This is a genomic window from Rhodanobacter sp. BL-MT-08 (assembly GCF_054161255.1).
The window spans coordinates 1,592,248-1,648,339 of record NZ_CP167872.1; the positions used below are offsets into that span (position 1 = coordinate 1,592,248).

54 protein-coding genes (2 of these 54 running past the window's edge) are annotated in these 56,092 nt (G+C 61.9%); 24 read left to right on the forward strand and 30 right to left on the reverse strand.

Features of this window, described 5'->3' with window-relative positions; all coding sequences use genetic code 11:
• The 5 genes from yccS to ACDK93_RS06895 form a co-directional block, all read right to left on the reverse strand.
• Positions 1–1,869: the 5' portion of a YccS family putative transporter gene (gene yccS / locus ACDK93_RS06875; RefSeq protein WP_458071861.1), read on the reverse strand. Its footprint begins 312 nt before the window's first position; only the first 1,869 of its 2,181 coding nucleotides appear in the window; it begins with the start codon at positions 1,867–1,869; its stop codon lies off the left edge, out of view.
• 78 nt (positions 1,870–1,947) lie between these two features.
• Positions 1,948–3,051: a Glu/Leu/Phe/Val dehydrogenase dimerization domain-containing protein gene (locus ACDK93_RS06880; protein WP_458071862.1), complete on the reverse strand. Its 1,104-nt coding sequence runs from the start codon at positions 3,049–3,051 to the stop codon at positions 1,948–1,950.
• A gap of 236 nt (positions 3,052–3,287) precedes the next feature.
• On the reverse strand, positions 3,288–3,641 hold the full coding sequence (locus ACDK93_RS06885) for a YXWGXW repeat-containing protein (protein WP_458071863.1): 354 nt from the start codon (positions 3,639–3,641) through the stop codon (positions 3,288–3,290).
• Between the two features lie 158 nt (positions 3,642–3,799).
• Entirely contained in the window at positions 3,800–4,159 is a 360-nt protein-coding gene (locus tag ACDK93_RS06890) for a YXWGXW repeat-containing protein (protein WP_458071864.1), read from the reverse strand.
• 112 nt (positions 4,160–4,271) lie between these two features.
• On the reverse strand, positions 4,272–4,604 hold the full coding sequence (locus ACDK93_RS06895; protein WP_458071865.1) for a YXWGXW repeat-containing protein: 333 nt from the start codon (positions 4,602–4,604) through the stop codon (positions 4,272–4,274).
• 291 nt (positions 4,605–4,895) lie between these two features.
• Here ACDK93_RS06895 and ACDK93_RS06900 point away from each other — a divergent pair, with 291 nt between their 5' ends.
• The 4 genes from ACDK93_RS06900 (at position 4,896) to ACDK93_RS06915 (ending at position 9,469) form a co-directional block, all read left to right on the forward strand.
• The gene (locus ACDK93_RS06900) at positions 4,896–8,465 is read left to right on the forward strand and encodes a methylmalonyl-CoA mutase family protein (RefSeq protein WP_458071866.1); all 3,570 of its coding nucleotides are present in this window, start codon (positions 4,896–4,898) and stop codon (positions 8,463–8,465) included.
• Positions 8,466–8,468: 3 nt separating this feature from the next.
• On the forward strand, positions 8,469–9,008 hold the full coding sequence (locus ACDK93_RS06905) for a hypothetical protein (protein WP_458071867.1): 540 nt from the start codon (positions 8,469–8,471) through the stop codon (positions 9,006–9,008).
• Complete coding sequence (locus ACDK93_RS06910; RefSeq protein WP_458071868.1) at positions 8,971–9,168, forward strand: hypothetical protein; 198 nt, start codon at positions 8,971–8,973, stop codon at positions 9,166–9,168. The genes ACDK93_RS06905 and ACDK93_RS06910 overlap by 38 nt, the downstream gene beginning before the upstream one ends.
• A 145-nt stretch (positions 9,169–9,313) precedes the next feature.
• Positions 9,314–9,469, forward strand: a complete 156-nt coding sequence (locus ACDK93_RS06915) for a hypothetical protein (protein WP_458071869.1) — start codon at positions 9,314–9,316, stop codon at positions 9,467–9,469.
• 24 nt (positions 9,470–9,493) lie between these two features.
• On the opposite strand, the gene ACDK93_RS06920 is transcribed toward ACDK93_RS06915, so the two are convergent.
• The 5 genes from ACDK93_RS06920 to ACDK93_RS06940 form a co-directional block, all read right to left on the reverse strand.
• Positions 9,494–11,077: an XVIPCD domain-containing protein gene (locus ACDK93_RS06920; RefSeq protein WP_458071870.1), complete on the reverse strand. Its 1,584-nt coding sequence runs from the start codon at positions 11,075–11,077 to the stop codon at positions 9,494–9,496.
• 33 nt (positions 11,078–11,110) lie between these two features.
• Positions 11,111–11,557, reverse strand: coding sequence for a lysozyme inhibitor LprI family protein (locus ACDK93_RS06925; protein ID WP_458071871.1), 447 nt, complete (start codon positions 11,555–11,557; stop codon positions 11,111–11,113).
• Positions 11,558–11,814: 257 nt separating this feature from the next.
• Positions 11,815–12,459 (reverse strand): hypothetical protein, encoded by a 645-nt coding sequence (locus ACDK93_RS06930; RefSeq protein ID WP_458071872.1) that lies wholly within the window; start codon positions 12,457–12,459, stop codon positions 11,815–11,817.
• A gap of 243 nt (positions 12,460–12,702) precedes the next feature.
• Positions 12,703–13,140 (reverse strand): lysozyme inhibitor LprI family protein, encoded by a 438-nt coding sequence (locus ACDK93_RS06935; protein ID WP_458071873.1) that lies wholly within the window; start codon positions 13,138–13,140, stop codon positions 12,703–12,705.
• Positions 13,141–13,365: 225 nt separating this feature from the next.
• Positions 13,366–15,750, reverse strand: coding sequence for a DNA translocase FtsK (locus ACDK93_RS06940; protein ID WP_458071874.1), 2,385 nt, complete (start codon positions 15,748–15,750; stop codon positions 13,366–13,368).
• 366 nt (positions 15,751–16,116) lie between these two features.
• Between ACDK93_RS06940 and ACDK93_RS06945 the strand changes: the two genes are divergently transcribed.
• Entirely contained in the window at positions 16,117–17,322 is a 1,206-nt protein-coding gene (locus tag ACDK93_RS06945) for an IS4 family transposase (RefSeq protein ID WP_458071875.1), read from the forward strand.
• A 102-nt stretch (positions 17,323–17,424) separates the two neighbouring features.
• Here ACDK93_RS06945 and ACDK93_RS06950 read toward each other — a convergent pair whose 3' ends face one another.
• On the reverse strand, positions 17,425–18,066 hold the full coding sequence (locus ACDK93_RS06950; RefSeq protein WP_458071876.1) for a hypothetical protein: 642 nt from the start codon (positions 18,064–18,066) through the stop codon (positions 17,425–17,427).
• A 156-nt stretch (positions 18,067–18,222) separates the two neighbouring features.
• Between ACDK93_RS06950 and ACDK93_RS06955 the strand changes: the two genes are divergently transcribed.
• The gene (locus ACDK93_RS06955; RefSeq protein ID WP_458071877.1) at positions 18,223–18,768 is read left to right on the forward strand and encodes a contractile injection system tape measure protein; all 546 of its coding nucleotides are present in this window, start codon (positions 18,223–18,225) and stop codon (positions 18,766–18,768) included.
• Positions 18,769–18,809: 41 nt separating this feature from the next.
• Here ACDK93_RS06955 and ACDK93_RS06960 read toward each other — a convergent pair whose 3' ends face one another.
• Positions 18,810–19,019 (reverse strand): hypothetical protein, encoded by a 210-nt coding sequence (locus ACDK93_RS06960; protein ID WP_458071878.1) that lies wholly within the window; start codon positions 19,017–19,019, stop codon positions 18,810–18,812.
• Positions 19,020–19,275: 256 nt separating this feature from the next.
• On the opposite strand from ACDK93_RS06960, the gene ACDK93_RS06965 reads away from it, so the two are divergent.
• Together ACDK93_RS06965 and ACDK93_RS06970 are read left to right on the forward strand one after the other, a co-directional pair.
• Positions 19,276–19,878: an STM3941 family protein gene (locus ACDK93_RS06965; RefSeq protein WP_458071879.1), complete on the forward strand. Its 603-nt coding sequence runs from the start codon at positions 19,276–19,278 to the stop codon at positions 19,876–19,878.
• Between the two features lie 138 nt (positions 19,879–20,016).
• Complete coding sequence (locus ACDK93_RS06970) at positions 20,017–20,418, forward strand: hypothetical protein (protein WP_458071880.1); 402 nt, start codon at positions 20,017–20,019, stop codon at positions 20,416–20,418.
• A gap of 116 nt (positions 20,419–20,534) precedes the next feature.
• On the opposite strand, the gene ACDK93_RS06975 is transcribed toward ACDK93_RS06970, so the two are convergent.
• Entirely contained in the window at positions 20,535–21,467 is a 933-nt protein-coding gene (locus tag ACDK93_RS06975; protein WP_458071881.1) for an SOS response-associated peptidase family protein, read from the reverse strand.
• Between the two features lie 56 nt (positions 21,468–21,523).
• Positions 21,524–21,745 (reverse strand): hypothetical protein, encoded by a 222-nt coding sequence (locus ACDK93_RS06980; RefSeq protein WP_458071882.1) that lies wholly within the window; start codon positions 21,743–21,745, stop codon positions 21,524–21,526.
• A gap of 156 nt (positions 21,746–21,901) precedes the next feature.
• On the opposite strand from ACDK93_RS06980, the gene ACDK93_RS06985 reads away from it, so the two are divergent.
• Positions 21,902–22,108 (forward strand): hypothetical protein, encoded by a 207-nt coding sequence (locus ACDK93_RS06985; RefSeq protein WP_458071883.1) that lies wholly within the window; start codon positions 21,902–21,904, stop codon positions 22,106–22,108.
• Positions 22,109–22,272: 164 nt separating this feature from the next.
• Here the strand turns inward: ACDK93_RS06985 and ACDK93_RS06990 are convergent, their stop codons facing one another.
• Positions 22,273–22,686 carry a DoxX family protein gene (locus ACDK93_RS06990; protein ID WP_458071884.1) on the reverse strand — a complete coding sequence of 138 codons (414 nt, stop codon included), beginning with the start codon at positions 22,684–22,686 and terminating at the stop codon, positions 22,273–22,275.
• 225 nt (positions 22,687–22,911) lie between these two features.
• Here ACDK93_RS06990 and ACDK93_RS06995 point away from each other — a divergent pair, with 225 nt between their 5' ends.
• A complete protein-coding gene (locus tag ACDK93_RS06995) occupies positions 22,912–23,136 on the forward strand; it encodes a hypothetical protein (protein ID WP_458071885.1) in 225 nt (74 codons plus the stop codon).
• A 167-nt stretch (positions 23,137–23,303) separates the two neighbouring features.
• Here ACDK93_RS06995 and ACDK93_RS07000 read toward each other — a convergent pair whose 3' ends face one another.
• From ACDK93_RS07000 to ACDK93_RS07010, 3 genes are all read right to left on the reverse strand, one after another.
• On the reverse strand, positions 23,304–25,040 hold the full coding sequence (locus tag ACDK93_RS07000) for a serine hydrolase (RefSeq protein WP_458071886.1): 1,737 nt from the start codon (positions 25,038–25,040) through the stop codon (positions 23,304–23,306).
• Positions 25,041–25,143: 103 nt separating this feature from the next.
• Entirely contained in the window at positions 25,144–26,043 is a 900-nt protein-coding gene (locus ACDK93_RS07005; protein ID WP_458071887.1) for a hypothetical protein, read from the reverse strand.
• Positions 26,044–26,584: 541 nt separating this feature from the next.
• Positions 26,585–28,531, reverse strand: a complete 1,947-nt coding sequence (locus ACDK93_RS07010) for a CocE/NonD family hydrolase (protein ID WP_458071888.1) — start codon at positions 28,529–28,531, stop codon at positions 26,585–26,587.
• A 548-nt stretch (positions 28,532–29,079) separates the two neighbouring features.
• Between ACDK93_RS07010 and ACDK93_RS07015 the strand changes: the two genes are divergently transcribed.
• The 3 genes from ACDK93_RS07015 (at position 29,080) to ACDK93_RS07025 (ending at position 32,301) form a co-directional block, all read left to right on the forward strand.
• Positions 29,080–30,189 (forward strand): M42 family metallopeptidase, encoded by a 1,110-nt coding sequence (locus tag ACDK93_RS07015; RefSeq protein WP_458071889.1) that lies wholly within the window; start codon positions 29,080–29,082, stop codon positions 30,187–30,189.
• A gap of 173 nt (positions 30,190–30,362) precedes the next feature.
• Positions 30,363–31,304, forward strand: coding sequence for an MBL fold metallo-hydrolase (locus ACDK93_RS07020; protein WP_458071890.1), 942 nt, complete (start codon positions 30,363–30,365; stop codon positions 31,302–31,304).
• 277 nt (positions 31,305–31,581) lie between these two features.
• Positions 31,582–32,301, forward strand: coding sequence for a hypothetical protein (locus tag ACDK93_RS07025; protein ID WP_458071891.1), 720 nt, complete (start codon positions 31,582–31,584; stop codon positions 32,299–32,301).
• 61 nt (positions 32,302–32,362) lie between these two features.
• Here ACDK93_RS07025 and ACDK93_RS07030 read toward each other — a convergent pair whose 3' ends face one another.
• The gene (locus ACDK93_RS07030) at positions 32,363–33,118 is read right to left on the reverse strand and encodes a M90 family metallopeptidase (protein ID WP_458071892.1); all 756 of its coding nucleotides are present in this window, start codon (positions 33,116–33,118) and stop codon (positions 32,363–32,365) included.
• A 47-nt stretch (positions 33,119–33,165) separates the two neighbouring features.
• On the opposite strand from ACDK93_RS07030, the gene ACDK93_RS07035 reads away from it, so the two are divergent.
• From ACDK93_RS07035 to ACDK93_RS07050, 4 genes are all read left to right on the forward strand, one after another.
• Positions 33,166–33,351, forward strand: coding sequence for a hypothetical protein (locus ACDK93_RS07035; protein ID WP_458071893.1), 186 nt, complete (start codon positions 33,166–33,168; stop codon positions 33,349–33,351).
• 324 nt (positions 33,352–33,675) lie between these two features.
• Positions 33,676–34,185, forward strand: coding sequence for a FecR family protein (locus tag ACDK93_RS07040; protein ID WP_458071894.1), 510 nt, complete (start codon positions 33,676–33,678; stop codon positions 34,183–34,185).
• A gap of 22 nt (positions 34,186–34,207) precedes the next feature.
• On the forward strand, positions 34,208–34,807 hold the full coding sequence (locus tag ACDK93_RS07045; RefSeq protein WP_458071895.1) for an OmpA family protein: 600 nt from the start codon (positions 34,208–34,210) through the stop codon (positions 34,805–34,807).
• Positions 34,808–34,846: 39 nt separating this feature from the next.
• Positions 34,847–36,904 carry a CHASE2 domain-containing protein gene (locus ACDK93_RS07050; RefSeq protein WP_458071896.1) on the forward strand — a complete coding sequence of 686 codons (2,058 nt, stop codon included), beginning with the start codon at positions 34,847–34,849 and terminating at the stop codon, positions 36,902–36,904.
• Here the strand turns inward: ACDK93_RS07050 and ACDK93_RS07055 are convergent.
• Together ACDK93_RS07055 and ACDK93_RS07060 are read right to left on the reverse strand one after the other, a co-directional pair.
• On the reverse strand, positions 36,879–38,243 hold the full coding sequence (locus tag ACDK93_RS07055; RefSeq protein ID WP_458071897.1) for an APC family permease: 1,365 nt from the start codon (positions 38,241–38,243) through the stop codon (positions 36,879–36,881). The two genes, ACDK93_RS07050 and ACDK93_RS07055, sit on opposite strands and share 26 nt — an antisense overlap.
• A 59-nt stretch (positions 38,244–38,302) precedes the next feature.
• Positions 38,303–39,277, reverse strand: a complete 975-nt coding sequence (locus ACDK93_RS07060) for a proline iminopeptidase-family hydrolase (RefSeq protein WP_458071898.1) — start codon at positions 39,275–39,277, stop codon at positions 38,303–38,305.
• 339 nt (positions 39,278–39,616) lie between these two features.
• On the opposite strand from ACDK93_RS07060, the gene ACDK93_RS07065 reads away from it, so the two are divergent.
• Positions 39,617–40,363: a BLUF domain-containing protein gene (locus ACDK93_RS07065; RefSeq protein ID WP_458071899.1), complete on the forward strand. Its 747-nt coding sequence runs from the start codon at positions 39,617–39,619 to the stop codon at positions 40,361–40,363.
• Between the two features lie 52 nt (positions 40,364–40,415).
• Here ACDK93_RS07065 and ACDK93_RS07070 read toward each other — a convergent pair whose 3' ends face one another.
• The 4 genes from ACDK93_RS07070 to ACDK93_RS07085 all read right to left on the reverse strand — a co-directional run bounded on the left by ACDK93_RS07070 (position 40,416) and on the right by ACDK93_RS07085 (position 45,259).
• Positions 40,416–40,994, reverse strand: coding sequence for a TetR/AcrR family transcriptional regulator (locus ACDK93_RS07070; protein WP_458071900.1), 579 nt, complete (start codon positions 40,992–40,994; stop codon positions 40,416–40,418).
• Positions 40,991–41,668, reverse strand: a complete 678-nt coding sequence (locus ACDK93_RS07075) for a cupin domain-containing protein (RefSeq protein ID WP_458071901.1) — start codon at positions 41,666–41,668, stop codon at positions 40,991–40,993. Before ACDK93_RS07075 ends, ACDK93_RS07070 begins: the two co-directional genes overlap by 4 nt.
• A 232-nt stretch (positions 41,669–41,900) precedes the next feature.
• Positions 41,901–43,004 (reverse strand): hypothetical protein, encoded by a 1,104-nt coding sequence (locus ACDK93_RS07080; protein WP_458071902.1) that lies wholly within the window; start codon positions 43,002–43,004, stop codon positions 41,901–41,903.
• Positions 43,005–43,609: 605 nt separating this feature from the next.
• A complete protein-coding gene (locus ACDK93_RS07085; RefSeq protein ID WP_458071903.1) occupies positions 43,610–45,259 on the reverse strand; it encodes a Na+/H+ antiporter in 1,650 nt (549 codons plus the stop codon).
• A 403-nt stretch (positions 45,260–45,662) separates the two neighbouring features.
• Between ACDK93_RS07085 and ACDK93_RS07090 the strand changes: the two genes are divergently transcribed.
• Positions 45,663–45,806 carry a hypothetical protein gene (locus ACDK93_RS07090; protein ID WP_458071904.1) on the forward strand — a complete coding sequence of 48 codons (144 nt, stop codon included), beginning with the start codon at positions 45,663–45,665 and terminating at the stop codon, positions 45,804–45,806.
• A gap of 47 nt (positions 45,807–45,853) precedes the next feature.
• Here ACDK93_RS07090 and ACDK93_RS07095 read toward each other — a convergent pair whose 3' ends face one another.
• Positions 45,854–46,993: an NADH:flavin oxidoreductase gene (locus tag ACDK93_RS07095; protein ID WP_458071905.1), complete on the reverse strand. Its 1,140-nt coding sequence runs from the start codon at positions 46,991–46,993 to the stop codon at positions 45,854–45,856.
• Between the two features lie 100 nt (positions 46,994–47,093).
• Between ACDK93_RS07095 and ACDK93_RS07100 the strand changes: the two genes are divergently transcribed.
• A complete protein-coding gene (locus ACDK93_RS07100) occupies positions 47,094–47,468 on the forward strand; it encodes a winged helix-turn-helix transcriptional regulator (protein WP_458071906.1) in 375 nt (124 codons plus the stop codon).
• A 469-nt stretch (positions 47,469–47,937) separates the two neighbouring features.
• A complete protein-coding gene (locus ACDK93_RS07105; protein ID WP_458072369.1) occupies positions 47,938–48,264 on the forward strand; it encodes a YcxB family protein in 327 nt (108 codons plus the stop codon).
• A gap of 354 nt (positions 48,265–48,618) precedes the next feature.
• Here the strand turns inward: ACDK93_RS07105 and ACDK93_RS07110 are convergent, their stop codons facing one another.
• On the reverse strand, positions 48,619–49,665 hold the full coding sequence (locus tag ACDK93_RS07110; RefSeq protein WP_458071907.1) for a diguanylate cyclase domain-containing protein: 1,047 nt from the start codon (positions 49,663–49,665) through the stop codon (positions 48,619–48,621).
• A 325-nt stretch (positions 49,666–49,990) separates the two neighbouring features.
• Between ACDK93_RS07110 and ACDK93_RS07115 the strand changes: the two genes are divergently transcribed.
• Positions 49,991–51,298, forward strand: coding sequence for an MFS transporter (locus tag ACDK93_RS07115; RefSeq protein ID WP_458071908.1), 1,308 nt, complete (start codon positions 49,991–49,993; stop codon positions 51,296–51,298).
• On the opposite strand, the gene ACDK93_RS07120 is transcribed toward ACDK93_RS07115, so the two are convergent.
• From ACDK93_RS07120 to ACDK93_RS07130, 3 genes are all read right to left on the reverse strand, one after another.
• On the reverse strand, positions 51,295–51,867 hold the full coding sequence (locus ACDK93_RS07120) for a hypothetical protein (protein ID WP_458071909.1): 573 nt from the start codon (positions 51,865–51,867) through the stop codon (positions 51,295–51,297). The two genes, ACDK93_RS07115 and ACDK93_RS07120, sit on opposite strands and share 4 nt — an antisense overlap.
• Before the next feature lie 323 nt (positions 51,868–52,190).
• Entirely contained in the window at positions 52,191–52,742 is a 552-nt protein-coding gene (locus ACDK93_RS07125; RefSeq protein ID WP_458071910.1) for a peroxiredoxin, read from the reverse strand.
• Positions 52,743–53,007: 265 nt separating this feature from the next.
• The gene (locus ACDK93_RS07130; RefSeq protein ID WP_458071911.1) at positions 53,008–53,238 is read right to left on the reverse strand and encodes a hypothetical protein; all 231 of its coding nucleotides are present in this window, start codon (positions 53,236–53,238) and stop codon (positions 53,008–53,010) included.
• 403 nt (positions 53,239–53,641) lie between these two features.
• Between ACDK93_RS07130 and ACDK93_RS07135 the strand changes: the two genes are divergently transcribed.
• Positions 53,642–54,154 (forward strand): LytR/AlgR family response regulator transcription factor, encoded by a 513-nt coding sequence (locus ACDK93_RS07135; protein WP_458071912.1) that lies wholly within the window; start codon positions 53,642–53,644, stop codon positions 54,152–54,154.
• A gap of 136 nt (positions 54,155–54,290) precedes the next feature.
• On the forward strand, positions 54,291–56,092 hold the 5' portion of the coding sequence (locus ACDK93_RS07140; RefSeq protein ID WP_458071913.1) for a M61 family metallopeptidase. Its footprint extends 148 nt past the window's final position; 1,802 of the gene's 1,950 nt are visible here — the first part of the coding sequence; the start codon lies at positions 54,291–54,293; the stop codon falls past the right edge of the window.

The following is a 56,092-nucleotide window of genomic DNA, read 5'->3' on the forward strand; positions in this document are numbered from 1 at the left end:
GGTGAGAAAGTGCAGCAGCGGTTCGCTGTCCTGCCGATGCCGGTCGGGCTCGCGCAGCATGCTCGCCAGCATGCCGCCCAGCGCCGCATCGGCGTTGTGCGCATCGCGCCGGGCGATCCGGTACGCCAGGTCGTCGCGCTTGCCGGAAGCGTATTGCGCCAGCACCTGGCTCAGATAGCGCGCGTCGGTTTTTATGGTGTCAGCGATCACGTGATGCAGCTGCCGCCCCTGCCAGTCGGGCAGGATGAAATACGTCACCATCGCAGCGATGGCGGCACCGATCAGTGTGTCGAGCAGCCGTGGCCACATCACTTCGTAGCCGCTGCCGAGCTGGTTGAAGCACAGCAGCACAAAGATCGTGATCGCCGCCGTCGCCAGCGCGTACGAGCGCTGCCGCGCGGCAAAGAAACCCACGCCGCTGATCACCACCAGCAGCAGCTGGGCGGGGCCAAACGGCAGCAGCTGCAGCACGGCCCAGCCGATGATCACGCCGAGCATCGTGCCGGCCACGCGCTGGAATAGCCGGCGCCGCGTGGCGTCGTAGCTGGGCTGACAGATAAACAGCGTGCTCAGCAGAATCCAGTAACCGTTTTGCGGATGCACCACGTGCAGCACGCCGTACCCGACCAACAGCGCGATCGCCAGCCGCAGCGCATGGCGGAAGCGCCGCGAGCTGGCGGTGAGCTGGAGGCGAATGCGTGACCAGGCGTCCGTCAGCGAGCCGGGGCCCGGATCCTGCAGCGCGCTGTCGCTATCGTCGACCGGCGTGGTCACGCGGCTGTCGCCGCCCAGCTGCTGGCGGATCGCGGACATGTTTTTCAACAGGCCGTCGAGCGCGCGCAGCAGATGCGCGGCCGGCGCACGCGGCTGCTCGCGCAGCGCGTCGACTGCGGCATGCACGTCGGCCAGCGCAGTGGCTGCCTGCACGTCGTCCTCCAGCGGCAGCCGCAGCCGCAGCGTGTCGGCGCGGCGGCGACACTGCTGCGCTTCGAGCCGCAGCAGGTGCTCGCAGCGAAACAGCACGTCGCTGTGGAAGAACGCCTCGGCCAGCGCGTCGTACGGATAGTGCGAAGAGCTGATGCGCTCGTGGATGTCCTGCGCCACAAAATACAGCTGCAGGCGCGCGGCGGTGGCGCCGCGCGGTCGGCGCGTGCCGATGCGATCGATCAGCACCAGACGGGTATCGTTGAGCGCGGTCACGACCTGTTCGTTCTGCAGCGCCAGCGCGAGCTGCAGCGCCTCGCGATCGACGCCGGGCAGCGGCGCAAACAGCGCGGCCTTGCCATCCAGCGTATCGGCCAGGCTATCGAACAGCCGCGCGAGCGCGTGCCGTATCGCCTGCTGCGGTGAGACGATGCTCCAGCCCAGCGACAGCACGCCATACCAGGCCGCGCCGGCCAGCAGTAGCGATGGTTCGCGCCACGGGTTGAGCGCGTGCGCGCCGGGCTGATCCGCGCCGATCATCGTGTAGATCGACAAGATCAGCGTGGCACCGGCGATGGTCGCGTAGCGGCCGCTCACCGCGCCCAGCATCACCAGTAGAAACGTGGCGATCGGCAGGCTGGTGGCGAACAGCAGCGGATAGGGCAGCAGCTGTTCGATCGCAAAGGCAGCGATGGCGAAGCAGGCCATGGTCACCAGCAGCGTGCCCAGGCGATTACGCCAGTGGTCTTCCGTCTCGGCCAGCGCGCAGGCGATGGCGCCCAGCATCGCTGGTATCGCCACCGCAAACCGGTGGCTGATCACGCACCACAGCACGATGCCGCCGAGTGCCAGAAACACCCGCACGCACTCGGCAAAGCGGTCCGATCCGCGCAGCCGGCGCCAGCGATAAGTAGGGTGGAAAGGCGTATTCACGGTTGCCAGCATACGTGACCGTTCCGGCGGACTGCGCATGAAAAACGCCGGCCTCGAAAGACCGGCGTTGAAGAGCTTCAGCGACGCGGCTTACTGACCGCGCATACGGCCCTGGAAGCGCGTGGCGTTGTTGCCCATGTGCGGCAGCTTGATCTTGCCGATGGCGTTGATGCGCTCCTCGGCCAGGCGATCGGCGGCCAGATAGGTTGGCACGTTTTCGGTCTTGCTGATTTCGAAGATGCGTCCGAGGTTGTAGTAGATCGTGCGCATCATGCGCATGGCGCGCTCGCGGTTGTAGCCGTCGATTTCCAGCGAGATGTTCATCACGCCGCCGGCGTTCACCGCATAGTCCGGCGCGTAAACCACGCCGCGGCGGAACAGCTCGTCGCCGATGGCGTCGGTCGCCAGCTGGTTGTTGGCCGCGCCGCAGATCACCTTGGCCTTGATCCGGTCGATGGTCTGCTCGTTGACCGTGCCGCCCAGCGCGCACGGCGAATACACGTCGGCATCGACGTCGTAGATCTCGTCCAGGCCAACCGCTTCGCAGCCCAGCTCGTCGACGCAGCGCTGCACCAGCTCCTTGTTGATGTCGGTGACGAATACCTTGGCGCCCTGTTCGCGCAGCAGCTTGATGAACTCCATGCCGACGTGGCCGCAGCCCTGCACGGCGTAGCTGTGCTTGCCCACGTCCTCGTTGCCGTACTTGAACTGCAGCGCGGCCATCAGGCCCTGCAGCGTGCCGAAGGCGGTGAACGGCGACGGGTCGCCCGAACCGCCGTGCACCTGATGCACGCCGGTCACGTATTCGGTTTCGCGGAACACGTATTCCATGTCGTTGACGTCGATGCCCACGTCTTCGGCGGTGATGTAGCGGCCGTTGAGCGAGTTGACGAAGCGGCCGAACGCGCGGAACAGCGCCTCGGACTTGTCCTTGCTCGGGTCGCCGATGATCACCGCCTTGCCGCCGCCCAGGTTCAGGCCGGCCACGGCGTTCTTGAAGGTCATGCCGCGCGACAGGCGCAGCACGTCGTTCACCGCCTCCTGCTCGTTCTTGTACGGCCACATGCGCAGGCCGCCGAGTGCGGGGCCCAGCACCGTGTTGTGAATGGCGATGATGGCCTTGAGGCCGGCGTCCTTGTTCTGGCAGAACACGACTTCTTCGTGACCGGTGTTGGCAATGGTTTCGAAAATCATTGGAACGGTTGACTCCATAGAGGACGGTGCCGGTTCGAAGCGTCGAGCGGCATCAGAAGGCAGCGGAAAAGGAAACGCCGAATAGGTACGGGACCCGCGTGATCGGGATTGGACAAGCGCAGCATGCAAAGCCCCGGCCGAGGCCGCGGCGGGTAATCAGGCGCGAAAGTCTAATACGTCCCCCTGCCGAAACGGTAACGCGCTGCATCATGCGCGTGCCGTGACCGGGCTGGACATTACAGCGGCAGCCAATACCCGGGCTTGAAATGCCAGCCGTCGCCGTGCCGCTCCCAGCGGGCGTCCACGTAGCGGTAGTCCGGCTTGGCAGGTATCCACTCGCCGGGCACGAAAACAAAATCCTTGCCGTTCCATTTCCAGTAGCTGTGCGCCCGGACATAACCAGGACGGTCCTTGACCGCCTCGAATACGAACGGCGGCGGTTCCCGTGGCGCCACCAGATCGTGCGAGTACGTGCTTTCAAACAGCGGCCGATGCACTACCGGCCTGCCGTTGGACGGCTGCTCGGCGCAGCCGGCGGCGAGCGCGGCGGCCAGGGTCAGCATAACGAGGGCAGCGGAGCGATTGAGCATGGCGTGCAATTCCGAAAGTGGGCCGTAGGGCGTGCAGGTCTCGCAGTCTATCGCGCCGTAACGGGTGCCGACAGCGCGCCAGGCGGTGTTGCCCGGTGAAAAAGAAAACGCCCCGGCGGGCGGGGCGTTTTCATCCGAGCGCGGCTGGTGGCTGAGGATCAGCCGACGACCCACACCCCCGCGCGCCAGTGCCAGCCGTCCGGTCGCTGCTCCCAGTGCGGGTGCACGTAGTGGTAGCCCGGACGCACCGGCTCCCAGTGACCGCGTACCAGAACGTACTGGCGGCCATCCCAGCGGTAGTAGCTGCGGGCCCAGATATAGCCGGGGCGCGGCGGCACGTTCTCCACGATCACCGGCGGCGGCGGGCGCGGCGCGACCACCTCTACATATTCGCGCGGCGGCGGTGGCTGCTGTTGCACGTACACCGGACGGTCGTGCACGACCCGTTCCTCCACGCAGCCGCTGGCCAGCGCCGCGGCAACAACTAACGACGTAACGGCCAAAAGACGAATCGACATGGTCGTATGCATTCCCTGAGTAGGTTGAGAAACGTAAAGTGGTTAGTGCGCCTAGTGTCGGTGGGCGGCGGTCATACCGACAGCCGCGCACCGATCGCAGGTTGTTGCGCGTTCAGCGCGCCCAGTAGCCTTGACGGAAGCGCCATCCGCCGGGAGCGTGGTCCCAATAGGCCGGGTGCCACACGTAACCCGGACGGGCGCGAACCCAGTAACCGCCGGCCCAGACGTGGCGATGCAGGCGACCGTCCCAGCGCCAGTAACCCGGCGCCCAGATGTAGCCCGGACGAGCCCGCGGAATGCGCTCGAAGCGCGGCGGCGGCGGTGCCACGCCAATGCGGGTTGTCACATATACCTGTGCTGATGCGGGCGGTGCGTACGTGGTGGCACCGGCAAAGGCCAGACCGAGTCCGGCAACCAGGGCCAGCTTGAGAGGCATGCTTTTCATCGTTTCATCTCCCGGCCGCACCATGCGGCTTCGAAAACAGTAACGGGGCGCGGCGTCTGCTGTTGACTTCTTGCGATGCGCTCGTTCAGGTTCGAGCCGGGAGCGCAGAATGCCGCGACGGGCCACGGCAGCGCCGCAAGCTATGCAGACTCGTCGATGCGACGACGATGCTGTGCTGCAGCAAGTTTTCGAGACGGCCCGCTGCGCGCCGTGCTCGCAGCGCACCACGACGATCTCACCATCGCCCACTAGAATGTGCGGTCTACCAAAGTCAGTTGTCGGAGTTGCGCCATGAGTACGCCTGCCAAGCACGTTCCCGAAACCGACACGCAGGCCGAGGCCACGCCGCTGCGCTTCGTCACTGCCGCCAGCTTGTTCGACGGCCACGACGCGGCGATCAACATCATGCGTCGCATCATCCAGGCGCAGGGCGCCGAGGTCATCCATCTCGGCCACAACCGCTCGGTGGAAGACGTGGTGCGCGCGGCGCTGCAGGAAGACGCCGACGCGATCGCGCTGTCGTCCTATCAGGGCGGCCACGTCGAGTACTTCAAGTACATGGTCGACATGCTGCGCGAGCGCGGCGCCGGCCACGTACGCGTGTTCGGCGGCGGCGGCGGCACCATCACGCCGGAAGAGATCAAGGAACTGCAGGCGTACGGCGTCGAGCGCATCTATCACCCCAACGACGGCATGAAGCTCGGCCTCACCGAGATGATCGAAGACGTGATGGCGCGCGCCGGCACCGGCGCGGCCGAACGCGCGCAGAGTGAAACGGCGGGCGTTCCCACGGCCGATATCGACAACGAAATTTCCATTGGCCACATGCTCTCCGCCATCGAAGAGGGCAAGCTCGCCGACGCCGACCTCGCGCTGCTGCGCAAGCAGTGGGCGCTGGCCGGCAAGCAGACGCCCGTACTTGGTCTCACCGGCACCGGCGGCGCGGGTAAGTCCAGCGTTGTTGACGAACTGCTGTTGCGCTTTCTGCACGCCTTTCCCGAGATGCGCATCGCCGTGCTCGCGGTGGATCCGACGCGTCGCCGTTCGGGCGGCGCGCTGCTCGGCGACCGCATCCGCATGAACTCGTTGCGTAGCCACCGCGTGTACATGCGCTCCATGGCCACGCGCCGTCAGCACGCGGCCACCAGCATCGTGCTGCACGACTGCATCGATTTTCTGAAGAGCCAGCCGTACGACCTCGTCATCGTCGAGACCGCCGGCATCGGCCAGAGCGATTCGGAAATCGTCGACCTGGTCGACTTTCCCGTCTATGTGATGACCAGCGAATACGGCGCCGCCAGCCAGCTCGAAAAAATCGACATGATCGATTACGCCGAGCTCATCGTGCTCAACAAGTTCGACAAGCGCGGCGCGGAAGACGCCCTGCGCGACGTGCGCAAGCAGTGGAAGCGCAACCGCACCGCCTTCACCCTGAAAGACGACGACGTGCCGGTGTATCCCACCATCGCCAGCCAGTTCAATGACCCGGGCGTCACCTGGATGTTTGCCAACCTGTGCCGGCTGATGCGCGAGAAAGGAAAAAGGGGTCAGAGTCACTTTTCGGGCGAGAATGTTGAGGGCAATCGGCATGGAGGGTCGAAAAGTGACTCTGACCCCGTTTTTCTTTCCTCCCCCGGCTGCAACTGGCTGCCCAACCTCGACACCACGCTGAAAGAGCCACGCGCCACCGTGCTCATTCCCGGCCAGCGCGTGCGCTACCTCGCCGAGATCGCCGAGCAGGGTCGCAGCATCAATGCCGGCATCCAGAAGCAGGCCGAGTACGCCAGTAAGGCGCAGCACTATTACGAAGCGCTGAAAGAGCTCGGCGACGACAAGCTGCCGCCCGCGCTCGACCTGTATCAGTCCACCGATCTGCTCTCGCACATCGGCAACGATGCGCAGGCGGTCGACCGCAGCCTGCTCACCCTGCGCCAGCGCTACAACGCCGCGCTCGGCGAGCTGAGCAAAGACGCGATCGAACAGTTGCGCGCGTGGCCGTCGCTCTACGACTCGGTAACCAAGGAGTTCAACGAGTACACCGTGCGCGACAAGGTCATCCGCGTCGACAACTATCGCGAGTCGCTCAGCCACCAGAAAATTCCGAAAGTCTCGCCGCCCAAGTCGAAGGACTGGGGCGAGCTGGTGAGCTTTCTCGGCCGCGAAAATCTGCCAGGCCATTACCCGTACACCGGCGGGGTGTATCCGTATCGCCGCAGCGGCGAAGATCCCACCCGCATGTTCGCCGGCGAAGGCACGCCAGAGCGGACGAACCGAAGGTTCCACTACCTCAGCCAGGGCGGCGCGGCCACGCGTCTGTCCACCGCGTTCGACTCGGTCACCCTGTACGGCGAAGACCCGGCCCCGCGGCCCGACATCTACGGCAAGATCGGCAACTCAGGCGTCAACATCGCCACGCTCGACGACATGAAGAAGCTCTACTCCGGCTTCGACCTCAGCGCGCCCAGCACCTCCGTCTCCATGACCATCAACGGCCCCGCGCCGATGATCCTGGCGATGTTCATGAACACCGCCATCGACCAGAACGTCGAAAAATACCTGCGCGAAGACGAAGCCCGCTGGGCCGCCGCCGAGGCGAAGATCGCCGCGCTCTATAAAAACGTGCGGCGCCCGCAGTACCTCGGCGAGTTGCCCAAGGGCAACGACGGTCTGGGCCTGGGCCTGCTCGGCGTCTCCGGCGACGAGCTGGTCGATGCCGAAACCTACGCCCGCATCAAGCAGCACACCCTGCAGAACGTGCGCGGCACCGTGCAAGCCGACATTCTCAAAGAGGACCAGGCGCAGAACACCTGCATCTTCTCCACCGAATTCGCGCTGCGCATGATGGGCGACATCCAGCAGTATTTCGTCGACCACAAGGTGCGCAACTTCTACTCGGTGTCCATCAGCGGATATCACATTGCCGAAGCCGGGGCCAACCCGATCAGCCAGCTCGCCTTTACCTTGAGCAATGGCTTCACCATCGTCGAGTACTACCTCGCGCGCGGCATGAAGGTGGACGACTTCGCGCCCAACCTCAGCTTCTTCTTCTCCAACGGTATGGACCCGGAGTACACCGTCATCGGCCGCGTGGCCCGGCGCATCTGGGCGCGCGCCATGCGCGAGCGCTACGGCGCCAGCCCGCGCAGCCAGATGATGAAGTACCACATCCAGACCTCGGGCCGCTCGCTGCACGCGCAGGAGATCCAGTTCAACGACATCCGCACCACGCTGCAGGCCATGTACGCGTTGTTCGACAACTGCAATAGCCTGCACACCAACGCCTACGATGAAGCCATCACCACGCCCACCGAAGAAAGCGTGCGCCGCGCCGTGGCCATCCAGATGATCATCAACAAGGAGCTCGGCCTCAACTTCAACGAAAACCCATGGCAGGGCAGCTACGTGGTCGACGCGCTCACCGACCTGGTGGAAGAGGCCGTGTATAAAGAGTTCGAAGCGATCAGCGAACGCGGCGGCGTGCTCGGCGCGATGGACACCATGTACCAGCGCGGCAAGATCCAGGAAGAGTCGATGTACTACGAGCATAAAAAGCACGACGGCTCGCTACCCCTCATCGGCGTCAACACCTTCCTGCCCAAGGATCACGGCGGCGAAATCGCCACCGAAATCGAACTGATCCGCTCCACCGAAGAAGAGAAGGGCGCGCAGATCGCCAACGTCAAACGCTACGGCGAAGCGCGCAACGCACTCGCGTCCGACAGCCTCAAGGTACTGCAGACCACCGCGCGCGATCGCCGCAACGTGTTCGAGCAACTGATCGAAGCGGTGAAGTACAACTCGCTGGGGCAGATCTCGCACGCGCTCTACGACGTCGGCGGCGAATATCGGCGCAACATGTAAGCCATGTCGCGTCTGGTCGAACAGATCAAGCAAGCTGTTGCCGCGTTCGTTGGCTGCAAGACCACGCCTGCGTTGATCGGCGGCCTCGCGCTCGCGGCGCATCAGGTCGTGCGGGCGACGCGTGACGTGGATTTTCTTGCTGATGCCGATGATGCTGCCCAGTTACACGATATTCTTCTCGCGCTGGGCTATCGATGCGTCCATCAAAGCGAGGACGCCGCCAACTATGTCCGCGACGATGAAGGGCTGGATTTGCTGTACGCGCATCGGCCGGTGGCGAGGCGTCTGCTGGCGCAAGCCATCGAGCGGAGCACCGCGATGGGCTCGCTGCGCGTGATCAGCGCTGAGGGCTTGATTGGATTCAAGCTGCAGGCGCTGGTCAACAATCCTTCCCGCACGCGCGATCTGGACGATATCCGTGCGCTGTTGCGCGCGCAGCGCGGTCGGCTCAATATGACCGAGGTACAGGAATATTTTTCGCTGTTCGAGCGCGAGGAGATGCTGGATGAATTACTCGCTGAAATCGCCAACGACGACCGATAAGGGTGTTTGTGAACCGCTCATCGGTGGCGATGTGCCTGACGTCAGCCAAGCAGGCAGGGGCGATCTTTCAGACTGGATGGAGTTGATGGAGGCAGTGGAGGCCTTATGCCCGGTATGGCCGATGACCGAGCGCAGCACGGGCGGTTTTTACAGGCTTTGATGCCAAGAACATCAAACGTCGGGATTCCACAACTATGAAACTGAAAGCCGTCGAGTCAAAAGACGGCTATCGGCTGTTGCTGCGCTTCTCCGACGGTTCGTTCGGCGTGTTCGATGTTGCTCCGTTTATCTAAGCGGCCACAGAAATGACGGCGCCTCTGAGCGATCCGTCGTTCTTTTCAAGCTATTTCATCGAACTGGGTGCGCTGGCGTGGCCTAACGGATTCGACCTCAGTGCCGAGTCGCTGCATCGGCGTTTACAGGCATCAGGCGATGTGCGGCACGATGTTGAAGCGGCCTGAGTTGGGGCGAGCTCGTCCCAGTGCTCAGCGCTGCATCGCCGGCTGAGCGGGCTGCGGATTTTGTGCCTGTTGCATCGCCTGCGCGGTCTGAGCCTGAGTGGCCTGCTGGGCGTTTTGCTGCCACTGCGCGCTGCTCTGCGCGACAGACGTATTGACGGACTGGGTTATGTCGACATGGGCGTAGCTTTTGTGCGGGGAATTCAGATCACCCTGGATGGCGAACGCGCGCTGGGCGTCCTGGCTCAACACAACATGATCGACCCCGCTCATGCCCTTGGCTTGTGCGGCGACGGCCACCGCGGCCGCGAGATTGTCGCTGCGCTGATCCGGCGCTCGCCCGTGTTCGGCATCCAGGCGATGCACTGCGCTCTGGGCTTGCTGGTAGATCCCGTGCCCTGGGTGCGTGGCGTCGGCGAGCGTGAGCTTCGGCGATTGGACTACTTTTTGAATAGCTTTCAGCGTATTTGGTCCGGCAACGCCATCATCCTCTAGCTGATTCGCAAGCTGGAATTTTTCAACGGCGGCCTTTGTGCCCGGACCGAAGTCGCCATCGGGATGCAATGAGCGGCCACGCGAGTCGGTGTAACCTAATGCTTTGAGTTCGCTCTGCAGTGCTTTCACCTCGGCGCCTTTGCTCCCTTCACGAAGCAACGAGTGCGCGTTCTGCATATCGTCGTTGACACGCGAATGCTTTTGATGGCGGTCCTTGCCGCCGAGTTCAGCCAGCGCCTTCAGCTCGGGATCGTCGAGTATTTTCGTGTCGCGCCCGTGATCCTTCAGGTACTTTTCGAGGCCAGTCTCAAAAAACGCTTTGTCTTCTGCGGACAGGCTAGCCTTTACCTTCTCAACGCCAGCCGCTTCTACGCAATGCGAGATGCGCCGTAGTACGTCTTTCGCGCCTTGGTCGTTTTGGCCGTATTGCGTTTCGAGCTTGTAGCGAACCATATCATCCAGGCCGAACTCGCCCTCTACCTTGATGGTGGTTCCATCGGTACGCCCGGGCATGTTCATCGCCGGATCGTCCTTCGTCCGGTTTACGAATTCCTTCAGTCCATTGTTCACCGCTCTACCGTACTGATTCTTCGTATCAATGATCATCAACTGGGCGACGTCGCTGTTTTGAACAAAGGTCTTATTCGGCTCCGTGGTCATGCCGTCGACCACGGCCCTCATGTCCGTGACCTTTTTCTGTATGCCTGGAACGAAGTCGGCATTGACAGCACGCACGCCCTCGTCGGAGCTCAGTGCAGCATCCAGCTTTGGCTTCATCTGCGCGTAAACAGCGCGGTCGGCCTCCGTGAAAGTATTGAACGGCTTGTAGAGATGGCTCTTGATGCTCGTTAGCTCTTGGGCGCTAATGATGCGGTGGCCCTGCGCATCGGTAGCCTCTGCGGCGATCGACTCCAGCAGATGGCGACCGTCTTGATTGGCTCCTACGTCATACTGAAATGGCCCGAAGCTGGGCCCACTCGCCGCTGCGCCGGCATTGCCAATCTCGTACGCACCCTGCCCATTATGCAGCTCGCTTTTCATCATGATCTCGTACGCTTCGTGCTCCATAGAGCCCGGTGCGAGGCCGTCGCCGCCAGAAAATAAACGATTACTCATGACAAACTCCTTTTAGTCGGGTGATCCGTAGTCTCAGTGCGATGGGTTGGCAGAAAGGCTGTTTCGCCAGTCCTCCAGCTGCTGTGCGCGTATGGCTGTGCTTTCCATGCGACAGATCGACTCGGTGGCGGGGGCATTGTTCGAGCCGAAGCGCGCGGCGCGTGCCGAGCAGTCTTTGGCGAAGAAGGCGAGCCATGCACGTTGCGCATCCACGGCAGCCTGCCTGTCCATGCCGCTGAGGCTGTTGGTCAGCGCTTTGTAGGCCTTGTTGAGCCGTTCGTCCTGGTACTTGAACTCGGTGTCTGCGCAGTCACCCTGATCGGCCAAGTGTCCCTGGGTTTCCTTCAGGCACGTATCGTAGGCCGGTCGAATCCCGTAGTACTTGGTCGAAATATAGGACAGACGCTCCACGCCAGGTGTAATGGCGACGCCGTTGATGGTGTCCTGATTGCTCGCCAAGGCTGCTGGTGGTGTTGCCATGGCCATGGTACTCCCCGCAAATACTGCGCAGCCCAACGCCAATAGCAACGTTTTCCGTACCTTCTTCATCGTTTTGTCCTCATTGCTTGAATCGATCCATTTTCAACAGACTTCCTCGGATTTTGTCGATCATGTTGGTACTACTCCAGCAGCGATGCGGTGTAGGCAAGTAGCGTGAAGGTGGTGAGTGTGCTTATCGCTCTCTTAGGCTGCTCCAAAATGGTGCCTTGCTTACGGTTCGATCCGACAAACGGTACTTACCGACTGGCCTTTGCTTGCTCTGCGAGAACTGCGGCTATCGCGTCCGGTTCGAGCGACGACATCGTCGCCCAAGGCAACTTTCCCGGATACGAAGCGCTGACGTTGGACACATGGTTACCGTCAGGATTCGATGCCGTAGCGCGCTGCAGATACCAAGCGTTCTTGTCCTTCGACCATGCGAAGTAGAAGGTGCTGTCGCCCTCGTCCTTCTGGTTGACGTACACGATGCTGGCTGGCGCGAGCGTGACGTTGTCGTTCAACGACAGGGCGGGAGCATTGCGTGCTACGTCGTTGTACGTGCAATCCACGGCCTTCTTACTGCGATCGGTTTCGGCGAGCTTGCCGTTCTGCCGGTGCAGAACGACAAGCTCGCACGGATTGCTATCAAAGTCGTAATCGCTTTTTCCAGTCACCGGGTGTCGAATCACCATCACCGCCGACTGCATACCATCGTTATAGAGATCGGCTGATTTGTAGGCGAGCAGGGTGTCGGTCGATGCGACAAGCGCTCTTACATCATCCGGTACAGCAGGCGGTGGAGCGCTGGTTGCTGCCACCGAGTCATGTCCGAAGAGCATTGCGCCCGCGATAAGAGCGATGCGGTACGGCTGAGACCGCAAGAGGCTTGGCATGAGCATCATTGGAACTCCTTGAAAGACTATCGCTGAAATCCTTTGTGGAAGCCTACCACCGGAATTTTGCGGCGTAATGTGAGCGCACTCGGGAAAAGCTGTGGGCGAATAGCGTGCCGGCAATCGAGACGACAGTCGAGGCGACACCGGCTCTCTTGATGAGTCGCTCTGGGACCTCAGTGCGGTGGATGGACGTATTGGTTGTCTCGCCAATCTCCCAGCTGCTGCGCGCGGATAATCGACTTGCGCTCGCTAAATGCTGGCAACGCTTAGATACATCTCCAGGGCGTTGGCGCGTTCACAGATGCGGAATATCTCGTTCTGTGACACCTCGAGATTCGCGACGCTTTCTTCGCCGTACAGTGCGTCTTCGAAACGACCGGTCGCGTCCTGCGATTTCACCCATTCCCGTTCGGCAATCACCAGTGCTGATTTTGCCTTGGGATCGAGTTTGCCGAGTAGCGCTTGGTAGGTGGTGTTCAATCGATGGTCCTGTCGGGTCTTTTCGGCAGACAGGCACGCGCCGCTCCCGATGGCATTCGAGTCGGCCTGGTCGATACAGGAATAGAACGTAGCGGTAATGCCCCGCGGCGCGTGTCGCTGAATGCGCTGGCTCAAGGTATCGGCAGCGAGAGATGCGGTGCCGTAAGCAAGCAGGGCGAACGTTACGAGCGTCTTTACGATTTTCATGGCTTCTCCTTGTCCTAACTATTTTCCTTCGAGTCGACGTTGCGTCGTCCGCGCTGGATGGCACAAGCGGACGTTATCGAAAGATAGCTTCTGGCATTCCTTCCGGAAAGCCTGTCACCGGAGCTTGGCGGCAGACCTTGTTAGACCGCTTGCGGAGTGCTGTGGTGGAGGTCGACTCTCGCCCCATGTTTTGCCATGTGATCGACCCGGTTCGATCGCTACTTTTCACATCGCATCGCCAGGGCCTGGCACCAGTACCTCGCGTGCGCCGTTGTGGCCCATGGACGACACCAGCCCGGCGGCTTCCATCGTCTCGACCAGGCGTGCTGCACGGTTGTAGCCGATGCGCAGCTGGCGCTGCACGGAGGAGATCGAGGCGCGGCGGCTGCGCAGCACAAAGGCGACGGCTTCGTCGTACAGCGCATCGAGTTCGGCGTCGGCGGCTTCGTCGCCAAACAGGTCAGCGGCCGCTTCCGATGGCGGACCGGCGAGAATTTCTTCGCGGTAGTCCGGCGCACCGTATTGCTTGAGGTGGGCAACCACGCGGTGCACTTCGTCGTCGGCGACGAAGGCACCATGCACGCGTTGCGGATAGCCGGTGCCGGGTGGCAGAAACAGCATGTCGCCCTGGCCGAGCAGCGACTCGGCGCCCATCTGGTCGAGAATGGTGCGCGAGTCGATCTTGGACGACACCTGAAACGCGACGCGGGTAGGGATGTTCGCCTTGATCAGCCCGGTGATCACGTCCACCGAAGGGCGCTGCGTGGCCAGAATCAGATGAATGCCGGCCGCGCGCGCTTTCTGTGCCAGTCGTGCAATCAGTTCCTCGATCTTTTTGCCGGCCACCATCATCAGGTCGGCCAGCTCGTCGATCACCACCACAATCAGCGGCAGCGTATCGAGCAGCTCCGGCGTCTCGACGTGCGTCGGAAAGGGGTTGCTCAGCGGCGTGCCGGCGGCGCGCGCCTCGCGGATCTTCTGGTTGTAACCGGCCAGGTTGCGCACGCGCAGCTCGGACAGGAGCCGATAGCGGTTTTCCATTTCGGCAACGCACCAGTTGAGCGCGTTGGCGGCCAGCTTCATGTCGGTCACCACGGGCGCGAGCAGATGCGGGATGCCCTCGTACACCGAAAGCTCCAGCATCTTCGGGTCGATCATGATCATCCGCACTTCGTCGGGCGTGGCCTTGTACAGCATCGACAGGATCATCGCGTTGATCGCCACCGACTTGCCCGAACCGGTGGTGCCGGCAACCAGCATGTGCGGCGCGCGCGCCAGGTCGGTTACCACCGGCGCACCGGTGATGTCCTTGCCCATCGCCAGCACCAGCGGCGAGTCATGCTCGCGATACGCGTCGGAGCGCAGGATGTCGGCCAGCCCGATCATCTGGCGCCGCTCGTTCGGCAGCTCCAGGCCCATGCAGGTCTTGCCCGGAATCGTCTCGACCACGCGGATGGAAGTGCGACCCAGGCCGCGCGCCAGGTCGCGCATCAGGGCGACGATCTGGCTGCCGCGCACGCCGACGGCCGGTTCCACTTCGTAGCGGGTGATCACCGGGCCCGCCGAGGCGCCCACCACCGTCACCGGCACCTTGAATTCGCGCAGGCGCTGTTCGATCAGCTCGCCCGTCGCGGTCAGCACCTCGGCCGGTTCGGCATCGACCTCTTCGGATGCGGTCGTCAGCAGGTCCAGCGGAGGCAGTTCGATCGCTCGCCTGGGCTGGGTACTCGCAGCGGCCATGGCGTGGCTTGTCGGCACGGTGGGTTCCGCATCGGTATCACTCGCGTGTCCATCGTTGGAGGCCGTGCGCAGCGTTGCCGGCAGTGCGCTCACCGGTGGCACTGGCTTGATAACGCGCACGGGGGCCCGCGTCGCGAGCGGCCGCTCTATCTCGACAGTGGCCGGCTTTTGTTCCTGTGGCTCAACCGTTGCCCGTTCGACAGGCGCCGGTGGGTCCAGCTCGGTTGGCGCTGGCTCTGCGCGGGTCGCCGCCTCGGACAGGGCCGGCACGGGCCCGACATGTACGGTTGTCGGCACCGTGATCGACGGCGCGGGGTAGGTCACGGCCTCAGGCGAGATCGGCGCGGGTTCGAAGGAGGCTGCCGTCGGCCATGTCGGCGGTACGGATTCGACAGAAGCCGCCATCGCTTCAATAAATGCCCGCTCAGACCGAACCGAGGATGGTGCCGCGGTCGGTGCCGACGCGGTCGGGCCGGTGTCGACCGGGTGCGCGCTGCTCAGGGCGCGAACGATGCCGGCCGTCGATGTTGCCGGCGGGCGGACGCGGGTCATCAGGATGGGTGATTCGGTGGCGCGGCTCGCCGGCCGTGCCGTCGGCGGCCGATGGGATGGCAAGGCGTCGGCCATCGTTTTTTCGGGCGTGGCTTGCGGCTTGCCGATCGGTTGTGGCGCATGCCTGCGTTTAGCCGGTGCGTGCTTGCCGCGAGCATGTTTCTTCTCGACCTTGCCGGCCTGCTTGCGGCGCGCGGGTGCGGATGGACGGGCAGCCCGGCGCGTGTTGCGTTTTTGGTGGTTCGACGAGGATTTCCACAGGCGGAACAGAAGCCACGTACCCAACAGAACCATTACCGCGAAAACGTAGATCATCATGCGTACTGCAGCGCCGTTCTTGGTTGAAATCGACCTGTGATCTTAACCGATGCGTTTGGTATGGCTCGCGAAAGAAGGCGAAGAACGTAACCCTAGATCGCGCTGCGATTGACACACCGTGGCGTGATATGGCCTGGGAATCTGGGAAACTCGAGACTTGGGGAGTGCGGCACGGAGCAAGCTTGAAAAGAAAACGGGGGTCATGAAACGGGCGGCAGATTACTCTTTACTGAAAAGTCGACTCTGACCCTGAGGTTTCCCCACGAATCCCCTCGCTCAATCAACACGTTGCACGAAGATTGAAGGAACAGTGCGCGCATGATGCGGTCATTCCTCACGGGTTACGAAGCCAGAGGAGACCACACCATGCGCGCGACCGAAGTATTGCAAAAGTGTCTGCGCGACGCACTCGGTTCGATGCATGCGTTGCGTCGCCGTGTGCTGTTGCGCGCCGTCGAGGCGATGATCCGCGGAAGCCGCCTGACGCTGATCGATCTGGCGCGCTCATGGCCTGATGCTGAGCGTGTGCGTGCACCACTGAAGGCGCTCGATCGACTGTTGGGCAACCGTCATCTGTATATCGAGCGCGAGCATGTCTACAAGGACATGGCGCGTTGGTTGGTGCGCAGCAAGCAACCCACCATCGTCATCGACTGGTCGGATCTGAAGGCCGACCGAAGCTGGCATCTCCTGCGCGCAGCGATTCCCGTGGGTGGCCGTTCGTTGCCGATTCTCGACATGGTGTTTCCTGGCGGGCAGCAGAGCTCACCGAAGGGAGAAAAGCAGTTTCTTCAACGGTTGGCTCAGGTGTTGCCCGACGACGCCCACCCGATTCTGGTCACCGATGCCGGCTTTCGCGGCCCATGGTTCAGGGCGGTCGAAGCAATGGGCTGGCAATGGCTAGGACGCTTGCGCAACACCACGTATCTCAAGCCCATCGACGTGCCCGATGAGTCGGATGAGTGGGTCACGTGCAAAGCCATGTACGGTCTGGCGACGCGTGGTCCGCGCGACTTTGGTGCCATGCAAGTCGCGCGCAGCAAGCCACTGACGTCGCGTGTGGTGTTGCACGCCAAACCGCCCAAAGGACGCAAGCATCGCAATCGGCAGGGTGCGCCAGCATGCAATTCCCATAGCCGGAAAAACGCCCAGCGCGAAAGCGAACCGTGGTTGCTGGTAGCCTCCCCATCGCTGAAACTCAGTGCGCGACAGCTGATCACGCTATACGGACGACGCATGCAGATCGAGCTGTCGTTCCGTGACCTGAAATCCCATCGCTACGGGCAGGGTTTTGAAGACAGCCTCACTCGCAAAGGTGTGCGCATCGAAGTGCTCTTGCTGCTCAGCGCGATGGCCGCTTTTGCAAGCTGGCTTGTTGGCATGGCCTGCGAAAGCTGCGGCATCGACGACTGGCTCGCGCCGTTCCGATCCAAACGACGCCTCTACTCAGTGATGCGACTGGGTCGCGAGGCACTTGTGCGACGATGGTCGAGTACGCGCTTGAGCGAACTCATCGATCAGCTACGACACCCGAGCTCACAACTGCTGGATCAACTGGGTGTGCCACCATGAAAACGTGGGGAAACCTCAGGGTCAGAGTGCACTTTCTCAAAAGGGGAAGGACAAAGTGGACTTTGATTCCCTATCTTTGTCTTCGGCGTTATCTGCAGGGAGCTACGTGAGCGACTTGCTAAGTAACTTATCGTAGAGCTGAAGCCGAAGTCTCACGCTGATCTGCATCACGCTCAGCCAATATCCAAAAACTAACGCGAAAATCAGCAAGACTTCCACCCAGCTTGGATGTGGCGGCCACTGCATGTCCTTGAACTGCAGGTAGAGTGCAATGACGATTGGCAGTGCCCCGATTTTCTCAATGCTCCCCGTGAGCATAGGAAGCTTCTCCTGCATTCGATCATGACGATAACTGACGAACTCGCTCAGTGCTTCGCGTTGATCTAGCGGAAAGGTTCGTAGCCACTCGACGAGCGCCAGATGGTGAGGCAAGTCAAAGTCCAGTTGCTTGGCGAAATCTCGACGCTCGCTGGCAAAGGTCGGCCAGGTCTTCGGCATTTGGGAAATGCCAGACACGATGACACCTACTATTTCCACGACTAAACCGATGGAAGCTAAAACTACGGTGTAGATCGCGTTGCTTGGAAGCAACTCGACGCAGAGAAAACTGAAAAGTGCACCGACAGCTGCTGCTGAATAGCCCCATTTGGCTTTCTTTGGAAATGCCGCTTTAGCCGATGTAGATTGTGGTACGGCTTCGATCTTTGCGTCCAGCGCCTCAAACGTAAGCTTCGTCGGTTCCATGTCGTGGGCGCTCTTTCAATATCACTCATTCAATATCGCACCATACATGAGCCAAACAGGAGTAGAGGTGCGCTTTCCCTGAGAGGTTCGTTGCGTGCGCAGCGATCCGATAAATCAGGGTCGCCAGCGGTAAGCTGGCCTTTCAGGTGATAAGAAGTGAATATAAAAAACAATCCGGATTCTTTGGGGCATTCGCTTCGTATCGGCAATGCTGGGCTGGTGCTGCTAAATCCTTACCTGCCAACGTTGTTTGAAAAGCTCGGATTGCTAATTAAAACCGACGCCGGCCGGCAGCACATTCCCGACGGTGAGCCGCTATCGCGGGCTGTGCACCTTTTGCAGTATTGCGTTAGTACCCGTCTAGATTCCTCGGAGTCCGAACTCGCACTCAACAAATTACTCTGTGGCCATTCCACGGCCCAGCCGGTCGCGCCGTCGATCACAGCTGCCCAGGCAGATCTCGATGTGTGTGATCAGCTGTTGCATGCGGCAGCCGCCAGCTGGGCCGCGCTACGCGAAACCTCGCTGGCGAGTCTGCGCGAAACGTTCCTGCAACGCGAAGGGCGGCTGCAACTACGTGACGGTCGGTGGACGCTGCAAGTGCAGCGCAATACGCTCGATGTGCTGATAGATCAGATCCCTTGGAATTTCTCGGTCATCGATCATCCGTGGATGATCTATCCGATCCACGTCACATGGTGAAACCGCGCGATGGTTGCGTGTCTCCATTCCCTATCGAACGCTCAATTGGCAGGCAACTGGCGTAGCAGCTGTTCAATTTCAGATACGTGGTTTCCGTAAGAATTCAGCGTTGCGCGTTCACAGGGTACAAGCGTAATGGGAGCGTCGACAGGTTTGTCGACTGGAAATTCGTTATATCCAAATTTCGCCGTCAGTTGTTGGCGAGCGTTCTCGAACCGTTGGTTTATCGCATTGAAATAGTCGGTGTCCACCAGGTCACACCGTCGTTGTGCAGTTACAACGCGAAAATAGTTCGCTCGACCAAACAAGGCCAACGCACCGATTTCCGGTGAGCTGAGGGAAAACTGGGGTCATAGTGCACTTTAAATTGTGCCGTGCCGGTGTAAAGTCAATTCCGACCCCGACCCCGACCCCGCTTTCGGTTCAGAGGTTTTTGATGCACGATTCTTCCGGGGACAAGAATGCGCAAGCAATGCGTGAGGTGGTCATCAAAAAAAAGGGGAAACTATGTCGAGATTGGGACAAGGGCTTGCTGGCGGTCTTCCCATTGAAGTGAAGAGGTCTGTACCGAAAACATTGTTCGCGGTTCTTGGCTGCGCCGCATTCACAGCCCTGGGGGTGTGGGGTCTTTCGACGCATTCTGAGTCACGTGAGGACGTTTGGATCGGCATCTTGTGCATTGGTTTTTTCGGATTGGGAGGACTTGTCATCCTGGCCTCTCTCTTTGACACGCGCCCGCGGATTCTCTTGGACAAGGGAGGGATATGGGTACGAGGCTGGAAGGGATGTCCGATAGGTTGGAGCGACATCGAACGCGTCTGGAAATATGAGCAGAAGATTGCGAACGGCTTCGGTCAGGTCGAGGTCGACTACGTCTGCCTGTCCGTCAAGAATCCCGGCGATCTGAGACGCAAACAGAGCCGCATTGCCGGTTATATTGCTAATTACGCTCGTTCTATGGGGATGGGGGATGTCTATTTCGCCACGAAAGGGATGGATGCCGGTGCGGATGAATTAGTTGCGGCAATCCAGTCGTATATCGGTGGGGCGCACCTGTCGCCAGTGGACGACAAGTTGTCCATCGAAAACTGGGGTCAGAGTCGACTCTAAATTGTGCTGTGCCGGTAGAAAGTCGACTCTCACACCGGTTTCGTACCGGTTTAGTAGACCCCAGTTTTGTAACGGTCCAAGCATAGGTTTGGGCAGCGGGACCGGGCGATGTCTAGCCATAACTTTGGGAGCACTACGATGAAACGGATGATCTATATAGGCTTGATACTGCTGGCGCTCGGGATTACTTCTTCAGCGGCAGCGGCTCCTGACAGCAAGCAGGCGAAGCCGAAGCCGACCGGCATGTTTTCGGACATGCAATACAACGACGAGGGCGGCGATCTCCTCGGTACGGAAGTCTTCATCACCTATGCCCATGATGGCTATTTCGTGGTTTACCAATCCAGCGAGGGCGAACCCATAACGCCTGTCGTGGTGCCGGCGACGATATCCGGAACATCAATCACCTTCGTCGTGCCAAAAACAGCCGATCCAAGAGGAAGCTTTTCAGGAACGATTGGCGCGAAAGAGTTGACCGGCTCATTCTCAGGCAGCAAAGAGATCGTCCATCTGAAACGCAAAGCCAGTTACTGGCAGTAATGACGAAAAGTTGGCGGAGATAATTTCTAGTCAGGTTTCAAAGCTCACTCTTCCCTCAGATCTCTTGCTGGCGTGGCAAAACATTCTCAGCTGCTGGGCGGCCCAGCTTTGGAAGCCTACGCGGCCAAACGATGCTCATAAAACGGCCGCGGCCTGTCATCAAAGATGGCCTGCAGCGCATCGAGGTTGTTGGGGTCCGGATTAAGCCAGGCGTCGACGTACTCGGGTTTGATCTGAATGATGCAGCGGTCATGGCCGGCGATGGCGACTTCGGGCGGTGGCTCGTCGGTGATGGCGGCGAAGGAGAGCAGCTCTGGCGCATCGCCCTGCGCAGGCGAGCGATTCCACAGGCAGGCCACCAGCATCGGCTGCTGATCCTGCGGCACGAACTCGAGCACCACGTCCTGTCCGTCGCGCTCGACGTGCTCATAAAAGCGATCGACCACCATCAACGCATGCTTGTAGCCAAACAGCGCACGCCAAGCGGTGCCGAGGCTGTCGCGGCGCGCGTTGTAGGTGCCGGGGTATTTCCGCTCGACCGCTTCCGTCCAGCCGGGTAGCCGGCACTGATAGCGCATGGGCACGATGACCTTACGACCCTGTTGCGCCATCATCACCGTGGCGTACGTGCCGGGATAGATGCGCTCGTCGCGTGGCAGCAGCTCTTTGCGCTGCAGGTCATCTAAGTCGCGCCGCGCGCGGGACACCTTGTCGGTGGCGATGCGCTGATCGTTGGCGGCTTTCTTGGTGGGCTTGGCGCTGGCCAGCACGCGCTCGGCGTTTTCGAGTCGCAGCGTCTGTGCCTGCAGCTCGGTCTGGATGGCCTCGGCCGCCTCGCGGTTGCCCTCGGCAACTAGCTTGGCCAGCTCCATTTCCTCGACGCTGCGCGGCCGGGTCAAAGCATCCCGCATGGCCTTGGGCAGCTTGCGCACCCAGTCGCCGCTCTGGCGCCGCTCCCAGAAAAGGCGGGTGTACTCCTTGATGCTGAGTTCGCCGCCGAAGTACTCGTACTTGCGATAGTCCGACCAGATTTGCGCCGAGTAGCACATCGCCGTGGTCCAGAAGGGTGGATGCCTCGAGGATAACGCCGATCGGCGAGGCGGGATCAGTCGCCCCGCGCCCTGTACCCGAACTTTTGCAGGATGCGATCGATCTCGTTGAACGCCAGAGCGTCCTCGCTCAGCGTGACGGCGTCGATCGTCGAATACGCGCGCGCGAAAAACTCGGCCAGGAAATCATCCCGGTCGGGATATCGGGCTATCAGTTCCGGCATATCGGCTTCTAGCTTTGCCAGGCGCCGCTGCAACTCTTGGCGTGATACCGCCATGGCGCTTCCTCAATGAGAGTTCGAGCATAGCGCTGTGCGGCGTCAATAGCGGATCAACGGACCCGCCTGCGACAATCGATGGCCTCTGCACGAAACCTTGTCTCATCTCCTGACACATTTGCCCTACAAACTCAGCGCACCTCATGGGAGATGGCGATGGACGTGGCAACGTATGTGGTGTGCGGGTTTCATCAGGGGCATCGACTGAAGCCGCAGCACTTCAAGACCGAAGCGCAGGCGCGCGAGCATGCCGCCTATATGAACCAGTCCGCGGACTTTGTGATACTCACGACCTGCAACGCGCAAATCGGGCAAGTACACGGCGCGCCTCTGCGGGGTCGCCGTCCGCTGCGGGCCGTGTGATTTTCGCTGCGACATCTGTTCGACAGTGTTCAACACGAACCCAAGTTCACAGGTGCTGCTCGAACGGCGTTGAGTTTGATGCAGCAATAGCCACGCAGCGGGCAGGGCAGAGCCCCTTGCCCGCACACTCGCGACGCGAACGGGCTGTTACCCGATGTGATCGATTACTGACGATCGAGCGAGTATTTGCCCGGCCCGGCGATACACAGCAATAGCAACCCACCCGCGATCGACAGGTTCTTGTAGAAATTGATCATGTTCGCCATGCGCTCGGCATCGGGCATGGTCCAATAGTGATGTCCGATGAAGGCGGTCGCCAGCGTGTATAGAACGAGCAGATAGGCCAGCGGCCGCGTGTAAAAACCCACGGCGATCGCGATGCCCACAAGTAGCTCCATGACGACGGCGATAACGGCCGCGATGGTTGGCAGGGGCGCACCCTCCGTTGCCATATAGGCGATCGTTCCTGAAAAGCCGGTCAGCTTGCTCCAGCCAAACAGCACGAACAGGATCACCAGCAATACGCGCGCGATGAGAAGTAGTTCGTCCCTGCGGTTTTCGAAGAGTGTGTATCGCACGATGCTTGCTCCGGTGGTTGTTGAGGTTGCGTTGACGCGCGGTGTTGAACGCGATGGGCAGGGAACCACTTTGACAGATTCGAACGGCGTTGCAGCGTCTGCGTTAGCCGGTAGAACCCCCGGGCTCTGATTCTTGGATCAGAGTGCACGTTCTTAAAGAAACGCGCACCGGCCCGCCTGCCGATCTTCGAACCACTCACACGCATTACCACCCCGGGAAGAAACATGGAAACGATCCACGTAGTGCAGCCGTTCGACCGGGTGAGGAACGGCCTGAAACCAGGCCAGGTTTTGCAGTTCAAGACGGCCGATGAGGCTGCACGCAGGGCAGCGCTGCTGGCCGACAAACACGCCGGCGTCGTCGCCTACAGCATGGATGTGGACGAGGACAGCGGCGACTATGGCACACCGCGCGTGCTGTTCGAGTCAGGAGAAGTGCCGGAGCTTTGATCGGCGCAATACTCGTGGCCAGAAGCTTGCCGGTCAGTACCGCTTACCTGCATGGCTTGCGAAAGCTGATTTACTCACAACGGAAACAGCCTCCCACCGGCTTTAGTGGAGTCTGACTCGTCCGTCGGGAATTAGAACGCTGCCGCTGTGATTGTTCGCTTCCTGTCTCAAGGCACGCGCGGCGCGCGCCGGTCCTTTCCGTTCTGGTGCAGCACCACGGCCTCGACCTTGCCCTGCGCATCGCGCTGAAACGAAAGCTGCGCATCGACAACCGTGTAAAAGAATTCGTCTTTGGCGCTGGAATAAATGGGAAAGGCCGGCTGTCCGCTTAATTGCGCTTTCAACTGGCCGCTTTCGAAAGTGATGTCGAAGACGGCACTCGGCGCAAGCTGGTAGCGCCCAATGTACGATTTGAGCGTACTCGCATCGAGATTCACCGTGGGACGACCGCTCGCTTTTCCGATGGCGGAGGCGTCAAGCTTTTTGGCCGTTGTATCGCGGCCGTTCTGATGCAGAACGAGCGAGACCACGTTGTCATTCTTGTCGCGCTGAAAGTCGATCCGGATGCCGGCGACGCGGGCAAAGAAAGCGCCTGTCGCACTGGGGAAAATGGAGATGGCGCCCTGGCCAGTCGCCTTGGCCTTCAACTGGTCCTCGCTGCGAAATACGCTGAGCACGAACCCCGGTGCAAGCTGGTAGTCGCCGATGTACTTGTCGAGTTGCTGAGGCGACATGGCGATCGCCTTTTCTGCAGGCGCCAGCGGCGCATCGGCCAGCAGCGTGGCGAAGCCGAGATCATCCACGGACTGTGCGACGTTGGTGAGGATCACCACGCCGCGTTCGCCGTCGGCAGTAAAGCCGATAAAACTCGCATAGCCGCCCGTCATGCCGTTGTGCCAGATAACGTCGCCAGCCTTGTCGTGACGGGTCATCCAGGCGAGGCCGATGTTTCCTTCGGCGCCGAGTGGCCGCAGCGGCTTGTGTGCCAGACGCATTGCGCTTTGCAGCGGGTAATGGCCTCGCCCCATGTTGGCTTGCAAATAGCGAAGCATGTCGGCGCCGGTGCTGTTGATTGCGCCAGCGCCTGCCAGTACGCCCAGATGCCAGGGTTGCGCGGGCTTGCCTTCCTGGTCCTGGCCGATAGCCCAACGTGGGTCGAGCGGTAGTGTGAACGTGGTGCTGCTCGAGGACATGTCGAGCGGCGCCAGGATCTGCGATTGCAACAGCTCGGCATAGGGTTTTCCGGCGTGCTGCGCGAGCGCATAGCCGAGCAGTCCAAAGCCGAGATTCGAATACTCGTACGATTCCCCAGGATCGCGCGGCAACGTATAACCCGCGAGAAAGCTTGCCAGCTTGGACGCGTCGTAGTCGACGTAGGGGTCCTGCAAGTTGGTCAGATCGAGGTTGCTGGGCAACCTCGGCAAGCCCGAGAATTGCGACGCGATCTCGCCCAGCGTGATCTGTTTGCCGTTGCGCGACGGCACTTTAAAAGCGGGCAGCAGCTTCGCGACAGGCGTATCCAGCGTCACGTCGCCCTTCTCGATGGCCTGGGCGAGGAGCGTGGCCGTAAAGGTCTTGGTGATGGATCCGATCTGGAACACCGTGTCGGCGCCGGGCGGTTTGCCGTTGGAGAGTTTGCCAAAGCCATACACATGGCTGCGATCGCCGTCGACAACCGCCACCACCATGGCTGGATATTCGCCACTGGCGATGCGCGCTGGGATGGCTTGTTCAATGCGAGGCGGCAGTGGCGCCGGCGTGGTCGCGGCTACTGCAATCGGCGCTACGGTGGCAGCGAAGATGAGGGATAAGGACAGGCGCTTCAGGTACATATCGTGCGTCCAAGCGGATACCGCGCCCGATGATATCAGGCGTTGTTGCCGCCGCGATGGTGCGCAAACCAAGCGAACGCTGTGTCGATGAGGGCGTAGTCGCAACAAAAATCAAAGTTGCATTGCCTTTCCGCCAGGTGTCGCCCTGAGCGTGGCCAAGAGCGATCGAGCGTGCTCAGTGCGACCCGGCGCTTGCCGAAGCGGCGGGTGCCGCCGCCTCGGCTGCAGCTCGCTTGGGCGTATCAGGCGGGCACCATGGCTTGAGTCGTTTGCCGGCGTTGTACAGATCATTGCATTCGCGCACTTCTGCCTTGAAGGCCAGATCTGGCGTGTCGATGGGGCAGCCGTACGAGAGCGGCTTGGTGTTGCGATACTCGGCGAAGCAGGTCGACAGCGGCGGCGGCTTGGGCGGGTTCGGATCCTCGGTCAGCGAATGCGCCGGCATGTTGAGGCGCTCATCGCCATCCTTGGGCGACGGCGGAATCGGCGGCGTGCCGCACAGCGGGTTGAACCCGGGTTTCCTCGGGTCGCAGATGCTTGCCGCAATCGCCTTGATCGCGTCGCCAACGTGCCGACCCACTTTGCCGCCGGCCGTCTCATTCGGCGGCGGAAAATATTTTTCGAAGCGGGTGGTCTTGGTGTGCATCTGGTTGTAGTCGTGCTGCATGATCTGACTGTCGTCAGTCGGCTTGGCCGGTTTGATCTTTGGGTTCGTCGACGCGTAGTCGGTCTGCGTGGGCGCCAGCCGCACTGAGCCGTCCTTCGCAAACAGGCTGGAGGCGGACGGCGCGGCCACGGAGGCTGCCGGCGGCGGTGCCGAATGATCCTGCACGACCATCGCATCGCGATGCGGCTTTTCCTTCACCACCGGGCGAGCGCGCGGTGGTGGTGCCTGCGGCGGCGGTGCCACCGTGGGTGGCACGGGCGGCGGTGCGGCGGCTGGCGCACCGGGGTGATCGATAAAGCGCACGACCAGCGCCTGCTCGGTTTCGACAGGCGCTACCGCCAGATTCGACACCTTGGCCTGCAGCGCGTGCCAAAACACCAGCGCAAACAGCGCGTGCAGAACCAGCACCAAAGCCAGCACAAGCGCCAGCGTGGGACGTGTCAGCGGTGGCTGCCGCCAGCGGCCGCGAGCCAGGGTCTCGCGCGTTTCGCTATCCAGTGGTGCCAGACCGCGGGCACGATCACCGCGGCTGTTATGTGGGTGCTGCTCGGAACGTTCGATGACACTGCCTTATGAGAGCCAATTACCCACACGAAACCCGCGCATACCGTCAGCGCGTTTTGCGGCCAACCATCATAGACCGATTTTTTCGTTCAGGGTTCCCCTGGCGCGAAACGGTGGCGCATCCGCTGTGTCTGTGCGGGTTTGCGCATGGTCCAACCGCCTCGACGGGTTGTTTGCACGCGCTGCACTACTTGCTTGCAGCGGCGTGAGTAGATCGACTAAAGAGAGTCCGGCCATGATGTGGGTGCGTCGCGCCAAGCTGTAGCGGCGGGCGTTGTGCTCTGAAAACTGCTGATCGAATGACGAAGCTCAACCAGAGCCCGATCCGCGCGCCAGTACGGATCGGGCTCTTCGGTTTGCTAATTACTCAGGTTGCAGGGACCCTTCATTCGCCCTTCGCGATGTCCGACACCACCGGTAACAGTACCGCGCTGCGTCCGCCTGCGTCGTGCTCGATCGTCACCGTCGCTTTTTGATAGTCCGACGGTTGGGCGAACAGGATGTTGGGCACGTAGGTCTGCGGGTTGCGGTCGTACAGCGGAAAGAGGCTGGACTGGATCTGCACCATGATGCGGTGGCCGGGCTTGAACGCGTAGTTCACCGTGGGCAGGCGGAACTTGTATTCCTGCACCTGGTTGGCCGGGATCGGTGACGGGTCGGCGAAGCTCTTGCGATAGCGGCCGCGGAAAATGTCGAGCGAGATCGGCAGCTCGTAGCCGCCCATCTCGGGGTTATTGGGATCGCTGCCCGGATAGACGTCTATAAGTTTCACCACGAAGTCGCCGTCGGTGCCGGTGGTGCTGGCGAACAGGTCGGCGATGGGTGCGCCTTCCAGCCGGACGGTCTTGCTCAGCACGGGCGTGGTGTAGCTGAGCACATCAGGCCGATCGACCACGAAGCGCTGGTCGTGTACCAGCCAGGTGCGCCAGCCGTCCTCGTTCTTGGCGGGGATCGGGCGCGGTAAATAGGGTACGGGTTTGGCCGGGTCGGCCACGTAGCTGTCACCGCTGCCGCTCGGCTGCTCGAAGCCCAGGCCCTTGTCGGCCAGCAGATAGAGCGGGGTAAGCGACTGCTTGCTTGCCACCTTCCAGTCGGTGAAGTCGTCCCAGTGCTGCTCGGTCGGGTTGTAGATCATCGCCTCGGGCAGCGGCTTGGCCAGCGGCGTCCCGCGCAGGTAATGGTTGAACCAGGGAATCATCACGCTGCGGCGAAATTGCGCGGTGGTGTTGCCGGGCCACTTCAGTGGGCCGATGTTCCAGCCGTCGCGGTTGATCTGGCTGTGCCACCAGGGGCCCATCACGAGGTGGTTGTTGCTGCCGTGGCCGGCGGTTTTCAGCGCTTCCCACGCGTGCACGGCGCCGTAGATGTCTTCCTGATCCCACAGGCCCTGCAGCCACATGGTGGGCACGTTGGAGGGATGCGCGACGAGCAGCTTGTCCAGCGCCTGGTTCTGCCAGAACGCGTCGTAGGCGGGGTGCGCCGAGAATCGGTTCCACCAGGGCAGCTGCTTGAAGCCGTTGGCCTCGGCATAGGCGCCGGCGGAACCGGCGTCGAGGAAGTTGCTGTAGTCGTCGTAGTTGGCGCGCGGGATGCTTTCGCCTTCGCCCTGCTTGCTGGTCTGGCCGCTGAAGTAGTCGAGGTTGATCTGGCGCAGGGCGCCGTAGTGGTACCAGTCGTCGCCCATCCAGCCGTCGATCATCGGGCTTTCCGGCGCGGCGGCCTTTAGCGCGGGGTGCGGGTGGAGCAGGGCCATCGCCACCGTCCAGCCGTCGTAGGACGAGCCAATCATGCCGACGTTGCCGTTCGATTCCCTGGTGTTTTTAACCAGCCAGTCGATGGTGTCCCAGGCGTCGGTGGTGTCGTCGGTGGTGGTCGGATTGAGCGGCCCCACCGGTGGGCGCGTCATGATGTACTTGCCTTCCGAACCGTATTTGCCGCGGATGTCCTGCCACACCAGGATGGTGCTGCCGTCGGCCCAGTCCTTGTCGCCCGACCACACCGCGTCGGCCATGTGCGGGCTGTTGCCCGTGACGAATCCGCTGGCGTTGTACGGCGTGCGCTCGAGCAGCATCGGCAGGCCGTGCGCATTTTTCGGAATCATGATGACCGTGTGCAGCTTCACGCCGTCGCGCATCGGAATCATCACGTCGCGCTTGACGTAGTCGAAGCCGTCCTGAGGTTGTTTCCAGTTCGCCGGAATATCCGACGCGGTCTGGATCATGTCGGGCGTGATCTTCGACGCGGCGGTGTTCTGTGCCAGCAAGACGGGCGAGGCAACACAGGCGAGGCCAGCGAGCGAAACGAGTGCCGAGGCCAGGGCGGTTTTTTTCATGGGTACGGGATTCCTGTGGCGTGGATTCAGCAATGTTTTGATCGCAGCAGGCTGCCACTATGGGAATGTCCGATGACATTTTGCAACTGCGCTTGTGCGGGGGACGAGGCGACGTTCCTGCTGCGAAACATGCTTCCGAATGATCGAGGCGAATCCCCGCGCTAACTGGAACCGGCGGTCTGAACGCGCATACCGACAGCATCTACAGCGATGGCGGCAGCCCTTACTGCTGAGTTCGCGCGGACCCGGTTGCATTACGCCGAAATGAACGCCGTGGATCTCGTCCATGGCTCATCCGTCGGCTCCCAGTCCGTTGATAGACGGGTGCGGCGATGTGAGCCTATTGACCCTGACAGTCTTTATCGGCACTTTGATTCATTGCACCGATAGCAGGCAGCTGTGCTCGCCCGTTCTATCGGCTGGCGCTGCAGCGCGGCTCCGGACGAGCTTGTGGTTCGCCTCAATCCACCCAGCCAAGGTCACCCATGCGCCGTTTCCTGATTGTCGCCAGTAGCACGCTTTTCGTCTTTGTGACCGCGGTTTGTAGCATGCCTGCATTTGCCGCAACGGACCGCACCGAACGTTTGCTGCAACAGCTCTCCGACGCGCCGGGTCCATCCGGCTTTGAAGAGCCGGTGCGGGCGATCATGGTGCGCGAGATGAAGCCGCTGGCCAACAGCATCACCTACGACGGCATGGGCTCGGTGATCGCGCGGCACGGTTCATCCGGTCCGCGGATCATGCTCGACGCCCACATGGACGAGCTGGGCGGCATGGTTCGCCGGGTCACGGCCAACGGCTTTCTGTCGATGCAGATGCTGGGCGGCTGGCTGGATCAGGCATTGCCGGATCAGCGCTGGGTGATTCTTGGCTCGAAGGGGCCGGTGGAAGCGGTGACCGGCATCCGCGATATCCATGTCGTTCCCATCGCCGAGCGTTCCACCGTGTTTCCGCGCGACAGCATGTATCTCGACGTCGGCGCGAAGACCGCCGATGAGGTGCGCGCGCTGGGGGTGGAGCCGGGCGATCCTGTGGTGCCGGATTCGCGCTTCGAGGTGCTCAACGGCACGGGCCGATACCTCGGCAAGGCGTGGGACGATCGCGTCGGTTGCGCCGTGATCATCGAAGCCTTGCGTCGGCTCAGCAGCAGCGGTCATCCAAATCAGCTGTTTGTTTCTGCCACCACGCAGGAGGAGATCGGCCTGCGCGGCGCGCGTACCGCTGCAGAAGTGATCAAGCCGGACATCGGTATCGCGATCGAGGGCGGCATTACCGGCGATAGCCCGGGGCGCAATCCGGAGGAAACGCAGGCGGTGCTCGGCGGCGGCCCCGGCATGTTTCTGTACGACACCTCCGCCTTGCCGAACCGCCGAATGGTGGAACTCACCGAGCAGGTCGCCGCCGATCATCACATCCCCCTGCAGCGCGATCTCGTGCAGGGCTATGGCGACGACTCCGCCGAAATCCAGGAGTCCAGCGGCGGTGCGCCCACGATAAATCTGGTGGTGCCGGTGCGCTATACGCATGCCCACAACGGTGTGATGGACCGCGCCGATTTCGATCGCATGGTGGATCTGGTCGTGGCCATGATCCAGAAGATCGATGCACGCACGGCAGCGCATCTGCGCGACTTCGCGCCGGACGCGGCAACGCCCTGAGCAGTTCACGCCAGCGGAGCAAAAGCGCAACAAAGGTCGGCATGCGCCTGAACGAGCGACTCCTGCGATAGCTGCTACGTGACGAGTCAGTCGTTCCTGGACTGGGGAGATTTTTGAAGACTGACTCGATGAGCACATCGTGCCGGTCTGACTTGAGCTTGATGAGGTGATCCATGCGACGCTTGCACAATCTCTTGCTTCTGCTAGGCCTGGCCGTGAGCTGCGCCGTCTCGCATGCGGCCGATAGCGCTGCACCTTTCACCATGCACGAGGTCGGCAAAGGTGTCTGGACGGCCGTGGCGTTACCGGACAGCAAGGCCGGCAGCAACGCCGGCTTCATCATTGGCGATGACGGCGTGCTGGTGGTGGACAGTTTCGAAGATCCGGAGGCCGCGCAGGCGCTGTTGAAGGTCATTCGGGAAAAGACCGCGCTGCCGGTGCGCTATGTGGTCAATACCCACTACCACCTCGATCATGTGGCGGGCAATGGCGTGTTTCAGGCCGCTGGTGCGGTGATTCTGGCGCAACGTAACGTGCGGGCATGGGAACGGACCGAAAACGCGAAATTCTTCGGCGACAAGATCACGCCAGCGCAGAAAAAGATGGTGCAGTCATTCGTCTTGCCCAGCCTTGTTTACGGCCAGGGTATCGAGCTGTATCTCGGCCAGCGCAAAGTCGTGGTGCGCGTGATGCCGGGGCATACCGGTGGCGATTCGGTTGTCGTGGTGCCCGATGCGAACGTGGTGTTCACCGGCGATCTTTTCTGGAATCACTGTCTGCCGAATCTGATCGATGCGGACACGGCGGCTCAGATGCATACCAACGCTGTATTGCTCCAGGACTATCGCGATGCCGCTTTCGTACCCGGACATGGTGAGGTCGGCCATGCCGCCGACGTGGCGGCATTCCACGATTATCTGGCGGCCCTGCGCCAGGCGATAACGATGGCGCAAGGCAAGGGCGAGCAGGGCGCGTTGCTGCAGCAGAGCGTGTTGACCGAGTTGAAATCCAGCTATGGCGGCTGGAACTACTTCGACTATTTCGCCAAGAAAAACATCGGGCAAACGGTGGATGAACTTGCCGGCAAAAAGCGCCGGCCGGTGCCGTTGCCGTAGCCGGCTGGCGGAACAGGCGTCCAAACAGCATGCGCTCTGTCGCGGTCCATGGTTTGCACCGAGGGATGAGCCAGAACAGCCCCTGACTCCTTTGCCGCGTGATGGTTCGACGCGCAGTCGAGGAACCTTACTGTCTCGAAGCAGGCCAAGGCGCCGCGGGTTTCCCGACGGGCCACTGGCGAGCCGGGTGCGGTTCTGGCATAACGCGTTTACGCGCCCCGCTGGACGGGAGCTGAGTTCCAGTCCCATACATTCCAAACCCATGTAAGGAATTGCCATGGCTAGCCTGGTTGCGCGTTCGGGGACGCGGCGTGCGGACGATGTGTTTTTCACCGCCATGTCTATGCTGATGTTGCTGATTGTTCTGGTCGGCTTTGCGCCGAGTTACTTTTTGCAGGGCGCCGTGTTTGCGCATTTGCCGAGTCTGCTGGTGCATCTGCACGGCGCGGTGTTTTCAGCGTGGATCATTCTTTTCGTCATTCAGTCGAGCCTGATCTCGGCGGGGAATATCCGGCTTCATCGAAAGCTGGGTGTGCTGGGCGCCGTGATCGCCGGACTGATGGTGGTACTCGGTGTGCTGGCGCCCTTCGGCACCTTGCGGCGAGCGGCGGTGTTGCCGCCGTTCTTTACACCGGCGTCGTTTCTGATCGATAACGTCATCGGCATCATCATTTTCGGCGCCTTTGTGGCGGTGGCCATCTGGAAGCGCCAAAACGCCAGGGTGCACAAGCGGGTCATGCTGATTGCCAACGTGATGCTGATGCCACCGGCGCTCGGGCGCATGCCGTTTATGGAAACCCATCCCGTGCTGATCGGTGTGATTCCGCTTGGCATGATTGCCGCGCTATTGGTGTTCGACCTGTTCACCTGGCGACGCCCGCTGGCCGTCACCGTGATCGGCGGCTTTATCTTCGTGGTCGCCAATCCGATCATGGATGTCGTCGTGCATACCCCGTTCGGGGAACAGATCACGGTGTGGGCGCAGCATCATCCCTGAGCGTTGTGGCTGCCCCAATCTCCCGGTATTCGCTACCGCTTTTTTTCTCGTGGCACTGCGCTCAGAGCGGATGCTGCAGGTAAAACAGCTCAAGCTGACGATAGACGTCCGGCAGATGCTCGTGCAGGGTTGCCGGCGCTTCGAAAAACTGTTCGCTGGCGACGGCGAAAAACTCGGCCGGGCTTTCCAGCGCATACGGATCGATCGGCAGATGTATGCCGTTATGGTGCTCGTCCTTCAGATGATTCCAGGCGCTCAGGAAGACGCTCGACCACACCTGATGGTCCATGCCCTTATGCAACGGCGGAAAGCCGTTGGCGTCGCCATTGAGCATGTCGAGCTTGTGCGCCATCTCGTGGACGATCACGTTGTGGCCGGGGCGCTTGCCGCCGTGCAGCACCTCGGACCACGACAGGATCACCGGGCCTCGCCCCCACGCTTCGCCCGCCAGCATGGTGTCGCTCTGATGAACCACACCGGCGGCGTCGACCTTCGGCCGGCGGGGAATGAAGGCGTCGGGGTAGACGATGATGCTGCTCCAGCCGTCGTACCAGTCGATGCCCAGCTTCAGAATGGGCAAGCAGGCATTTGCCGCGAGCAGGACCAGATCGGCGTCATCCAGCGGCAGATCCTTTACCGGCTCCACCGACTTGCGCTCCAGGAACAGCGTGGCCAGCACGCGCAGCGCCGCCTGATCGGATGCACCCAGCCGACGCGCCGGCGCGCAGCGCTCCAGCGCCTGCTGCCACAGCGGCTCGGCGATCGGGTGCCTGGCGACGATGCGTCGGATGCGCCACTTTCTGAGTTTGTCGAACATGGGCGCATGCGGGAGGAAGTCCTGGAGCCCAAAGGATTAGGGCCGGAGTGTGCTTTCTCAAGCAGGAACGCGCGATCCATTCGGTCGTGGCCGCGTTGCAGCCGGTTTTGCGCGTCGACTCGCTCTCCGCGATCGCCGTTTTGCAGGTTCTTGCCGATTGGCACCGGTCGTGCATCGCTGAACCTGTCAATGTCCTGCGCGCTTCTTTTGACGCCTGTGGCGATGCGCGCTAGTCAGCTGCCGATGCAACATAAGCAAGGTTGTGCGGCTAACTGGCCGTATTCGTGATCGGCTCTTTACGTCTCGGGCACGCGGCGAAGACACCGCCGTGACGACGCACAGCGGCAGTGAATGACGCGGAGCGGGCAGGTTGAATGTGAAGGCTGCGGTGTGGGCAAGCGGTGGATGGGTAATTTGCACGGTTGGAAAACCAGCGGGCCTGAGCTGGCGAAACGTTTTCATTTGATGTGACCGCACGTCGCAGCACACGGTTTTGGCGTCATCCATCGACGCGACGGAGAACTGGCCATGGTGGCTGGGCCCGAAGGGAGAGTTCCATGAAACGCTATTTGCGCCTGCTGGGAGTTGCCTGGCTCGTTTGTCTGGCCATGCCCGTTCACGCTGCCGGCCATGTCAGGAAGAAGGCAGCCACCGCGCCCGTCGCCACCGATCCGGTAATCGAAGACGAGCTCGCGGATCATGCCGCGCTGGTGAAAAGCGTGACCGGCGTGGTCAAGGTGACACGCGGGCAACAGACCTTTGACGCGATGAGCGGCAGTACCCTGCAGGTTTCCGATCGCCTCGTCTCGGCGCCGGGTGCCTCGGCCGCCATCGTGTTTCGCGATGGCACGCTGCTGACCCTGGGCTCGGGGGCCGACATTCTGGTGCGCAACTACGTGTTTGCGCCGAAGGACAACAAGTTCGCTTTCTCGCTGTACCTGAGCAAGGGCTCGGCGATCTACGAGTCCGGCAAGATCGGCAAGCTGTCGCCGCAGTCGGTATCGGTCGAGACGCCCAAGGCGACTGTCGGCGTGCGTGGCACGCGTTTTTTGATCGAAGTGAACTGAGTCGGCCATGGGGATTCAACGCATGAGTGTTCGGCTGTTTACGCTGTGCCTGCTGGCCGCGGCTGGCGTGCTGTCCGGCTGCGCATCGAGCGCAACCAGGGTGACTCTGCTGCCGGACCAGAACGGTCACGTCGGCGCCGTCACGGTATCCGATGCGCAGGGGCAGCAGCGCATCGATCAGGCCTTCAACACGGTGGCGGTGGAGCAGTCGACCGCCCCCGGCGCGCCGCGAGCCAACGATCGCCAGGCGTTCGAAAACGACCATCGTGCGCTGCTCGATGCACAGCCGACCCCGCCGCGGAGTTTCACGCTGAACTTTCTGTTCGACAGCATGGAGCTGACGCCGGAATCCAAGCAACAGCTGCCGGAGGTGTTGCAGTCTGTGCGCGATCGCAGTCCGACCGAGGTCACCGTTTACGGTTACGCCGACTCATCAGGTACCGAAGCCCACAACATGGCGCTGTCAGCACAACGTGCCCAGGCCGTAGCTCACCTGTTGAAGCAGATCGACCCCAAACTGCCGATGGACGTGCGCTACTTCGGCGACAAGGCACCGCTGGTGCCGACCGGCCCAGGCGTTCGCGAACCGCGAAACCGGCGCGCCGAAATCGTCGTGCTCTGACGTGGCTTGGTGATGAAGCCAGTGACTTCAGACGTCCGGATGTCACGCCGTTCGGCCATTGCCGTCCTGCTGGGCGCGCTGGCTATCGCACTGGCTATCGGAGTCGGCGGTATGTTCAACGCGCCGCCGGTCGCCGGGATGGATCGGTTTGTGCTGGACCGCCTGCTGGTGCATACCGCGTCCGATGCTCCCGCATCCGACACGGTGGTGGTCGATATCGACGACGTCAGCCTGTCCGCCCTCGGACAGTGGCCTTGGCCGCGCTATCGCGTTGCGCAGCTGCTCGAGCGCATCGCCGCCTGGCATCCGTCGGCCATTGCGATGGACATCGTCTTTTCCGAAGCCGACCGCACCTCGCTGGCCGACATCCGGCAAACCTTCAAGCGCGACTTCGGCATCGATGTCACGTTCAACGGTGTGCCTGCCGGCCTGCTCGACAACGACGGCTATCTCGGTCAGGTGATGGCAAGTGACGACGTGGTCGGCGCGCGCTATTTCTATTTCGACCACGCGAGCCGCTCCGATGGCCCGCTACGCCCGGGTGTTGGTTTCGTCGGCCAGCTCGATCGGCTCTCGCTCGATCGGGCGAAAGGGGTATTGAGGAGCATCGATGCGATCGCTGCGCAAACGCGCACCAGCGGCTTCGTCAACAGTCGTCCGGATGACGACGGCGTGTTGCGACGGCTGCCCATGTTGATCGAATACAACGGCGTCGTTCAACCCAGCCTCGCGCTGGCCGCTACCATGCGTTCGCTCGGCGTGGCCGCGGGACGCGTGGACTCGGGTGTCGATGGAGTGTCAATCTGGATCGGTTCTCACCGGATTCCGGTGGACCGGCGCGGCAATGCGCTGCTGCGTTTCAACGGTCCGTCGCAGCGCTATGCCAGCCTGTCGGCAGTGGATGTGCTGGGCGGTCGCGTTGCGCCCGCGGATCTGCGCGGCAAGATCGTTTTCGTCGGATCGTCGGCGGTCGGTCTGCACGACGTGCATCCCACGGCGGTGGACCGGGATTTTTCCGGGTTGAAAATTCAGTCGGTGATGGCGCAAAGCATTCTGGACGATCAGTCGGTGCGTATCCCGGTATGGGGCGGCAAGGCTGCCTTGCTTCTCGGCCTGCTGCTGGCCCTGGTCGTTACTGCGCTGTTCGTAGCTGGCCGGAGTCTGGCGATGCTGACCTTGCTCGTCGTATTGTGCGTGGTCGCGCTGCTTGCGATGGTTGGCGTGGTCTTTGTACGTACCGGCCTTTTCCTTCCGACCGGTACACCCATGATGGTCCTCGGTGCGCTGCTGGTGCTGTCCTTCGTGGTTCGTTTTGCCGTCAATCAGCGTCACGCCAAGCGCTGGCGGCGGCAGCTGGACAACGCCCGCCAGGTCGCCATCGAGTCGATGGCTGCCGTGGCCGAAACGCGCGATCCGGAGACCGGTGCACATATCAAGCGCACGCAACATTACGTGCGCGCAATTGCCGAGCGATTGCAGCGTAACGGCCAGTACCCGCAGACATTGAACAAGGAATACATCGACCTGCTGTTTCTCTCGGCGCCGCTGCATGACATCGGCAAGGTCGGCGTGCCGGATCACATCCTGCTCAAGCCCGGTTCGCTGACCCCGGACGAGCTGAAGATCATGCGCCAGCACGCGGAGTTCGGCCGCAAGATCATCTACAGCATGGCGGAACATATCGAAGGCGATAATTTTCTTCTGATCGCCGGAGAGATCGCCGCCACGCATCACGAGAAATGGGATGGCACCGGCTACCCGGACGGGTTGCGTGGCCAGGATATTCCGCTGTCTGGCCGCATCATGGCCGTTGCCGATATTTACGACGCGCTGATCAGCCGACGCTGTTACAAGAATCCCTTCCCGCACGAGCGTGCAAAGTCGCTGATGCGCGAACTGGATGAGACAACCTTCGATCCCGCCGTACTCGACGCCTTTTTCGCCATTGAAGCGGAAATTCTGCAGATCGCCGCCCGCTTCCGCGACGAGGAAAAAACCCCTTTGGGCCAGGAACCCGTGGAAGACGCCATGGCTGGCGAGCTCGCGTTTACCGAAAAGCTTGAGGCATCGGTTATTCCGCTGGTTCAAACGACCTGAAATTGCGGTACTTGAAAGCACCGAGCACCATGCCGACCAGCAGCCACGCGCCGCCAAACAGGAACGTCGTGCGATCGAACCCCGACCAGACAAAGCCGACGATGAGCAGGCCGAGCGCAGGAAAAACGAGATAGTTGAAAATGGCCCGATACTTTTTCTGCTTGATGTAGAAGTAGACGAACACCGTGAGGTTGAGCAGCAGAAAGGCGGTCAACGCACCGAAATTGACCAGCTTGAGAATGACTTCCTCAGGTATCACCAGGGCCAGTACGATCGACAGCACGGCGACCAGCAGCGTGGCGTTCACCGGCGTTTTCAGCCGTGGGTGGATGTGCGCCAGGAAGGTCGACCCGGGCAGTGCGCGGTCGCGGCCCATGGAATAAAGAATGCGCGAAATCGCCAGCTGTGCCGAAAGCGCGTTGGCAATGCCCGTGGCAATGACGTTGATGATGATCAGCAGCAGATACAGCCAGCGTCCACCCACTTCGCGCCCTATTTCAAAAAAGCCGAGATCGGTGCTCAGCGTTTTGTAATCGGGGTGCGCCAGTGCGGCGATGTAAGTCTGCGCGATAAAGATCACGCCAAGCACGAGCAGCGCCAGCAGCGTGGCATTGCCGACGGTCTTGCGCGGATTTTTGGTTTCTTCAGCCAGCGTGCTGATCGCGTCAAAGCCGAGAAAGCTCAGCACCGCGATCGAGGTGGCGGTGGCGATGAAACGGCCGTCCAGATGCTGCGGCTGAAAGAACGGCGCGATTGACCACCCGCCGGTACGGTGCCCGGCGAAGAACACGAAGTGGATGGCGTAGGCCAGAAAGATCGCCAGTGCGATCAGCTCGAGCGCCAGCAGCACAAAATGCGCCTGCGCTTGAAGCTTGATGCCCAGCACGTTGACGCCGGTGTTGAACCCGACAAAGGTCAGCACCCAGACCCAGGTGGGTACGCCGGGCAGCAGGCCGCTCAGCCAGGTGGCACTGAACGCGTAAAGCAACGCGGGAACCATCAGATAGTCCGCCAGGATCATCCAGCCGGCGAGAAAACCAAGATAAGGGTGCCAACCCTGCTGCACATATGAGTAGGCTGAACCCGCTACCGGAAACACCTGGCTCAGCTGTCGGTAACTGAGCGCGGTGAACAGCATGGCGACGATGCCGACCAGATACACCAGCGGCACCATGCCGTAGCTTTCCCTCGCCACGAAGCCGTACACCGCCATGGGCGCGATGGGCACCATAAAGATCATGCCGTAGATCAGCAGCTGGCGCATGCCCAGCGTGCGGTTGAGCTCCTGCCGATAGCCGGTGTCCGTCGGAGCGGTTGAAACATCGTGCTGAGAAGCCATCGCGTCACTCGCTGAAGGGGCAGGATTGTGGCGAAAAACGGTTGTGGATGAAGTACCGATCAGTCCGTCGTCGCGCCATCCACTCCATGTAGAAACGCGATCAGGCCGGCGACATAAGTGGCCTGATCGTCGTACATCGCCATATGGCTACCGTCGGGGCAATGCAGGAACTGTCCCTGCGGCAACGCGCGCGCCATCGCTTCCATGAAGGCAGGATCCATGGTGTCGTGTGCGGCGCCGATGGTCAGCGCGGGTACGCGGATGTTCGGCAGATCGGCCGTGCGGTCCCACTGCACCAGCTTTCCACTGGCGCCCAGTTCGCTCGGCCCCTGCATCGGAATGTAGACCTTCGGGTTGATATGGCCGAAAGCGCGCAGCACCGGGTCGGGCCATTGCGCATAGGGCAGGCGCAGCACGTGGTGCTCGTAGTGATAGGGAATCAACAGCTCCATGTAGCGCGGATTTTCATAGTCCTTGGCCGCTTCGATGGCCTTGATCTCGGCCAGCACCTCGGCTGGAATTTCCGGCATCAGCACCTCTTCGGCGTAGCGGTTGTAGGCCGGAATGCTGCTGACCATGTTGGAGATGATCAAACCCTTCAGATGCTGCTGATGCTTCAGCGCGTACTCGGTGGCCAGAATGCCGCCCCATGAATGGCCCAGCAGAAAAAAGTTGCCGGCATCCAGCCCAAGCGCCTGGCGTACCTGCTCGACCTCGTCGACAAAACGGTCGAGATCCCACAGGTCAGGCTCATCGGGCTGGCTGCTGCGGTGCGAACCGAGCTGGTCGTAGTAGTAGTACTCGATACCGGCCTGCGGAAGGTAGCTGTCGAAGGCCTCGAAATATTCGTGCGTGGCGCCTGGCCCGCCGTGCAGCAACAGCAGCTTGATGCGCGGGCTGTTGCCACAGCGTTTGGTCCAGACGTTGAACGTGCCATGCGTCGTCTGTATGGGAATCAGGCGCGCACCGCCGGCGAGGGCGTCGGGGCGGCGGAGCAGGGTGTCGGCAACGTCAAAGGCTTCAGGCGCGGGCATGCGTGGTCCTTGGCTGGTTCTAAGCGTGTGTGGTTGTCCCGCTTTCGATTCTCGCTGAAAAGACAGTCAAAGGGATGGGCGCAAAGCTGCCGATCATCCGTGGGTTCGGTTTACCTGAGCAAAATGGGGGCGCCATTTCGTCGCACCCGATCGCGAATTACGTGTAAAAGCAGCCTGTCGAATCGCGCCCGACCAGAGGATGGCCGCCTTCGGCGTTTGAGCCAGTGCGGCCGCGTTTTCAGCGATGAAAGCATGCGGACAGTCAGAGCAAATTCTTGGCAATGCGTGGGAAAAACAGCGATTGGTGCGACAGAATATGACATAGGCTCACCGAGCTTTGTGAGCCGGATTCTGGGCAACGACGGTGATTGCAGCGGCGCCATTTTTGTCGTACTGCACGGCTTGATGCCGATGCTCTTTCTGCTGGCGAACGGCCGATGCCAGGCCGCATGCACGGTGGCACAATTCGAATACTTCCTTTCTGAGTTGGCTCGCATGTCCGAATTGCAACGCCTGGTCTACGTCAGTCGTGCCACGTTTGCGCCAAGCCCGCAGGGCAGCGGCATCGACCTGGAGGTCGCGCGCATCCTGATGCAGTCGCGACGCAACAATCCGCGCAAGGGCTTGGTCGGCGCGCTGTACTACGGTGACGGCTGTTTCTTCCAGTGCCTGGAGGGCGAGCCTGCGGCGATCGATGAACTGTGCGCCCGCATCGCCCGGGATCCCCGTCATCGAGATATGCACGTACTCGGACGCGAATCGATTCAGGCGCGCTCGTTCTCAGTATGGGCGATGAAGTACGTGCCGAATGCCTCCGCGGTGCAGGCCCTGATGGCGCGACATGGCCGCAAGCAGTTTGATCCCTACACCTTTGATGCGGCGCTCGCCGGGGCCATGGTCGAACTGCTGCGCCAGGACGCCGATGCCGACCTGTCGCCACCCCACGGCAGCGACCACCGAGTTGGTGGTGAGCCTGCGGCGCAGGTTCCGGCACCGTCGGTCGGTCGCATGAGCCGCACTCCGCTGCTGCTCGGTGTCGTCGTCACACTGGCCTTGGTGATCGTGGCGCTGCTGCTGTATCGCTAGGTGCGCGAAGTCATCGGGCTTGCGCGAGAGAAACGGTATGCGGCGGCTGCCGTCAGATGCCGATGCTGGCGAGAAAGGTTTTACCCACCGCTGCTGGACCACCGCCGCTGCGCGCGCCACGCCCCACCACCATGGCGCCTTCCAGTGCGGCAAGCAGCGCCTCGGCCAGGGCGCTTGCGCGCAGGTCGGCGCGCACCTGAGACGCGCCTTGCGCGTCGCGGATCGTGGCGACCAGCCAGGTCAGATTGAGGCGAAAGAAGCTTTCCACGGCGTCCGCCACGCCGGCAGGAAGCGCATCGGCTTCGGCGCCCAGCATCCCGCAAACACACAGCCGCCCGTCGTTTGCATAGGTCTGCGAAAACAACTGCACGTAGGCCTTCAGGCGCGCCAGCGGCTGGCTGCGCGCGATGTCGATGGCCGCCAGCGCGGACTCGAAGCGCTGGTAGTAGCGGTTGATCAGTTCGGCAACCAGCTCGGCCTTGGTGCGGAAGTGGTGATGCACGCTGGGCTTGCGGATACCGACCGCCTGCGCCACATCGTCGTACGAGAAGCCGGCATAACCGCGCTGCTGGATCAGCGCCTCGGCCGCGTCCATGACCCGTTCGGCAGTTCCGCTGGCCGCATGGCTCATGCGCCGGCTTCCGCGGTCTGTGCAATCAGGTGTCCGGTCTTGACCAGGATGGTGCAGCCCTCCCTGCTGAAAGGCTGGTGCGAGCTCAGGTGTGGACTGCGGATCCAGCTGCCGGCGGGATAGCGGCCGTGCTCGTCCTCGAACACGCCGTCTACCACCAGAATTTCTTCGCCCCCAAAGTGTCGATGCGGATTGAAATAAGTGCCAGGCGCCCAGCGCACCAGCGCGGTGTGCTCGGTCTGGAACGCATGCAGCGGCATGACCGACAGTCCGGGCACCAGGCCGGGCAGCCACGGCGTGTCGTGGGTGTGCGCCACCACGCGAGCCTGATCGAGCGGGTCGAAGTAGCGCAGTTTGACGAACAGCGTGCAGCCGCGTTCCGACCACGGCGCATGCGCCGACCCCGGCGGGTTGCGGATGTAGGAGCCGGCGCCGAAGCGCCCCGTTGCGTCGCAAAACTCGCCGTCGAGTACGAACAGCTCCTCGCCGTGATCATGCACGTGGCGCGAAAAGTGTGATCCCGGCGCATAGCGGACTACGGTGGTGGCGCGGGCAACTTCCTCACCATCGCGCTCGAGCATTTTGCGCTGGATACCTGGCGATGGCGAATCGACCCAGTCCATGGCGTTTGCATCCATCACCACGCGCTGCGACCAGTCGGCGTTGATTTGCATGGGTTATCTACCTACTGAAAGGTAGACAGCATGTGTCTGGCGAGAGCGGGCGTCAAGCAGCTGGTGGTTGACAGGATTGCTCTTCGCCCGAGTTATCACGGGCCCCGAAATCAGGCATCGCTACGCTGTGTTCGAGCCTCAGGCAGTCGCTCGTGCGTCCGGTCATAAAAAAAGCGCCGAGGAATGATGTCCTCGACGCTATTTCCCCGTCATATGACGCCGTGCGTGTGGCTCAGTTCGATTCGGTGAACTGAATGTACGGCGACGATCCGCCGGTGGCGGTGCAGCTACCGAGGTTGAGGTTGTTGCTTTCACCGGTGGAACCGGCGTTCGAGGCGCAGGTGGGCTTGGCGGTGCTGCCGTCGGCGACCGCGAGCTTCACCGTGATCGACGATCCCGAGTTGAACACCGCTTCGGAACCACCGGCGTTGCCGACCACGTTGAATTCGGTCTGATCCCACGCGGTTGCCAGACTCAGTACGCTGTCCTTGGCGGTCAGCGAGTAGGCGGTGGTGCCATTGGTGAACACCACGGTGTCGTTGCCGCCGCTGGTCGCCGTGCCCGAAATCTTGAGGTTGCCCAGCTGGGTGGCGGGCACATCCGGCGCGGTTACTGCGGAGCTGTTCTTGTAGCAGTCGCCCGAACCGTCGCTGCCGAATCCACTCGGGCAGCTATTACCGCCGTAGCCGAGCAGCCAGTATTGGATGAACACGGCCGCCTTGCCCTTGGTGCTGTAGTCCGGTGAATAGATGAACTGCTGCCACACCGTGCAGCCGGAATGGTTTTTGCAGGCTGAGGTGGTCTTGTTGTAATTCGAGTTGACCTGCAGCGTGTACTCGTTCGCGCCCAGAATGCCGCCGCCGCCGAAGGCCGCCACGCCCACGCCTTTTTCGGAAGTGACACCGGTCACCGACGGGAAGGTGCCCGTGGCGCTGCTGATCAGGGTTGCGGTTTCGATGGCGTAGTCGGCGCCGTTACCGGTGGTCTGGGTACCGCCGCCGCCCGCGCCCGTGCTCTGCGCAAACCGGCCCAGTGCATCGGGGCGTCGTGGCAGCGGGTGGGAGAACGGCTGGACCTGGGAGCACGACACCTGCTTCCAGAGAATGCTCGGGAAGGTTGCCTGAAAGCAGCCTTCGGCCGGAGTCGACATGCGGGTGATGTCTTCGTGCCAGCTCTGAATGGCCTGCGCCTGCACCATCGAGGGAACCTGTGCCTGGTCGCCGGTGGCGATGGCCGGTGCCGCAAAGGCGGCGGGAACAGCAGCTGCGCAGACAAGACTCGCGGCGACGGCGATCTTGATGAATCGACGTGCGGCGGAAGGGCTCTTTGATTGCATGCTTTTCTCCAGTGGACGCTAGTTGTTGTAGCCGTTGCACCCGGACGATCCGGGCGCCCCGTTACTCCCGAAACAAAACACAGCTTGATTCCCACTTCCCTGTGTATCGTCGTGACGACCGTCCCTGTGATCGTGCTGACTTCATCAGCAGTAAATTATTGCGAGCGGCTCGCCACGATAATCCGAGCGGATAAGGCGAATACAGCGCTTTGATTTAATCGAATCTCCAAACGTGGGTTATTTATCAAACGCAATAAATTATGTTCATCAGATTATCGACGTTTGAGAGTAGCCATTAATTTCGCCGGCCATAATTGGAAAAATTCGTAGAAGAAGCGACCCGTGGTTGATTTGTCGACTGGATCCCACAACGGGTCCGCTCGCGCGTTCCACCGAGAAAGGCATCCACCGCGTTAACGCTCTTGCCGGACGGATACTGGCGATGTGCCTCAGACAGTCGCTGAGGCATGACACGCTTTTCCCGGCAGACCTGTTCGAAAGGTCGCCCTCGACGCACGCAAAGACCGGCAGTTACGGACACGCGAAGCGCTGACTGCGCTCGACGCGATCTCCGGGTTGTTGCCGGCCGATGGCGATGTCGGTTTTCAGGGCTCCGCGCGATGACGCGCTTCGGCGAGATCGATTTCGCGCACCAGCCGGCGCGAGGTTTCGTCGGAGATGAGCGCGTGCCGGGCCAGGTTGAAGATCTCGCTGCGCTCCGCCTGCAGCGCGGCGAGGCGCATCGCGATTTCTATCTCGTCGGCCTTGCGCAGTTGTTTGGCATCGCTGTCGTTCGACGCATCGCGGTCCAGCCGATGCTGGTAGAGCGCAATCACGCGCGCGGCAGCATGGGGGTAGATTTCGACATCGGCTGCCGCGCTTTTTTCGCTCAGCTCGCGCTGTGATTTTTCGATGGCGGCAATCGCGGCGATAGCGGCGGCGTGGCGGGCGTGATCCTCCTGCCGCTGCTGCAGCGGTTCGGCCGGCAGTTGCAGGCCTTTCAGCAGGCGCGGCAGGGCAATGGCGGCCATCAGCAGCGACAGCAGAATCACCGCTGCAGCCAAAAAGATTGCCAGATCACGCGCGGGGAACGGCGAGCCATCGGGCATCAGCAGCGGCAGGCTCAATATGCCCGCCAGAGTCAGCGCGCCGCGCACGCCGGCCAGCGACGTGGCCAGCACCAGTCGCCAGTTCGGTTTGTCGATCGGCTGGCCGCGATGGCGGGCGACGAACAGGCTGAGCCGCAGCGACACCCACACCCACAGCAGCCGCAGCAGGGCAAGGCCCGCACTGATGGCCAGCGCATAGACCAGCAGCCACCAGCGATTGAGATGCGCGCTTTGCTCCGTCACGGTGACCGCGCCGCGCAGAATCTTCGGCAGCTGTTCGCCGAGCAAGACGAACACCACGCCGTTGAGCGCCAGCTGCACCATGTTCCACACCGCGGTGCGCTGCACGCGGGTGGTCGCCAGCGCGCGGCCGCTGAGCTCGACATAACTCATCGTGATGCCTGCGGCCACGGCCGCCAGAATGCCGGAGGCCGCCAGTCGGTCGGCCAGCATGTACGCGCCGAAGGGAATCAGCAGGCTGATCAGGATCGGCGAGCCGGTCTCCTCGCCGAACTGCCGCGACAGCAGGCGCTGCGCGTAGCTGACGCCCAGGGTAAAACCCACGCCTACCGCCACGCCGGCGCCGGACAGCCATAGAAAGGTCAGCGACGCCGAGCTCATCGAAAAGTGGCCGGTTACCGCGGCGGCCACGGCAAAGCGGAAGCACACCAGGCCGGTGGCATCGTTGAGCAGCGATTCGCCTTCCAGAATATGCAGCAGGCGTTTGGGAATGGGCACGCGCGCGGCGATCGACGACACCGCCACCGGATCGGTCGGCGAGACGATGGCCGCCAGCGCAAATGCGACCGCCAGCGGCATCGCGGGAATCAGCCAGTGAATGAGAAAGCCCGCGCCCAGCACGGTGAAAACCACCAGCCCCAGCGCCAGCTGCAGGATCACTGTCTTGTCGCGCAGCAGGCCATCCTTTGGAATGCGCCAGCCATCGAGAAACAGCAGCGGCGGAAGAAACAGCAGAAAGAAAATCTGCGGATCCAGCACCACGCCGTGATCGAGCAGGCCGGCCATCCCCGCGCCCATCGCAATCTGCACCAGCGGCAGCGGCAGCGGTATCGGCAGGATGCGCACCACATAGCTGCTGGCCACCACCGCCAGCAGCATCGCCAATACGAGTTCTATCGAATCCATGATTGTCCTTCGCCAGTCGGATCGCCGGCGCGGCCGCCGACCATCGGTACCGGCCACCCACTGCATTCCGCCTTCGTGCGTCCACACTGTGGCAGAAGCCGGGTGTTCGATGCGTGCCCGTCATCTTCTGGAAGGATGCGATGCGGCAACGCGCCGATCGCACCGCGCAAACGTGACATTCGTGGCCTTTCGCACGCCCAGACGCTGGCCGCTATCGTTCGCGTTGGCCGGCGCCGCTGCGATGCCCGACGTCGGGTAGTGCGCTCAGGGAACCGCGACATCAGGCCATAGCCAGAACAAATGGCAATCATGCGAACAAACGATTGGCCCCGATCGCGTCGAGTGAGGATGATGCCACGCAACAGGCGGCGCCGTCGTCTGCGCCACCGCAGGAGTTGCCGTCATGTTCAAGTCGCAAACCGCCAGCACTAGCCGTCTTCCTCATCTCGCCACGGCAGTGGCGCTGATGGTCACCGTCGCCATCGGTGTGATGCAGTCCTCTGCCAGCGCCGCGCCGGTTGCCAACGCCAGCATCGCCACTCGCTAAGCCGGTTTCGGCCTAGCGAGCCTCGGGAGAACGGAAAAGCCGTCGGCTTATATGACCAGCTCACTCATCGCGGCGGCGGTGAAATCCTTCAGCTGATCGCTGTCGCCGTTGCGCACCTTGGTCAGCCATAGCGGATCACTGAGCAGGGCGCGGCCCACGGCAATCAGGTCGAACTCGCCGCGCTCCATGCGTTCGACCAGATTGTCCAGGCCAACCGGCGTGGAACTCTCGCCACCGAACGCGGCCATGAATTCGCCGGACAGGCCGACCGAGCCCACGCTGATGGTAGCGGCGCCGGTAAGCGTCTTCGCCCAGCCGGCAAAATTGAGTCCCTTGGCGCCATCGATCTCGGCAAATTCCGGCTCCCAGAAGCGCCGCTGCGAGCAGTGCAGAATGTCCACGCCGGCTTCCACCAGCGGCAGCAGCCAGTCGGTCATCGCTTCGGGCGTGGTGGCCAGGCGCGCCTTGTAATCTTGCTGCTTCCATTGGCTCACGCGCAGGATGATCGGAAAGTCCGGACCCACGGCCTGGCGGATCGCCTTGATCACTTCGCCGGCGAAGCGCGACCGCTGCACCAGCGTGGCGCCGCCATAGCGATCGGCGCGCTCGTTGGTGCCCGACCAGAAAAACTGGTCGATCAGATAGCCATGCGCGCCATGAATCTCCAGCGTGTCAAAGCCCAGGCGTTTGGCATCGGCGGCCGCGCGTGCGAACGCCGCTACGGTGTCGGCAATATCCTCCTCACTCATCGCCTGGCCGCGTGGCACGCCCGGCGCGACGAGGCCGGACGGGCTCTCTACGGCGCCGGTCGGAACCCAGTCGGTGGCCGGATGCTTCACCGAACCCACGTGCCAGATCTGCGGACCCATCTTGCCGCCGGCACCGTGCACGGCATCGATGACGTGCTGCCAGCCGGCGAGCGGGGCCTCGCCATGGAAAAACGGAATCTTGCCTTCGTTGCGCGCGGCTGGCCGGTCGATCACCGTGCCCTCCGAAAGGATCAGTCCGACGTCGCCCTCGGCCCGGCGACGGTAGTAGACGGCCACATTGGCGCCGGGCACGCCTTCAGGCGAGAACGAACGCGTCATCGGCGCCATCACCACGCGATTCTTCAGCACAAGGTTTTTTATCTGAAACGGCTCAAACAGCACGTCGGTGGCGGTCGAGCTTGCGGTACTGGAGGTCATGCAGGGGATCCATCGAGGGAGAAGGCGTCGATGGTATAGTTCGTATACCTAGTGTCAACAAGGCACAATTAGGCGACCAGGTAGCCTGCAGGAAACCGCCATGCCTTCACTCAAACACCGCGTGCTTCAGGCATCCGATTGCCCCAGCCGGCTCCTGCTCGACGAGCTGGCCGACAAGTGGTCGGTGCTTGTGCTGGCAGCGCTCAACGAGGGCCCGCTGCGCTTCAACGAGCTCAAGCGCACGCTGGAAGGCATCACGCAAAAGGCGCTCACCCAGACCCTTCGCCGCCTTGAGCGTAACGGCGTCGTGGCCCGGCGTGTGGTCGAGGCTTCGCCCATTGCGGTGGAGTACAGCGTGACGGCGCTCGGCAAGAGTCTGAAGAAGCCCTTCAAGGCCCTTTACGACTGGACGCTTGTCTATCTGCCCGATGTCGAGGCAGCGCGGCAGACGTTCGATAAAAAGCAGGTACGATAACGGCGGCCACTGCCGAAGCGGTTATCGCCTTTTGCTCCCGCGCATGTCATGGCCATTGTTGTATCTAGCGAATGACTCAGTGTTTCAAAACACGATGCTCGAACCAGCGGACGCTATAAATTTATCGTCGTAGATCAACTCAATGTCGACAGATCGTCGCGGCTTTCGAATTAAAGAAGCTAGTGAAGCATTTTTCGAAGGTCGACGCGAGCAACTTCTTGAAAGCTGTAGCGGATTGACGTGAAAGTTTGATCGTTACACCATCACGGGGTGGGTAATGGAGGCCAGTGTAACGTTTACCTCGCGCCGCACATTTGGCAGCAACTTCGTTCGAGTTGCACAAATGTGGTTTATGGGGGCGTCGGGTTACGTCTCTATTTTGGTGATCGTTGGCGTCTTTTCGGCTGTTTCATACGGCTCGCAACCGATTTGGATGGCTGCACTGGGTGGATTCGCCTGGGTAGCAATCATGTTGCCGTGCCTTTTCGCAGCGCAGGCTTGGACGGCACTTCAAGCTTCGCGCAAACGAGGAAGCCCTAAATTTAGATTTGATAGAGAAGGCATATCTTGCGACAGCGGCAAGCTTCATACCTCCGCGTCTTGGTCGGGGGTCAACAGAATCAGGTTGACGCGTCGAACGTGCTTCATCTATTTGAGTCCCCGTTGTGCGTGGTTCTTTGGTCGCGATGAACTCACGCCGGAGGATGAAAGTCTGCTTTTCGATTTCGCTAAGTCTGAAAACGTCAAGTTCCATGGCGGCGAATTAAAACAAGCGTGCGATGAGAAGTCTCGATAAGACTACGCCGGCGCTGGCGCGGCGGCGATGACGCAGCTGCCGCCGTGGCGTGGGTAAGCGGTTGAATCTTTCTTCGGACGTCGGTTGGAACCCGACAACTGAGGAACGGAGTCACCCTCACGATTTGAAGAAAGCCAGCAGATCCTGATTGATCACGTCGGTATGCGTGGTGCACATGCCGTGCGGGTAGCCCTTTGTGAACTTTCGGGGTGCCGTGTTTGACCAGCTTGGAGGAGTGGCCGACGTGGATCGCATGTTTCAGATCAAGGTGCGCTGCCAGCTCAGTCACATCGGCAGCCTACGTATCCATCTTGTTCTGACAGCGGGAAAGCTTGGCCGTCCAGACGGCTGGGACTAGCCTGACGTGATTCCCATGGATTCAGGAGGTTGTCCAATCACGCCATTGCCGCCCTGACGTTTGGCTTCGTAAAGCGCGCGGTCGGCCCGTTGCAGCACGCTGGTCAGATTGTCGCCCGCTTCGATCATGGCGATGCCAAAGGACGCCGTCACCTGCGTTGCCGGTGCCACGACCAGCGCGGCGATCGCCGAGCGCAGGCGTTCGGCCAGTTGCCGCAAGCCCGCGGCATCCACGTGTGGCACGACGACAAGAAACTCCTCGCCGCCCCAGCGCGACACGCACTCGCCCCTGCGCAGCAGCCCATCGCAATGCTGCGCTACCGTCTGCAGCACCTGATCGCCCACGGCATGGCCGTAGGTATCGTTGATCGCCTTGAAGCGATCCATGTCGAACATGATGACGCCGGCAGGAATCCCTTCGACGAGGAGGCCTTGCAATATCTGCTCGCCGGGACGACGGTTGGCAATGTGCGTGAGCGGGTCGTGGTTGGCGATGATTTCAAGCCGCGCGCGCTCCGACGTGAGCCGCTCGATCTTGCCGGCCAGCCCTCGCTGCACGGGGATCAGCACGGCGACCAGCACGAGCGCCGGTCCGTAGGCCATCAGCAGGTCGCGACCCCGCGGCGTTGCCATCTCCAGCGGATGCAGCAGCAGATAGACAATCACGGGCAGCGCGACCAGCGCCCAGGCGAGCAAGGCTATGCGGAACGACTGCGGGGTCGGAAAGAACAGCATCACCATCAGCACCAAAATCAGCAGCAGTGAGGATATCGGTGGCAGGATGGTGATCAGTTGCAGGCCTGGTGTAAGAAAAGCCTGGGCGACATAGACCCAGGTAGGCGCGACCAGCGCCACGCCCGACACCAGCAACGCGCAGCGGCCAATAGCGAGTACCCACCTCGGTTGGCGAATCAACGTGATCAGCAGGGCGCCGAACACCACGAACATCGTGGGCGGGATGATCAGGTCCAGCGGTTGCCGGACGTGACTCAGCCAGTGAATCGCCGTGGCGCATGCGGCAGCCACCATGGCCAGTCCCAGCATCACCAGTATGGCGTGGTGAACGAATCGCTCGATGGGGTCTCGCATGGGCATGGGGCGTGGGCCTGTCGGCAGGCGAGTTGGGTTGAGCCGATACGTTTCTCTGGCTTTATTAAGCACACACGGGCGCGCTGTCGACAACCGGCATCGACGCTTTGGCACGGAGTCAGGCGTCGCTTGAGCCGGTAACTTGCCGAGAGACTAGACGCCCGCCGATATTCATCGGGCTATCGACCGCGTCGAACCTAATATCGGCTTTCATCCACGGTGGACAGCGCTGCGGGCCGCTGCTAAACAGGTGGCGACAAGGGGCTTGGGGCGTGGAACGATGGCGAACGTTGAGCCGGTGGCGGCATCGGGTGCGAGCAGTCCACCGGGTTTGTCGGTGAAACAGGTGGCCGCTGTGGTGGCCGGCAACGCCATCGAGTTCTACGATTTCGTGACCTACGCGTTCTTCGCGACGCAGATCGGCCTTACGTTTTTCCCCTCGCATACGCCGGGCGTCAGCCTGCTCGCATCGCTAGCGACGTTCGGCGCCGGCTTTCTCACGCGTCCGCTCGGTGCGCTGGTAATTGGCCGGCTTGGCGACCGGCGCGGGCGCAAGCCGGCGATGCTGTGGTCGTTCGCCCTGATGGGCGTGGCCGTGATCGGTCTGCCGCTGACGCCGTCGTACGCATCGATTGGCATCCTGGCGCCCATTATGGTGGTGGGGTTCCGGCTGCTGCAGGGCTTTGCGCTGGGCGGTGAGGTCGGGCCGAGCACGGCCTTCATGATGGAGTCGGCGCCGCTGCATCGGCGCGGCTTGTATATCTCGCTGCAGGCGATGAGCGCTGATGCATCCGTGATGGTGGCGGGCCTGATCGGCGTGGTGCTGGCGGGTGTGCTGAGCCCGGCTGCATTGGAGCGCTGGGGCTGGCGCGTCGCGCTGCTGGCGGGCGCGGCGATCATCCCGTTTGGTCTGGTCATGCGCAGCCGGCTGCTGGAAACCGTGCATCTGGCAACGGCGCATGACGATGAGCGCATCGTGCCGGGCGGCTATGCGCGCATTGTCGCGGCCGGGCTGGCGATGCTGGCTGCAGCGACCACGGCGAATTACGTGCTCGACTACATGACCACCTACGCCAGCGCGACCCTGGGCATGCCGACCCGACTGGCGCTGGGCGCCACGGTGGTGGTCGGCCTGTGCGGCGTGGTCTGTGATCCCATCAGCGGCTGGCTGTCCGATCGCGTCGGCCGCAAGCCGGTGCTGATCCTGCCGTGGTGCGTGCTGCTGCTGGCGATCTTTCCCGCGTTTCATCTGCTCGGCGCCAGCCGCACCGGCCTCGCCCTGTACGCGACCACGGCGGTGCTGGCGGTCGCGTCCACTTTGTCCACCGCCACGGTGATCGTCACTGTCACCGAGTCGCTGCCGCGGCGCATGCGCTCGGGCGGACTGGGCATCATGTACGCGCTGTCGATCTGCGTGTTCGGCGGCTCCACCCAGTTTCTGGTGGCGTGGCTGACGCGCCTGACCGGCAACCCGCTGACGCCGGCGTGGTATCTGATCGGTGGCGTGTCGGTGGGCCTGCTGGCGATTGTTTCGATGCCGGAAACCGCGCCGGTGAAAACCATGCCGCATCGTGTGCGCGATGCCTAACGCAGCGGCTCGGCTGCCGTGTCGCCCTTGCAGGTGATGGGTTGGCCGGTTTTGCCGATGACGGGCGTGAAGCGCGAACCGCCGTGGTTGATGACAATGCCGGCATCGCAGCGTTGGTTGCGGTCGAGACGGTAGGTCGCCTGCACGCGCAGCTCTTCCTGATGCTGTTTTTCCAGGCGTGCGGCCAGCTCCGCCTGATATTGCCGCGACTGTTCATCCACCTGCTGATGCGTTTCGGACAGCTCCTGGCGCTGTTGTTCCAGGTCGGCAGCGAGCTGCGCCTGATGCTGCTGGGCCAGCGCTCTGGCGCGCTGGGCATCTTCTTCGGCAGCGAGCGCCGACGCACGCATTACCTCGTCGGCGTGACGCCCGGCAAGGTATTGCGAGATCCCGTTCCAGGCCACCATGGCAACGACCAGCCCGGCCAACCCGGCTCCGACTTTCCACGACAGCGACATGGCCATGACGACCGATCCCCCGCAAGATGGATGAAAATCCGTCACTCCCGGGCTCCAGGATGGTTTCGTCTGAAGCCTTCCGCTGGAGTCTAACAGGGTGCTGACGAACACCTGTCCTCGGCAACATGCACGCGGTGAGCGCGCGAGTGACGGCACGCCGTGTGACGCACTTTCCGATAGAAGTCACCATGGGCGTTCTGCATGAGTCAGGCCATTCCCGGTAGGCATTGAGCGCGTTAGATAAAGTCACCACCGAGTCAAGTTTTCTTGTCGTCGTCGAAAGAAAAACGGGGTCCAGCACGAGCAGGGTGAGAAGTCAGACCGTTTGCTGGCGGGACAACGGCCTGACCCGGACGCACGAAGGGCGTCGTCGCCGACGCCCTTCGTCTACTGCTGCGAGTGAACCGCCCGCCGCGCTGGGCGTGCCGATCGGCTTATTTCTGCTTCTCGAGCGCCTTTACGGCGTCCAACGTTTCCTGCACGTGCTTGGTCGGGCTCAGGCTGGAATAGACATAGGTGATCTTTCCCGAGGGTGCGATGACGTACGATGTGCGGTCGGACCAGCCCGGCTTGATGAAGAGCGTGGCGTCGTACTGCTTGGCGATTTTCGCGCCTTCGTCGGCGGCGACCGGGAACTTGCCGCTGCAGTGGTCGGCTTCCTTGGAGAACGCTGCGAGCTGGTCGAGGTTGCCTGCGGTCACGCCGATCACGGTGGCGTGCAGCGCCTTGAACTGGTCGATCGACTGCGAGAAAAGATGCGCCTCGACGTTGCAGCCCGACGTGTGCGGAGCGGGGAAGAAGTAGACCACCACCGGACCCTTCTTCAGCGCGTCAGCCAGATCAAAGGTGAAAGGCTGTCCCGCGAGATAGGCCGGCGCGGTAAATTCCGGCGCCTGCGTTCCCTCCTTCAGCGCGGCAAACGCTGGCGATGTGAGGATGGCGGTGCCGACAAAGCTGAGGGCAGCGAACTTCAACAAGGATTTCATGGGCGTCATTCCTGCGTGGGCTGAGGGTGATAGGGTTTATACGCGATAACTGATCCGCTGGATGCTGGCTGCGACCACAGACGACGCAAATACCTGCTGAGGTGCCAGCCCGAGTCAGGCGCTGTGGCTCCATCTGGATGGTGCGCGGCGAGAACCCGTCACCCGACCAGCGTGTTCGCCGGCGCGCCTTGGTCCATCGCCGGCACTGCCCTCACGCCTGCTAGGCGGCTCCATGCGTCTCGAAGACGCGCGGCGATCCGTTGGCTCAATCGGTGGGTTTCATCGTTGCATCGAAGCGGCGCCAGTGGCCGTCGGCGCCCTCGATGAAGACGCGGGCCTCTCCGCGGCTGGTGCGCGCCAGCGACGCGGCACGCTGCATCGCAAAGCGCATCGCCGCCAGCCGCGACGAAAACGTCTGCCGGTCGGGATCGTCGCCGACCAGCACGCGCCAGAGGGCATCGCGCTCGGCTTCGAAAGGTATTTTGAACGTGATCATGCCGCGACCTCCAGGCGAGAAAGACGTACTGCGAAAAGCAGAGCGTTCGATGGCAGCGAGGCATCGAATCGGCCATGCAAGCAGATACGTTCCGGCGAATGGCCGGACTCAAAAGGCGAGGGATCGATTCACCGGCCAGTGTGCAATGTCAGCCAGCGGTGAACACCGGACCGTGTGTCCTCACCCATGACTCACGCAAGCGCCGCCATGTGTCGTGAGGCGCAAGCCACTGGTTCGGCACAGGTCGACGGAGGGAAATAGCTGGAGACGTCCACTGCGGAAGGTGAAGCGCAGATCGCGCAGGCAACCGCCAGCGGGATCATCGAAGGTCATCGACCTTGGGTCGTCCTGCAGCGGTTGGCCCAGCGCGACGGTTTGGAATGCATCACTCTCGGACGGCGCGATGGCGATCGCGACCCCGCTGTCGAACGCGGCGTTCACCCGATCGAAATGGCGCGGGGATCTGCGCACCTCGCTGGCACTGCGGCTGGCTGCCGGAGACGCGGGCAGGGATGCGTCGACGCAAATATTGCAGGCGCTGCAGGCCTTGCGCCAGCGCGACGATCATATCCAGCGCATTCCCGTACGTACCGACGAGCAGATCCGCCTTATCGACGTCGACGACATCGTATGGATCAAGGCCAGCGGCAACACGGTGCAGATTCATCTGACCGACGGCATGCACGAAATGCGCGAGACCATGAGCGCACTCGGCGAGCGGCTCGATCCACGCCATTTTGCGCGCGTCCAGCGCTCGGCCATCATCAACGTGCGGCTGATCAAGGCGATCCACCCATGGTTCAACGGCTACCACGTCGTCACCATGGATACCGGCCAGAAGCTGCGCATGAGGCGCTACCAGCACGAGACGTTCCTGCGCCTGGTGTCGGCGCGCGGCGGCAAGGTGGCGGAATAGGGTGCGTGCGAAAGTGTAGCGGTCGGCGCAATCGCTGCCCGCCGGATGCTTTTGCCAAAGTGATAGAACAAATCGACCGCCTGGCTTGCGGGTGGTGATAACTTGCAGGACTTGTTGACTACTGCCTGGAGTTTTCATGTCTGCCGTTTCTGTTGCCGGGTTGCCGGCTTTCGCGCGCTTCACGTTGACGCGTCTGGTGGTGGCCGTCTCGATCGGACTGGCGGCTAGCGTCGCGAGCGCGCTGGAAACGCGCAGCGATCAGGTGCCGCCGCCGCAGGACACGCCCTACGTGGGCACCGTGACCCTGCATGTGGATGCGAGCAATACCGCGCAGGGTATTTTTCGCGTGCATGAAACCATCCCGGTGAAGGCGGGCGCGTTGACGCTGCTGTATCCGCAGTGGATTCCCGGCGACCATTCGCCGAGCGGCCCGATCGCCATGCTGGCCGGCCTCAAGGTTTCGGCTGGCGGAAAGCCGCTGATGTGGAAGCGCGACAAGTACAACGTGTTCGCTTTCCATCTCGATGTGCCGGCGGGGGTGTCGAGCATTGATGCGGACTTTCAGTATCTGTCCGAACGCGGCGGCGGTTTTGAAATGACCGACCGCATGATGGATATGGAATGGAGCAAGGTCGCGCTGTATCCGGCAGGCTATTTTTCGCGCGACATTACGTTCGCACCCAGCCTGACGCTGGCACATGGCTGGCAGTTCGGCACGGCGCTGGAAACGGCAGCGCAGTCCGGCGACACCACGACGTTCAAGCCGGTGACGTTCAACAACCTGGTCGATTCACCGGTCTATGCGGGGCAGTATTTCAAGCGTGTCGATCTCACGCCGGCCGGCGGCGCGCCGGTGCACCTTGATATCGTGGCGGATGCGCCGAAGTATCTGGAGATGACGCCGGAGCAGTTGAAGGTGCATCGCGCACTGGTGACGCAGGCGACGACGCTGTTCGGTTCGCATCATTACGATCATTACGATTTTCTGTTTTCGCTCTCCGATGAGCTCGGCGGCAACGGCACCGAGCATCATCAGTCCAGCGAGGACGGTGAGGGCGCCGATTACTTCACCGCGTGGAGCGACAATGCGCCGGAGCGCGATCTGCTGGCGCACGAGTACACGCATTCCTGGAACGGCAAGTTCCGCCGTCCGGCCGATCTGTGGACGCCGAACTTCAACGTGCCCATGGGCGATTCACTGCTGTGGGTTTACGAGGGGCAGACGCAGTACTGGGGCTTTGTGCTGACCGCGCGCTCCGGCATCTGGTCACAGCAGCAGTTTCGCGATGCGCTGGCGATGACTGCCGCCAACTACGAACGCAATCGTGCGGGCTTCGCGTGGCGCACGCTCGAAGACACGACGAACGATCCCACCGCCGCGCACCGCTCCAGCCTGCCGTACCGCAGCTGGCAGATGAGCGAGGACTACTACAGCGGCGGCCAGATGATGTGGCTGGAGGTAGACAGCAAGCTGCGCTCGCTCACGCATGATCACAAGTCGCTGGACGATTTTGCGCACTTGTTCTTCGGCGTCGACAACGGCAGCTATGTCACCAAAACCTATACCTTCGACGACGTGGTGGCGGCTCTGAATGCCGTGGCACCATTCGACTGGGCCGGCTTTCTGCATGCACGCGTCAGCGTGCTCAACCCGCCGCTCAGCGGCATCGACGGCACCGGCTGGAAGCTGGTCTACACCGACAGGGAAAGCGACTACGAGAAGCAGTACAACAGTCGCCCGGAGCCGTCGCGCCACCTGTACAACTTCGCCTGGTCGATTGGCCTGACGATGGCCGACAAGGGTTTGATCAACGACGTGAACTGGAACGGCGCGGCGTTCAAGGCCGGCGTCAGCACCGGCGCCACGCTGGTCGCGGTGAACGGCCAGGATTATTCGAGCGACGTGCTGAAAGAGGCGATCACGGCGGCCAAGGACAG

Bases quoted from the DNA above. Each gene is read 5' to 3' on its own strand.
- ACDK93_RS07125 (WP_458071910.1), bottom strand. From the start codon at position 52,742: ATGAAATCCTTGTTGAAGTTCGCTGCCCTCAGCTTTGTCGGCACCGCC.
- ACDK93_RS06995 (WP_458071885.1), top strand. From the start codon at position 22,912: ATGGAAACGATCCACGTAGTGCAGCCGTTCGACCGGGTGAGGAACGGC.
- ACDK93_RS06940 (WP_458071874.1), bottom strand. From the start codon at position 15,750: ATGATGATCTACGTTTTCGCGGTAATGGTTCTGTTGGGTACGTGGCTT.
- ACDK93_RS06965 (WP_458071879.1), top strand. From the start codon at position 19,276: ATGTCGAGATTGGGACAAGGGCTTGCTGGCGGTCTTCCCATTGAAGTG.
- ACDK93_RS07045 (WP_458071895.1), top strand. From the start codon at position 34,208: ATGAGTGTTCGGCTGTTTACGCTGTGCCTGCTGGCCGCGGCTGGCGTG.
- ACDK93_RS07105 (WP_458072369.1), top strand. From the start codon at position 47,938: ATGTTGCCGTGCCTTTTCGCAGCGCAGGCTTGGACGGCACTTCAAGCT.
- ACDK93_RS06895 (WP_458071865.1), bottom strand. From the start codon at position 4,604: ATGAAAAGCATGCCTCTCAAGCTGGCCCTGGTTGCCGGACTCGGTCTG.
- ACDK93_RS06970 (WP_458071880.1), top strand. From the start codon at position 20,017: ATGAAACGGATGATCTATATAGGCTTGATACTGCTGGCGCTCGGGATT.
- ACDK93_RS06945 (WP_458071875.1), top strand. From the start codon at position 16,117: ATGCGCGCGACCGAAGTATTGCAAAAGTGTCTGCGCGACGCACTCGGT.
- ACDK93_RS06920 (WP_458071870.1), bottom strand. From the start codon at position 11,077: ATGAGTAATCGTTTATTTTCTGGCGGCGACGGCCTCGCACCGGGCTCT.
- ACDK93_RS07085 (WP_458071903.1), bottom strand. From the start codon at position 45,259: ATGGATTCGATAGAACTCGTATTGGCGATGCTGCTGGCGGTGGTGGCC.
- ACDK93_RS07010 (WP_458071888.1), bottom strand. From the start codon at position 28,531: ATGAAAAAAACCGCCCTGGCCTCGGCACTCGTTTCGCTCGCTGGCCTC.
- ACDK93_RS06910 (WP_458071868.1), top strand. From the start codon at position 8,971: ATGAATTACTCGCTGAAATCGCCAACGACGACCGATAAGGGTGTTTGT.
- ACDK93_RS07060 (WP_458071898.1), bottom strand. From the start codon at position 39,277: ATGCCCGCGCCTGAAGCCTTTGACGTTGCCGACACCCTGCTCCGCCGC.
- ACDK93_RS07115 (WP_458071908.1), top strand. From the start codon at position 49,991: ATGGCGAACGTTGAGCCGGTGGCGGCATCGGGTGCGAGCAGTCCACCG.
- ACDK93_RS06890 (WP_458071864.1), bottom strand. From the start codon at position 4,159: ATGTCGATTCGTCTTTTGGCCGTTACGTCGTTAGTTGTTGCCGCGGCG.
- ACDK93_RS06950 (WP_458071876.1), bottom strand. From the start codon at position 18,066: ATGGAACCGACGAAGCTTACGTTTGAGGCGCTGGACGCAAAGATCGAA.
- ACDK93_RS06915 (WP_458071869.1), top strand. From the start codon at position 9,314: ATGACGGCGCCTCTGAGCGATCCGTCGTTCTTTTCAAGCTATTTCATC.
- ACDK93_RS07075 (WP_458071901.1), bottom strand. From the start codon at position 41,668: ATGCAAATCAACGCCGACTGGTCGCAGCGCGTGGTGATGGATGCAAAC.
- ACDK93_RS06935 (WP_458071873.1), bottom strand. From the start codon at position 13,140: ATGAAAATCGTAAAGACGCTCGTAACGTTCGCCCTGCTTGCTTACGGC.
- ACDK93_RS06975 (WP_458071881.1), bottom strand. From the start codon at position 21,467: ATGTGCTACTCGGCGCAAATCTGGTCGGACTATCGCAAGTACGAGTAC.
- ACDK93_RS06985 (WP_458071883.1), top strand. From the start codon at position 21,902: ATGGACGTGGCAACGTATGTGGTGTGCGGGTTTCATCAGGGGCATCGA.
- ACDK93_RS06880 (WP_458071862.1), bottom strand. From the start codon at position 3,051: ATGATTTTCGAAACCATTGCCAACACCGGTCACGAAGAAGTCGTGTTC.
- ACDK93_RS07015 (WP_458071889.1), top strand. From the start codon at position 29,080: ATGCCTGCATTTGCCGCAACGGACCGCACCGAACGTTTGCTGCAACAG.
- ACDK93_RS07025 (WP_458071891.1), top strand. From the start codon at position 31,582: ATGGCTAGCCTGGTTGCGCGTTCGGGGACGCGGCGTGCGGACGATGTG.
- ACDK93_RS07095 (WP_458071905.1), bottom strand. From the start codon at position 46,993: ATGACCTCCAGTACCGCAAGCTCGACCGCCACCGACGTGCTGTTTGAG.
- ACDK93_RS06900 (WP_458071866.1), top strand. From the start codon at position 4,896: ATGAGTACGCCTGCCAAGCACGTTCCCGAAACCGACACGCAGGCCGAG.
- ACDK93_RS07020 (WP_458071890.1), top strand. From the start codon at position 30,363: ATGCGACGCTTGCACAATCTCTTGCTTCTGCTAGGCCTGGCCGTGAGC.
- ACDK93_RS07050 (WP_458071896.1), top strand. From the start codon at position 34,847: ATGTCACGCCGTTCGGCCATTGCCGTCCTGCTGGGCGCGCTGGCTATC.
- ACDK93_RS06930 (WP_458071872.1), bottom strand. From the start codon at position 12,459: ATGATGCTCATGCCAAGCCTCTTGCGGTCTCAGCCGTACCGCATCGCT.
- ACDK93_RS07135 (WP_458071912.1), top strand. From the start codon at position 53,642: ATGGCGATCGCGACCCCGCTGTCGAACGCGGCGTTCACCCGATCGAAA.
- ACDK93_RS07080 (WP_458071902.1), bottom strand. From the start codon at position 43,004: ATGCAATCAAAGAGCCCTTCCGCCGCACGTCGATTCATCAAGATCGCC.
- ACDK93_RS07070 (WP_458071900.1), bottom strand. From the start codon at position 40,994: ATGAGCCATGCGGCCAGCGGAACTGCCGAACGGGTCATGGACGCGGCC.
- ACDK93_RS07130 (WP_458071911.1), bottom strand. From the start codon at position 53,238: ATGATCACGTTCAAAATACCTTTCGAAGCCGAGCGCGATGCCCTCTGG.
- ACDK93_RS07100 (WP_458071906.1), top strand. From the start codon at position 47,094: ATGCCTTCACTCAAACACCGCGTGCTTCAGGCATCCGATTGCCCCAGC.
- ACDK93_RS06980 (WP_458071882.1), bottom strand. From the start codon at position 21,745: ATGGCGGTATCACGCCAAGAGTTGCAGCGGCGCCTGGCAAAGCTAGAA.
- ACDK93_RS07090 (WP_458071904.1), top strand. From the start codon at position 45,663: ATGTTCAAGTCGCAAACCGCCAGCACTAGCCGTCTTCCTCATCTCGCC.
- ACDK93_RS07030 (WP_458071892.1), bottom strand. From the start codon at position 33,118: ATGTTCGACAAACTCAGAAAGTGGCGCATCCGACGCATCGTCGCCAGG.
- ACDK93_RS07055 (WP_458071897.1), bottom strand. From the start codon at position 38,243: ATGGCTTCTCAGCACGATGTTTCAACCGCTCCGACGGACACCGGCTAT.
- ACDK93_RS06925 (WP_458071871.1), bottom strand. From the start codon at position 11,557: ATGGCAACACCACCAGCAGCCTTGGCGAGCAATCAGGACACCATCAAC.
- ACDK93_RS06905 (WP_458071867.1), top strand. From the start codon at position 8,469: ATGTCGCGTCTGGTCGAACAGATCAAGCAAGCTGTTGCCGCGTTCGTT.
- ACDK93_RS07040 (WP_458071894.1), top strand. From the start codon at position 33,676: ATGAAACGCTATTTGCGCCTGCTGGGAGTTGCCTGGCTCGTTTGTCTG.
- ACDK93_RS07110 (WP_458071907.1), bottom strand. From the start codon at position 49,665: ATGCTGGGACTGGCCATGGTGGCTGCCGCATGCGCCACGGCGATTCAC.
- ACDK93_RS06885 (WP_458071863.1), bottom strand. From the start codon at position 3,641: ATGCTCAATCGCTCCGCTGCCCTCGTTATGCTGACCCTGGCCGCCGCG.